Genomic DNA, 57,060 nt, shown 5'->3' on the forward strand with positions numbered 1-57,060 from the left:
AGTTTTGCTTTTGTAGCTGGTCCATATTTGTTTTCCCTCCTAAGCCCGCTGTATAGAATAGAAAATTACACTCATCTGTTTTAAGATATAAATGTTACCTTTAAAAAATGGAGGATATTATGATTTTATTTATGGGATTTCTCTCTATATTTTCCGCAATCGGAATCGTAATTGGTTTATTTCTTTTATTCTTCAAAAGAACAAGAAAAAAAGGAATATGGATATTGCCAATAAGCTTATTACTCTCCATCTGTGGATTTACTTATATGGCTCAATCAGATGATTCACCAACTGAGAAAAAATCCATTACCTCAAGCACCTCTCAACAAGATGGACTAGACGATATTTCAACTGAGGAAAAGCAGCAACAGATTAGAAAAGAAGCTGAAGATGCTGATTTCAAAAAAATCAATGTTGAGGACCCTCCAGATAAAATAGTTCGTATCAAAGGAGAAGTTTCTGCAATCGAAAATGCCGAAGCTGGAGGAAAATTTATTATTTCATCTAAAGAGAAAAATGGGTATGGTGTTTATAATGTTTTTGCCCTATTCCCTACAAAGTTAAAGGAGAACCAAACCATTATCCTTTATGGATCAGTTCAGAAAGAAAAAGCTGAAAATGGAGGACCACTAATAACTGGTCTATTTTATGACAAAATCAACTAATACTTACAATTGTTTTTTCGATGCACCTAGCTCTAGGAGTTGATATTGTGTGACTGATTTTGAGCGCAAGTTATATCAAATCTTTGTAAATATGAGTCTATACGGAAAGAATCCGACTCTTCCTGAACTGAAAAGAAAGACCGGGAAGGGCGAACAGGAAATACGCGAGGCCACAAAAAGCCTTATCCGAAAAGGAGCGATTTCTTGGGATAAAGAAAAGAAAAGATGGATTATATAAAAAAGCCCTTCTCAGATGAGAAGGGTTGTATTAGGTACCTACTGGTTTTTCTGCTAATAGCATATAAGTTCCGACCGGTTTCTCTGCAACATGAGCATTCGAGCCCGCATAACTAGCAGCTGCTAGCGCGCCCAGAGCAGCTAAACAAAGAATTACCTTTTTCATTAAACTCCCTCCAACTGCTTCATTTTCCTCTCGGCTAAAATAGCATGATTAGAAAATTCCAGAGCTTCTTGAATATATCCTCTCGCCTCATAATATTGCGAAATGATTAAAGCGAGATCGTGCACACTATCCGCGTCATTCTGTTCAAATAGGAAATGAATGTAGCTCCTGCACTGATTAACGCTTTCTTCAGGGGTTTTCTGGAATAACTCATAAATAATGTTTATTTTAGCCTCATACACTTTATTCTCTTTTTGATTTAAGTTTTCCTGTGCTTTTTTGTAATAATAAACAGCTTGATCGGATAGTCCCATTATGAAGAACTCTTTTGTGATCATATACAGGGAGTTTGTGTAATAAACCGACTCTTTCCATTCATCATTTCTCAATGCTTTCTTCAGAGCATTTATGCAATCTTGTGATCTTTTAGCAGCTGAATAAGTGATACTTAAATTATGATGAATCATAGCCTCAAAAAAAGGGTCTTCGAGTTGTTTAGAAATTCGTATTGCTTCAAAATAAATATCCTCAGCTTTATCATATTGACCTAGCTCTGTATAGTTATGTCCCACAACCATCATAGACGTCGCAAGCTTTTTTTTGTAATCCTCATTCCTTTTGTAAATGTGCATTGCATCCTTTATATAGTTTAAAGACACGATGTTTTGGCCAAGCATCATATAAAGAGAGGCTACTTTTGAATAAAACTCAGCCGCTTCAATTTCATCTGGAATATTCGCAAGCTTTTTCTCAGCAATTTTAAAAAGACTAATTGCATTGCCGTAATTACGATTGTGCGATTCGTATAATGCCTCAAATAAGAAGAAATAATATTCAATCATATTGTCTGTTTTTCTTATTTCTTTCTTATGTTTTTTACTGAAATAAGAGTGCTTTGGAAATTCTTTTCCTTTATCCTGGTGGAGCATCATTTTATGTCTCTCTTCAAGTAAAGAATAGTACATCAATACTTCCTGGTCTTCTTCCATTTCATCAAATAGAGCTCTGCTCTCTTTGAAGTATTTCTCGGCAGCCTCCACGTTTTGCTGTTTTATAGCCATATACCATTCATTTAAGATATTAGCAACATACTCAGAAGCAAGTTTACTCATAATAAACCCCTCTTTCTGTCAAAATTCTAAATTATCAAACAAATGTTAACACAACTTTAACATTAAATGTAATATATAGAAAAAATTTTCGACATAGCGCAATTCTGCTTTCGTGATGACGCAATTAAACTCAAGGGATAATTTACCTAATTTTCAGGGTGTGTAAGAATGGATTGCCTAGGTCTTGTATATCGATTATAAGGAAATGTTCATTTGTGAACAATGAATTGAGTAAAAATAACTATTTCTTTTGGAGTATTTCTGGCATTTGGCCGATCTAAACGCCGTTAACTCTCCTAAACTATGGTAAAATTTTGAGTATTGAGTGTCAGAAAAAGGAGAATGGTATGAAGGTATTTGAAGCAAAGTCATTACTTTCTGAAGCGGATAAACGTGCAAAAGAGTACAAGGAACTCAGATCACAAATGGTTAAGCTCAGAAAAGCATTTAAAGCCGTAGCCGACCTAGATGACAGCGAGTTTTCAGGTAAGGGCGCAGACAATATTAAAGCATTTTATCATGATCATGTTGGGGTTACAGATCAATGGATTGATTTAATTGACATGAAGATTGCTTTCCTTACAAGTATCTCTGGAGTTATAGAGGAAGCCAGCTTGTCAGATGCATACGTCGAGGAATCTTTTTTAGAGCATGAACTTGCAAATGCTTATAAAAAATCAAAGGCTATTATGTCTGAACAGAAGAAAGCAATGAAGGACATTCTGAACGATATTGACGATATCCTACCACTTGATTTGTTTTCAACAGAAAACTTTAAAGATGAACTTGCCAGTGCAGATAAGAAACGTGAAAAAACAATTGATAAAGTTAGAGAAGTCGATGATGATTTAACAACTGAATGTGCACTAACAGAACCAAACGAACAATTCATTCAGCAAGATTTTAAAAAGCTGCAGGAATCAACAGGCAAAGGAAAAAACGCCACTCCGATCCACTATAATGCCAAAGCGTATAGAGAAAGTGACATACATAAGAAAAAAGGCGATGTTGAAAAGCATTCTGAAGCTTACTTGACGATTAAGAAGAAGGAAGAAAAAGAACGAGAGATTGAAAAACTGAAAGAAAGACTAAAGAATTACGATTATGCAGATGCCGATGAATTCTATTCAATGGCCAAAACAATTGGGTATGAAAATCTGACAGCAGAACAACAAAGATATTTCACACAGATTGAAAACACACGTGAGCTAATGGCTGGAGCCAAAGGTACTGTTACAGCTCTTTACGATATGACAGCTGAAACATTAGACTATATGGCACACAATCATCCTGTCGACATGCTTATTAATTCTGCAGTTGCAGTTTATCACTACGATTCCACGTTTAATTCAATTAAGGATGCAATAATAACTTCCTATATTAGAGACGTAAAGAACGGAGACACAGAATCTACGGCTCATTGGTTTACATGTGCAGCAGTAAACATCTTTGCTTTAAAAGGTGCTGGTTCAGTTGCTAAAATTGGAGTGAAAACAGCCGGAAAAGCAGCAGTTAAAAAAGTGTCTAAAAAACTGGATGAAACTCCTGATCCACTAACAGCAATCAAACCGTTTGTCATGCGAGAAGATGTTGTTGTAGCAGGCGGCATGCCGTATAATGTCATCAACGATGTGAGTGCAAAAGACAGGCTGCTTCAGCTTGCTAAAAAATTAGATGAAACAAGAAAGCCATTTACAGGTCAGAAAGTAAATGTCCCTTGGTTAAATAAAGAAAAATATGAAGCATTCGAGATAGGCGGCAAGGTAAAAGTTAAAGGGCAACCTAGAGATGTAAGCCGTAGAGTCTATACAATGAAAGATATTGATCTTAATCAAAAAAATCGGAAAGGCCTTACGAATCTTCAACTAATGAAAAATGGTAATGCTCCTTTTGCAAAAGATGGAACCCAAATTAATTTGCATCATTTGATTCAAGAAGAGCCTGGCAATATGCTCGAGATACCTGAAAGCTGGCACAATAAGTACAGTGATGTTTTGCATGGATTAAAAGAGAATGGACAGAGTTTTAGAAACGATCCAGTACTTGATAAACAATATAAAAGCTTTAGGAGAAGGTATTGGAGATGGAGAGCTCAGCAATTTGAGAACCAAGAATAAGAGGTGAAAGTTTAATGGATTATTCAAAAGTGAAAACTTTCTTTGATGATAATAAAGAAAATTCAATTCTCACCGGGGGAGTCACTGAAGATCAGATTAGAGAAATAGAAGAGGACCTTAATGTAACCCTTCCAGACAGCTATAAATGGTTTTTAACTGAGTATGGTTCAGGGGGAGCATACGGGACAATGATACTCGGATATGACTCTCACGGTGCTGAAGTTGTCGAACAGACCAATGAATATAAAAAATATTATAACCTTTTCAATGGTCTTGTAGTGATCGAATATGTTGATGAATTTTCTTATTGTCTTGACACTAACAAGATGAAAGAAGGAGAATGCCCTGTCATCCTTTGGGATAACCAAGAGGGATATGGTAAACAAGTTGGTAGCACATTCCTAGAGTTTTTAATAGAAGAGCTTGAAGAAGCGAAAGACGACTGGATCGATGATGAAGACTGGGACGATTAAGTCAAAGGATTGCAATTTAGAGCCCCTCATTATATGAGAGGCTCTTTTATTACTTCAATTTCGCTTCAATTTTCGCTTTAGTCTTAGGCCCATAAATGCCGTCAGCAACCAATCCATATATGGATTGGAACCGTTTGACCGCATTTGCTGTTTTCGGACCGTACACGCCATCAATGCCGTTATTCTTTGCCCCTTTATCCGGGTAGAAATAAAGAGCAGCAAGAGCTTTTTGAATCTGCCTTACATCATCTCCTTTTCGCATAGGGCTTGTTACTCTAATGACACCAGAAGGCAGCGCATATGACGTTTTTTTGCTACTTGGTTTAGGGCTCGAAGTGCTTGAGCCTGTGAGCTTTAACTTTTGCCCAACTGTGATTTTATTCGGGTCCTTAATGTTATTCCAGCTCTGAAGGTTTGCTACACTTACCCCATGCTCTTTTGCAATTGCGGAAAGAGTATCGCCTTTTTTGACTGTGTAAGTGCTCCCTGAAGCCTTAGAAGCAGATGATGACGGTTTAGATGTTGTGTTTCCTCCCAGCGCATTTAATTCAGCTTCAATGGCAGCCTTAACCTCGTCCCATCTGCCCTCTGACAAAATACGGTGCGGGCAATACTTTCCGTTCCAGTCTTGATGCTTGCGGACACGATCAACGCCCCAGCCTCGTTCTTTAAGTAGCTGCGCCACAAATTTAATTGCCAGCTTTTCTGCCGCCCTATATTTCGGACCACCGGACTTGCTATAACAGATTTCAACAGCAATAGATTTCCGGTTCCCTGTTCCGTATGTGCCGTCTCCTGAGTGCCACCCATTGCGATTTGTAGGCAGTCCTTGGATTACTTGTTTGTCATCAACGGCAAAATGGTAGCTTGTCGAATTGGTATTGCCAATCATATAACTGATCTCGTTAGCAGCTGATGCATCGTTTGCCGTGTTGTGGATTGTGATGTATTCAGCGTCCATATAGTTCGGACATTTCAAAGCGTATTTAGCTTCTGATACAAGATTCTTTTTCACTGTGATTGTCATATTCATTCTCTCCATTCATTTTTTAATATAGAAAAAGCCGCCGGGTTATCCAGCAGCATCATTTTGTTAGATTGTTTTGTTTAAGAATTGATTTTTGTTGGTGCCCTTTTGCTGTCACATAGTTGTTTTTAAACCATGCAGCAAGTGTCGTACCGATCATGAAGATCAAAGAGCCGGCAGTGTAAAGAGCATCCGCAAGCTGATTAACCTGATCTTCTGAAATATCCAACGGTGACTTACCAAGCATCAGCATTGTTTGGTTAATAAGTGCAATCAAAAGAAGCACCGTCCGAATGACCGTGCCTTTGTCATAGTTTTTCATATCGTTTATTCCTCCTATTGTACTTTGCTTTCAATTTTGTCTAGCTTTTCAATTACAACATCATATTTTTCACTGAACTTCCCCAAGACTTCATTTTGGGAATCAATTTGATTATAGAGCTTTGCTTCCCTTTCTTTACTCGTTTTCATGACATAGAATAGGAGCCAGCAAAACAACACAGCAAAAGGCCCCTGAGTGATTAAATACTGTGTAATATCCATTTCCATAAAGCCCTCACCTCCTTCATGGCAAAATAAAAACACCTCTATGGGTGTTGGCTAACTTCCTAAATCTATGACAACCGGCTCTGTAGCTGGATAGGTCAGGCCAGTAATTTGTTTATATTGCTCTTCTGTAATTCTATTTAAAACAACAAAACGGGCGACATCAGCATTTGTGTAATACTGTCTCCCCCACCCATAAATAGTTTTCACATTTGCAAACCAATCCATTACGCTTCCCCTCCTTCGGCCAGCATCAATAACAAGTCCGCGATCATTTTCGCCTGAGTCTCAGCCTGATTTTGCGATTCTGCCAGTTGGACCATGATTGCGGCATTCTGAGCTTTTAACATCTCAATAGGAGATTGATCTTCACTGCTTTTAGCATGACTTAGAATTTCATCTATTTCTGTTTGCGTAGCCCCCTCAACCCACCCGCGTAAAACAGGATCAAATTTCGGCTTGAAAAGAGAAGGAGAGTCCGGAGGTTCAATTTCTGTGCAAAAGCCCGGAATAACATAATTACCGACGCCGTCTTTTTCGTAAACCAGAACTGGCTCAACGAATATAAAATTTTCATCATACTTATAAACCTGTTTCAACTTTCCCCCTCCTTAATCTAACGGGATCGGGTTAACGTCCATATGATAGCCGGTAACTGCGCTATTATCATTGGACATTAAACCGGTCAATTTTAAATCTCCGGTGCCATAAACAATGAGCTTGCAAATCCCTGTTATTCCTGATGTTGATACCAATACAACTGCTCCATTACTTGGCACCATAGAAGAAGGAATTGAACCAATTACAACCTCCCGGGGTGCTTTGATGTGACCTCTTAGTAAAAGCAGCTTCCCCCACTTGGCATATTGAAACGGCCTATCTCCGGTGGCTGCGCCGTTTTTAAGTGCGATGTTTTGCCAGGTTATATTATCAAAGGCTGCATCTGTGATAAGTCGTTTCCAACCCTGCCACCCTACAGTGTTGCCATCCCAATAATTCGTAAAGACATTATTTCTGTAGTCCATCGCATACACCCAACCATAGTTGCCTTTACCGTCAGATGATTGGCTTGTCATTTGATAAAAGCCTCTTGTAGAGGCTGTTGAAGGAGAATTTACTGCTTTACCATTTGCATAAAATGTACCCATACTTCTCCCTCTATTTACAATTGCCTGAAGCATGTCTTCGCCTTCATTCACTGCAAAAGAAACACCACCTACATCATTTGTAATTTTAGATAGTTGGGCGCCATTCCATTTTGTACGTTCTGCTGCAGATATATGGACAGTCGAATCTTTTACATGCGTATCAAATTCTGTTTTGGTTGCCTGTTTGTCATTGGTAACATTCCCAAGCCCGACTTGACCTTTTGTCACCCCGTGGGGATTGCCCTTATTATTAATGTGTTGATCAGTATACGTTTTTGCGTTTTTTTCGGCAGTATCTGCCTTGTTTTGTGCTCCCGTTGTCGTTTCTTTCGCATTCCAGTTTGAACGCTCTGTGGACGTGATATGACGCGTAGAATCCGTATTGTGTGTATTGAATTCTGCTTTTGTTGCTTGCTGCACGTTGTCTACGTTCCCCAACCCTACCTGAGTTTTTGTCACTCCATGGGGGTTGGACTTGTCATTTTTATGGGTATCTAAATTAACCCGAACAGCATCAGCCTTTTTCTGTGCCCCATCTTTTGTTTCAATGTTCTGTAAGTCCTCAAATTTTTGCCGCAGTTCTTCAACTGTCTGAATGGTTTCGTTGTAAAGCTCGTTGATCTTACTTTTTAAGGACTCAAAGTCGTCAATATAGTATTCAGCACTTGGCAGGATATCAGTGTCAATCAAGGCTTTCTTAATCTCAAAAGAAAACTCATGAATCGACATGGCCTGCTGATTTGTGTAGGAAACATCCAGCTCAGCCTGAACGGTTCCAACGTGTCTGATTTCTTCATCAGAGAGAACATACGTTAGCCGGCCGTTCAATTTATCAGTGATTTCAATATTTCGGACAAATCGGCTGCCGTCAGACATTAAAAGAACGAGCTTCACCACTGCCGCGGATAATGGCAGGGGAACCCCGTCCTTCATAAGCTGGAATGAAAGCTTTGCTGTTCCTTTGTCTTGAGTTGTATATTGGATATTTGTTTGTACCGGGCTTTTGCGCCGGCCATTGATCGTAAAAGTAAGTGATTCATCTTTGTACGGCATAGTGTCCCTCCTTTACTCTTCTATAGAAGGAGATCCTTTGTCAGCCTGTCGGAGCCTTTTGATCTCATTCATTTCCTCTTCTGTTATCTTGCCTTGATCGACAGCCATAGAAAGAAGCTCCTCCTTGCCGTCCCAATACCCTGATAGATAACACGTCTTGATAGCATTATAAAAAGGGCTGCTCATTCCGCATCACCCCTTACCATTGTTTCCAGTATATCGGCAACAGCTTTCAGCGCCTTTGCCCCGTCGCTTTCATCATCTGAATCAGCTGTCTCAAGAGCCTCGATGTATTCAGCCGATGCGCTTTCTACCCACTCTGTTCCCGTCCATTTGGCCTGCACCAAGTCACCCGGACTGATCTCGGTTGCATTTTCCGGAACAACACGTTTTACGTTTCCGTCATCATCTTCGATGTATTGAATTTCAACAGGGCAATCATAAATATAGTTTTCATCATATTGATAAGCCCACATTTGTTCATATTCCATATGAGACACCCCTTTTTAATCCAGCTTGATGATTTCATCAATATAGGTGTATGTTGCATTCGACGCGCTTTTTGCAAATAGCCCTAGAGCAGAGATATTTCCATTTGATCGAAAAACAATCTTTCTATCTCCTGTTGTACCTGCTACAGGGCAGCTTTTATAGGTATTCTTTTTAGGACGGGCACTGGCAGGCAATGTCGCAAAATCAACACCGTCTTTTTGTGGAATAGTAACTCGGCCCCTCACAAAAAGAAAACCTCCCTGTACTGCAAATTGCAAACGAAAGTTGCTGTCAGGATTCTTTGCGCCGTTCTTTAAAGGCAGGTTTGCCCAGGGTAGTTTTCCACTCGTTGAAATCTCGGACCACTCACCAACATTCCCGTCATTTGTCACGACTCTTGTCAAAATTTTAATTGGCCGCCCTGTTGCATTTCTGGTTAACGTTTGAATGACTGATCCGGCGCGATCTGCCGGCGCAATGTTCAACCACCATCCAGCGTTACCGCTGTCCGGATGATCCGAAAGCGTCTTTGTTTCAGTAGTCAGCATATAATAAAAACCGGGTTGCCTGAAATCTTTTAAGGACTTTAAGCCGTCCGGAAGACGTTTTGAATAGCCATTGTTTTGAGTGAGTTTATACCCTTGATACCCTTGCGCTAAATCAATACCGAATTTGGCTGCATTCTCTTTAGAATGGTAGGCATATACCTTGGCAAGCCTTTTTCCAACGGCTCCCGTCGCCACGCCAGCAAATAGCGATTTCTTCCCTGTCTTCGGGTCCTTATATAAAAAGACTGACTCAGGTTCACGGAAACCATCTTCGTATTTGCCGTCCGGCCCATAACCAAAATCACAAGAGATACGTTTTTTTAAGCTTCCATCTTTAAAACTAAATAACGTCAGCTCACATGGATATGTTTTGTTATTAGTATCTCCGGTGTACCAGTATAAGTCGTATCCGTCTATTGTGAAGCCTTGGAGATAAAATAAGTCATTCGGAATAGTCACCTTTCCCAGCACTTTATTTACGCCGTTTTTCACATCACTTAATTTTCGGAGCTCTACCAAACTATTACCGTCTTTTAATCTGATTCGGAACGCAATAAAACCATTTTCTCTATCAATGACAGGGATCGTATAGTAATCGTTAAATTTGTTATAGCGTTTAATGCCTCCGCTGCCACCGTTTAATGTAGCGCCCGCTGTATAAGGGAAACGCACAAGATCGTTTCCGACAGTGTTTCCGTTTGAATCGACAACATTATAGTTGGACCAGATATATATTTTTCCGTTTTCCCGTTCCAGTCCAATTGTGGTGCCGTGGCCGCCGTGTATGAGCGTCATGCTGTCCAGCATCACCCCGTTTTGGTTCATACGTGTAATGGTGAAACTTTCGCTTTTATCTTTGTTCCCACTGGCAACCTGTGTGGCGTAGATATCGCCTGTTAGTTCATCAATGACAAAACACTGAAGTACTGTTTTATCTGCCAAATTCAAGTTCGTATGGTAAACCGGCGGAACCGTTGTGAAATCAAAAGTCATTTCTTTTTGAATCATTGAATCCAAATTTTCGAGATCAGTTTCATTTGCGATGAGGTGATCACGTAAAGACGGATAGACTTTCCCTCTTTTATCTACCCGAGCATCTAAGGTTTCTTTTATATTGGTTCCATCTGCTTCTAAAATAATGTTTCGTAGTCGAGCTTTCGCTATTTCAATTTCCTCGTAAACTGTTAGCCCGCCGCCATGAGCCACTTGAGAAGACGTATGAGCAGTCACAGCCGATTTATGATTGGCAATGGAATTGGATAGTCCATTTAATTCATTTTCAATGCTTTCCAAGTCATCCCGCTGCTGTGCAAGATACAGTGAGTCTTTTGTAGAATCATAATCTTTTATTAATCTGATCACCATGAGATCACTCTCCTTTCAAGAACAAAACAAAAAGCACCCTGGTAAGAGTGCTCATATCATCATTCTTAGTTTTTGCATATATCGCTTTTGATCTTTCAATCTCTTCTCTTGCTCCATCTGAATGTCTTGAATATCTTTTCGGAAATTGGCAAATGTCAGTGTCGGCTTTGCGTAAGGATTCAATGGTTTATATTGAATGGCCAAAAGACGGACATCATCTTCGTAAGTCACGCCATATGATGTATCAGCCAAAATATGCAGTGTGTCACCCTTCCAGAAATCCTCTTGTATCTTTAAAAGCTTCGGCTCGTAGATGTATTCATAATCTACTTCTATTTCCGTCTGTGGATATGGATTGACGTACTTTTTCAACGCGGCTAACATACTGGACTCTTTTTTATATTTTTCATCCCGCAATGGTTCCGCCCATCTTGGCATACCATCAATCAAAAATTTATCTTCGTCAGGATGCTTGTACAATACCGGTTCAAAAACATACTCCGTTTTTTTGCTGTCTGTGCTGCTGTTTTCTTTAATTGCACCAAAACCCCTCGCTCTTGTGGAACACCCTTGAGTAGAGGTTTTGATTGTGATACCAGGCATATTATATCGAGTATCAAGTGTATGATTTATTCGTTTGCCCATTTTCTTATACACGTAGACTTTATAATTATCGACATCTAATTCTAAGCCATAGTCTTCCACAATTTCATCCATTAGATCATTTCCGAATCTGTCACCAAAATTCTCTTGTTCAACGCTAGAGAACTCACTTTCTTTGTCCATAAAGATGTACCTTAATTTTGTGCCTTTAAAAACAAAATCAAGCATCTTCCTGACGGTAAACGTCCCACTGATCGTACCTTCCACATAGTGATTGTTTAGTGTCACAACGTAAACGTGGCTTGCTGTTACTTTTTTCGAAAGCGTCCCTTCCTGGTTAATTTCAATATCTGTGATGAAATACTTTTGATGATTATATTTTTTCTCATCAAGATAAAGAATGTTGTCATTCACAAGCAAGTCGTATTCTGTGCCATTATCAGCTGTCCGTGTAATCGTGAATTCAATGTCCTTTTTCCCTGTCGTATCGTCTAATAAGTCCGGGTCAGCGCCTATGACTTCAATGGCTTGTGAATCGTCCTGACTCGCCACATGGAGCTTTGGAAAATATACATCTTTAGGAAGGCTCTGATTTAGCGTGATATCTTTTCCGTCATACTCTTTGCTCGGCAGGTCTACGATCGGATCAGGATTACTTGGTTCATCCGGATTGTCGGGCAGCCCCTCGGTGGTATCATATTTGGTTAACTTATACGTAAAAATAATGCTATTGAGCTTTGTTGCATAATTTGGATCAGTTGCATATCCAGCTTTTACGAGCGCAGCTGTGGCTTTTTGATAATCCGTCTCTCCGACAACGGCCCTGTAATGATTTTTATCCCAGCTTACGCCATTGAGATACAGGTTAGCTAAGTCATCAATTGACTCTTTCCAAGAGGGATATTTTCTAAACTTTGCCGGAACCTGAACATTTTCACCGTTGATGACTTCCCATGTCATCATAGTGACATATTGTCCCTTGTATTCGCCTTTCATTCCGAATAGGTTGTGTCCTTTTGTCGCAAGTTCACTTGTTCCCCATGCACTCTCAAGACATCCCTGGGCAATGATTAACGAAGCAAGAATTTGATGGTTTTTATAAACTCTTTGAGCGTCGGCCGCTATTTGTTTAATGAAATCTTCTTTAGCCAAAAAACCACCACCTCTTACAAATAATAAAGCCGAGTATCGAATTGGATGGTGAAGTCACTTGTGTTCTGAACTTCAAACTCATTCCATCCTATTTCAAGACTCGGCAGTCGGCCAGAAGTTTTAATCGGCGTGTTATTAATGATTGTATATTGTTTGAGAAAAGAAACCTGCTGACTTTTCTTTAGTTCCTGTTCAATCGTAAGCTTTTCGTCATTTGTATGATTGATCAACGTTACATTTTTACCTGCAGCATTTAACAGGACATTGTAATCATGGTCCATTGGATTTATCTGTACGTCACCGGGATTAAACACAGAGAAACGTTTCTGATTCTTAAAAGAATAGTTCAACTGGTCATTAGGCGGAATGTTCATACCGAAAGTTCGCTTTGCTCTAGTGAAATACTGCTTATCTTTTGTTGTAAAAGTTGTTTCCGCCATACCAGTAGTATTAGTGAACTCAACAGAGAAATCGTTGAAGGTTTTCTCCTTCTCTTTTGGAATGCTGAAATTCCCATCACACGTGACAAGGAAACGCCGATTCGGCCAAAGATCAGAAGAAATGTAATAAGGAAACGGCTTAACCAATAGGGCATATAGCTGATGCCTGTACATATAAAAATTCTCATGCTTGAGCGCATTCAAATAAATCTCAACATTTATTTTTCTTTCTCCGTAAGTCACATCGCGTGGGTGCTGCGGCAAAATCAGACCGTGCCGCCGAGGGATCGTAATTGTTTCCCGATTAATATTTGGAGCTTCCGGCAAAAAGCTCAATACTTCAAATTGAGGGAGTAAGCTGTCAAGGCTCTGCTCCCCTAGTCCATTATTAAAATCAATAAACAGTTTTACCATGCAGGCTTACCCCCGTTTCTATAACGTTTTTTGTTATAACGGTCCGCACTGGTTTGATCCAGTCTTGTCCCGTCTATATACGTGTGATTGTCTTTCAAAACAAGCTGCTGTAACAGCTGAATGCTTTGCTGAAGAGCATCTATTTGCTGACTCATCATGCTGATTTGCTTCTCTTGATTCTCAACCACACGGCTCATGTCAACATTCACATTGGTCTGTGGCGCTTTGTCAGCTGTAGCCATTGAAGCTTTTTGAAGCAACACAAGGGCTTTTGAAATCATCCCTTGTTGAAGTGACGGAAGAACACCAAGCTCACGGCCTACACGCGCCCATAAACCGATGTTACGTTCCCGATACGTCGGGTCTGTTGTAATCGTGGTCTCATCAAAGCCCCGTTCGTTTAGAATCGCCCATTTAGAGCCGCCACGCCCCGGTGAAGTCCCTCCTTTTGCGTAACCCACATACGGGCCGCCGCGAGCCATTGATTTTAAACCAGGGTGATTGGATATATCTCCATAACGTCCTTTGATGTAATTGATGGCAGCTAGTATATTATCAACCGGATTCAAAATGTTATTGTGCCCAGGAAACGCATTGGATGAAAACGTACTTGGAATTGTCTGCATCAGCCCACGAGAAGGATGACCGGCTCTTGCATTTGAGTCAGTAAGGTTAATGGCATTGGGATTTCCGCCAGACTCTTTCATTGCAATGGTGATCAAGCCAGGAACCCATGAGAAAGGTACACCAGCAATGCCAACAGCTTCTGCTACCCATTTTTGAACCTGAGCAGAACCTGTCGCTCCCTTATATGCATCTGCTGTGAAAAGCCCGGCATCCGGAAGAATGCTTTTTAAAAACTGACCAGCTCCATTTTTTAATGTTTGGAGGATACCAGTTCCTAGTGAGTCCACACCTTTTCCTGACTTAAAAGGAATAAAGCCCTTAAACAAGTTCTTAATCATTTTCTCAGGTCCATTCAAGATCATTTCCATAGCACCCGATGCAACATCTTTCGCTTTATTGACAACGCCCTTCCCTGCTGAAATCGCTCCTTTCACAAGCTTCTTGGAGCCATTAAGGGCGTCTTTGAAGAAGCTCCCGACACCTCCTGCATAACCAGGAAGACCTGTTGCTATAACTTCTTTTGACTGACTATGTGGGAGAACCGATGTACCACGCGGTAGATCCCAAACCTGCGGGCCGCCCATTCCAACCACATAAGTTCCGATGCCTGGTGTATGAGCAAGTTCAAAACCTTCTTCACCGACTAACGCCCTTCCGCCTGGGTGAAAGTCTGTCCCTTTTGCATAGGCTCTGCCTGGCGCTACCTGCATTTCAGAGTTGCCGCTGTACCCTTTAGGCTTCCATTCAGGAATTGTAGGAATGTGCATGAACTCAAGAACAGTATTGATCCCGCCGGTAATTTTATTAACAACACCTGCTAGATCAACGAGAAAAGTATCCCATTTCCCGAGCACTTCCCCTGTCTCCCAATCTACTTCTTTTACATGCGCGGCAGCCTGCATTTTCGCTTCACTTACTACGCCTTTATGAGTTTTTTCAGCCTGTTTCACAACCTGATCTTTTTGGCTCTTCGCAGAGCTAACTGTATCATCATGTTGTTTTTTAGTGATAGAACCCTTGACGTAATACTCTAGATCAGCGTTTTTCACTACTTCTTTATATTGCTTTTCAGCATTCTTGACCACATTGTCTTTTGCTTTTTTGCTGTTTTTAACTGTGGCAGCTGCTTCTTTTGCAGAAAGTTGAGTTTTGTTGTCTTTTAATTTTCCGGCGATAATTGTCTGCTCCTCTTTACTTTTAGTAAGAGCAGATTCAACATGACTATTCATTTTCTTAATAATCTGTTCTATTTCCTTACGTTCGTCATCTGTGATATCTCGGTGATCTTTAGCAGCATTTTCCCAAATCTTTTTGATGCGTTTGGTATATCCGGATATTTCTTTATGTTTGTCCTTATTGTTGTCTTTTATATTCTGTAATGTTTCTGTCTTCTCTTTTTCAGACATTTCTTTATTAGAAGCATAAAAATCACTTAACACTTTCAAAGATTTATCAGTGCTCTTTTGATAACCGTCAAGTATGGTTTTGCCCATCTTCTCATACTCGGTGGACATGTTATCAGCAATTTTTTTCGTGATCTTTTTATTGGTTAAATAGTAATAATTAAGCTTGGCACCGACTTTAGTGTTCATGTCTTCATACGCATTAATCGCTTTTGAAGTGGATTCAGATACCTTATCACCAAAGTCGATCGTTGCTGGTAGCACCCTTTTTTTCAAGTTGTCGTAATACTTAAATCCTGCATCAGCTAAGAGGGTAACACCAGTAACAGCTATTCCGATCGGTCCCCCAAGCAAACTGAGCCCGCCGCGCAAAAGACCGACAACTCCGGTACCTTTTTTAAGAATGTCAAAAAGACCGAAACCACTTTTCGCAAGTTTCATAAAGCCGCCAGCACCTTTTACTGCATTCACTCCAGCTTTTACAATGCCTGATCCAAATTTGACAAGTTCAGGTGCAAAAGAAAGGATCAGCCCGGCTATTGTTCCGACTGGTCCGCCAAATAGGCTAAGTCCAAGACCAGCTACACGTGAAGCACCGCCAAGACCACTCATCGCTCTTGTGCTTCTGCTTGTTGTTTGTTCAAGCCGTCCAACTCTTGTTGCAGCAAGTGCAGAGGTTTGATGGAAACGATCCATCCTTGTGGATGCTACTGCCGCAGCTGTTGAAGTGGCAGTCATGCCCACGGCCGCTGTTCTTGAGGCTGTGCCAGCCGCAATCGCCTCAGCAGAGTAAACGGTTAGACTTGTAGAAGCCCGATTCACATTCCCGGTTAAATACGCCCCAGCTGTGCGAAGCATATTCCAACCAGCAGCCATTTTCGGAATTGCACCTAATGTGAGCAGGAAAGCACCGCCCAAGAGCGAGAACACGGTAACCGCCGCACCTGTAATGGCAATTGTGCTAGCCACTGAAGAAGGCAAGGAATCAAACCATGTGACAGCGCTTGTAATAACGTCTGTTGTAGCACGTATCACCGGGATGAATTGATTTCCAAGTGTAATAACAGCATTATTTGTGGCCGACTTTAGGTATTCAAATGATCCGGCCAGGTTGTCCATTTGCTTATCGGCGATTTTTTCTGCCGTGCCGCCGCTGTTCTCCAATTCTTTTGTAAAGTCTTGGAGTTTATCCTTTCCAGCGTGCATTAAGGTAATGAATCCTGATAGAGCATGCTGGCCGGCAAGCTGTTTGGCAATCCGGATTTTTTCCGTCTCTGTATAATCTTTCGTTTTCTCGGTGATTTGTCCCATAATATCAGCTAACGGCCGCATTTTCCCGGTTGAGTCCGTTACTTTAAGCCCCAGCTCTTCAATTGCGGATGCTGCTGGCTTCGGAGGCGCAGCCAAACGAGTTAGTGTAGACCTTAATGCCGTTCCGGCCATATCAGCTTTAATTCCGCTGTTCGCCATGATGCCGGTTGCCGCGGCCAATTCTTCCATGCTTACGCCCGCAGTTTTTGCCGCCGGGGCCGCATATTTCATGGTTTGCCCAATCTCTTGGAGAGTAGCATTCGAATTGGTAAACGTATAGGCCATAACGTCGGCAACACGGTTTGTGTCTTCTGCTTTGATATGGAACTCAGTTAGGATGTCTGAAACAATATCAGCTGTGACACCTAGATCGGTTTGTCCAGCTGCCGCAGTTGCCAATAAACCAGGCATTGCACCAATGATTTGATTGGTTTTATAACCGGCCATCGCTAAATACTGCATCCCTTCAGCTACTTGCCCATCAGTGTATTGTGTTACGGCCCCAAGATGACGGGCAGTTTCAGTAAGCGCGGCCATTTGGTCATCCGTTGCATTTGCTAACGCTGCAACCCGGCTCATTTCCTTTTCAAAGCTTGCTGCAGCCTTTACAGTTGCCCCGATGCCAAGAGCCCCAACAGCTCCTATAGCTGTCAGTGCTTTCCCTGTTTCGGTCGCAGAGTTATAGACAGCATTTAACTCTTTCGATACTTCTTGTGAATCTTTCTTGAAGACAGAAAAAACGCCTGCTGCTCGCTTTCCACTTGCAGAAGTATTTTCAAATTCTTTAGTAACCTGCTGCAGTTCTCTTCCTAAATTTTGATGAACAGCTATTGCATCATTTAAGCGCCGAGCTTGGATTTGTGTCTCGCGGTTGTCCTTTCCTTTTTGACGGGCCAATTCATCATATCTCTGACGGTGTTCTTGAACTAAACGGCCTTGAATCTTATATTTATTGTTTAGCCCTTCCATTTGCGACTGAAGGAGCTTCGTTTGGTCACCGGTATTTTTATAAATACTGCCGGCCGCCTTCATTTCTGAGTTTGCCAGGCGCATTTGCCTTTTTAGGCCTTCAATACCTCGATTAAAACCTGTATCATCAAGACCTACTTTGACAACCATGTTTCCTATTGGTTGAGCCATATGTAAACACCCCGCTTTCCTGGCATAAACTCAATAAAAAAAGACAGGTGAGTACCTGTCTAAAAGACTTGATCAATTGTTACCGTCTTAACTCTCGGTTTATTCTTTTCAGCTAAAACCTCTAAGTAATGGTAAATGTCCATATTATCTATTTCAGTCATTTTCCACCCTTGTTCAAGCAAAGTGGAATAAATTTCATTTATTTGCTGGATTCCTCGTTCGTAGGTGTACTCTTCTCCGTCTTCTCCTGCAAAAAATCTTGGTCAAAGGCCTCTATTTCCTTATACCCTGCTATCTCTGAGAGAATGCGGCTGACTTCTTTACCAACTTCAAAAGACTCTAGTCCTTCGAACAATTCCTCATATGAGAATTGATTTTGAAAAACACTTACGATGAACTGCATTTGTTTTTCAAGCGTTTTAATGCTTTTTTCAAGGTCATCTGCCGTTTTTTCAGCCTCTGCATTAAGCCTTAACGCTTCAATAAGTGCTTTCGTGTTTGTCCGCGGTGCAATGAATGTTTTAAACTTTTTTTCGTCTTCAAACCACAGTTTTATTGAAATATGTTTTTGAGCCATGATGACTCCTCCTTTTAGTTAAATGGTTTTTGTCTGAATAAAGAGAAGCTTTTCAGCCCCCCTTTTATTTCCCTAGATCAGTACTTACATTTTCTTCTGTACCTTGTTTTTCATTTTGATAGGCATCACCAAAAACTGCCTTATAAAAATTGTCCAGATTAAATTTTTCTCCATCTTCGTCCGCCACGATTTTGAACACATCATCCTGCTCTCTATCTACAAATTCTGCTGAGAGTTTGATCGTTTGGAAATCCGTTTTATCTTGTTTTGTTTTCCATTCATCACCCGGCAAAGAGAATCTGCCTTTTACCAAGCCCACATGACGAGACTTGCCGTTTGCTTTAGGTCCTTGAAACGTCATCGCAACCCAAGGAGGAATGATATTTTTCTTAAACAAATACAATCCGTTTTCATCTTGTTCAATTCCAAGTAATTTAGAGAGAATCTCCATTGGCAGATCCCGCATTTCAATGTCTAATTTAGTTGAACCAGTTGAAACTGCAAGATCGACAAGTTTGTCATCCGCATATTGTTTTTCTGTGGATGTTTCTGTTTCAACTTTCATATTAATTGCAAATTCGTAGTCAAGAATTTCTGTGGGAACAAAAAATTTACCCGCCTTTTTTAAAGGCGCAAATTTCACATTCTTCAAACCTGTAACTGAACTGTATTCAGGCATCTTAAAACCTCCAATTATAATAAAATGTTCGCTTCGAACCGATATCCTTTTCGAATAAGCCGTTCTTTTTGTAAAAATTCATTGATAGGGACCGTTGTCTGAAATTCCAGGCCGCCCATTACGTCCACAATAGGGGCCAAAATAGGATCGCATGAACTATTGTGGTACACATCAATCTGATAAACGGCGCTGTCTTGTATCGGCTTCCCATCAGCCCATTTAGTTGTTTTGTAGTCTATCTCCTGAACCACAATGTAAGGAGGAGAACTTTCAAGCCCTTCTGGTACGGCCAATTCATAAATATTTGCAGGATCAATTAATAATAAAAGCGCCGGATGGGTTTCCAGCGCTTCAAATACCTTGTCCTTTAATTGCATTGATCTTTCGATGAGGTTTAAAAGACTCATAGCTTATACCCCGCCTTTATGACCTTTTCCATAGCATCAAGCATCTTATCATTTGCCTGAATCATACTGTTTCGAATAAAAGGATTTGCTGCCTGATGAATGGTGCCAAACTCCGGCAAGTGAACACGGAATTTAGTGTCCTTTGTGGGACCGACAACCGCATATATTTCTCCGTCTTCATCTCGCTTTATCCTGTTTCCAACAATAATGTCCTCGTCAATGTGAGGGTGCTTACCCCCAATAGCTGACCGCGGAGCATTATCATTGATTACTTCCGCCAATACAGCACCGCCTGCTTTTACGGTTGCTTTATGGATTTTTTCGTCCTTGCGGGCTAAGTCTGCGAATGTAGATTCCAGTTCTTTAAACCCCTTCAATTCCAGCTCAAAATTCATCAGCTCACCACATTTGCTTTAATTGTAATGAAGTGCCGACGCGAATAGTTGGGCAAGATCGACTCAATTTCATAAGCCTTTTCACGAAAAATGATTCGCATATGCTCGTCTATGTCTTCGCGATGTCGAATTGTAAATTCCACTGTCTTTTCCTTCTGGATCGCAGCCGCAGCATAATACTCTCGGCCTTTTAAACCTTCAGCTTTAGCCCAGCATTCTATTACCGTTTCCCAGCTGTCCTTTCCATCCACAGGCAGGCGTCCACCAGGTTTCTTTTTCTGAAATTGAATCCGGTATCTCATATCATTCAACATTAGGAGCAGCCTCCGGCAATGTATATTTGAGCTGATTGACCATGGTAGTCAGCACGCCGTCCAAGTTAGAAGTTGTACCGGCAATTTCTCTGTTTTCATACCAGTGAGCAACGAATGCATTCACACACATTGCCGCCCTGGCTGATTTATTCGGGAATGTAAGACCGGTAGCAGAAGCAATGTATTCTTTTGCTGATGCAATAAAGTCTACAATCAAATCATCCTCCAGATCACCATCAACCCGGAGGAACTTTTTTGCCTTTTCTAATTCAATTTTTTCTTCTTCTGTCACTCGACATCACCTGTCTTTCATTCAGCAGAAGTGTTCGGTTTCAGCTCATCAATTTGTTTTTGAAGCCCATCTAATACGTTTTTCACTTCACTATTTAAGTGATCCATCATAACGCTGCCCGTTCCAATGTTAATGCTGCGGACTGATTTTTCTCCCAGCATTTCATGTACAATAGTTTTTTCACCGATAACAGCTGGATCACCCTTGTCACCCTTTGGACCTTGGGGACCTGGCTCACCTTGTGGGCCAGCATCTCCTTTTGGACCTTGAGGACCAGTATCTCCTTTGTCTCCCTGCGGACCGGTATCCCCTTTAGGACCTTGAGGCCCCGGTTCGCCTTGAAGACCTTTTACATAGAGAGGATTTTGTTCGCTGTTGTCCGCAATAGAGACATCTGTAATTGGTTCCCCTGATCCGTTGTCTCTTGCTGATGTTTTTGCTCCGTTACTTTCATTTAAAAAATCTGCCATGTTAAATCAATCCTTTCGTTTTTTTATTTACCTAAGTCCGCAGATTCAGTCGATGGTGTTTCCACTTGTGCCTCTTCTCCAACAACAAGATCAGTCACGATGATAGCTGCTTCTGGATCAACAACTTTCCCGTCGAATCGTTCAATGCCTCGGAAATATGTTTGATCAGTGAGGAAAGCATCCCCGCCCACATCAGTTGATTTAATTTCGAACTTTTGACGATCGAACATAAAATATCCACGTTTGAAATCACCAAAAAGAATGTGTGTTTTTTGTGTCTTTTCGTCAGTAACAATTTCGTCATAGACTTCAACTGGACGGCCGAACAGAAGGAAATTGTCTTCATTTCTAGGGTCTTCAGCCAAAATACCTCTGCCGTTTTTGTCCTCAATGTTTGCCAGCGTTTCAAACGCTTCTGTGTTCATCACCCATTTTGCGTTTTTACGGTATCCTCGTTTAATCTGGTTTTTGACTTTTCGCAAGAACTTAATAGTGATGAGAGACGGTGCCTTGATTGACTTGAATTTCCCGCTAGAAATGATTCCTTCAACGTTCTTCTCGCCGCCTACTCCGTAAAAGATTTCATCATTTTCTGTTACGATAGCAGATTCAGAGAGCCAGTCCACGATCTCACGAACAAAGTTTACAAATGAATCATTTAAGAGCTCGCTAGGCGCAGGCATAAATCCGGCGAATTTCTTCACGTTATACCAGATTTGATCAAATTCCATGTTTTTCAGTTCTTTGATTTGTTCTTTCTCGGCCGTGTTATAAAGTTTTCCAGCCACACCCTTTCGGACTGTATAGCTCCCTGATGGAGCAGTTTTTGGTACAACGCGAACCAAATTACGTACTGAGTTTAGCTCCTGAATAGATTTCAGAATTTCTTTTGAAATATCATCTGGTACAGTGTATCCCCCGTCTTTATCACTCCCAGAAGACAATGAGCGATTTTCTTTTAAGACACGCTGCATCATACTTCTTTCTTCTTCGCCAAGATCATGGCTGCGTCCGGTCAGCACTTTAAACCAAGCATCCCGGTACTCTTTTGTAGCTGTTAAAATATCGCGCTGTTCGGGTTCTTCATCGGGCTTTCGTTCGAATTCTGGTACAAAGTTTCGTTCTTCACCCAATGCCGGCAGTTCCAAGCCACGCTCTTCTGACATAAGCTCGATTTGTTTGTGCAGCGCCTTGGCTTCATCAAGCATACTGCGGGCTTCTTCGGACTTCCCTTCATTCAGAAGATTGGATGCCTCTTGTTTTTTCTGTGTGAATTTTTGTCTCAATTCACGTTCTTTTTTCGTCATAGCAACTGTCATTCGTATTTCCTCCTTGAATTTGGACATAAAAAATAGACCTAAATTGTCAGGTCTAAAAGTTCAAGCTCCATTTTTAATTTTTCAATTGGGGCAGTACGCATTTCTTTTAACTGCTCCACTTTAGCCAAGCTTCGTTCACTAACAACGGCCTCCGTATCGCTATATGCAGGTGTTGTGACCAGCGATATATCAAAGATTCTATCTATAGCATTGATTCGCCGTTCATAAACTCCTTCTTCATCATTATGCTGCCACTCATCCGGCTCTCCATTTCTGTGATCCAAAGAAAAAGCAAAAGAACACTGATTAACGACTCCGCTTCTAACATTCACCATTAAATCCTTCGCATACGACGTATCTGTAGGGATAAAACGGAATTTGAGACCTATTGCATCTGTTTCCAGCTCAAGCCTTCCTACGTCCTCAGAAACGGTATTTCTCGCTAAGGGATAATCCTGACGATGGTTAAAAAGTGCGACTACGTTAGAAAGGTCTGTAGAATCCAGGGCGTTCCGGCTGATGATTTCTTTAAACCATCCTCCCAACGGCTCGGACCATTTTTCGAATTTCAAAGCGTATCCCTCAATAAAATGCATTTTCTCTTCGCCTTCACCGGCAGAGCGTAACTCAATTTTCGTTGTCAGATGACGTACTTCCTTGTTCACTTTTGTTTTCACCCCCTTTAACTGATTTTGCTTTACTCATTTGATATTGCTCAAGCGTATCTAAGAACGTGTAATTTAGAGAAACAAGATGACGGTCTCCATTTTCGATGGCATTTCTCTCTTCTAATGCTCGGATTTCATTAATATTCAAACCGCTGATGCGTTCCATAATTTCGTAATACTCAGCCCTTGATTTTGCATCACCGCGTAATTCGCTATTAACATTAAATTTGGTATAGTACCCCTTTTTAATATCGTCATCGGTAAACAGCTTAGTAATGAACTCTTGTTCAAACGATACTAACCACGGCTGAAGTGTATTTTTTACATACTCAATAGATTGGTGTTCAATATTGCTAAACGTCGCACGATCGAGCTCATTGATCTTATGCAAAGGGACTTTAAAAATGGAAGCAATCTGAGCCTTATTAAATTTCATTGATTCTACAAATTGTGCCTCTTGCAATGGCATTGAAATTGATTGATAATCAAGCCCGGCATCAATAATGGCAATATTTCTCCCTGCATTTACCCTGTCCCATTCTCTCCTTGCTCGGTCCTTCGCGCCTTCCTCTAACAAGGTAGGCACTTTCAGAATGCCCCTGGGGGTGGCATCATTCTTATACAACTTCGCGTTAAATTTTGTAGCAGCTGATTGAGCTCCGACTTGCTCTCTTATAACGCCTATTGGACTTTTACCGTTAATCCCGTCCTCAGTCATACCTTTGAAATGCAAAACCTCGTCAGCATACAATTCCACTCTTTTTGAATTAATGATGGTTTCATACCACAAAATTCCTGTATTCGGGTCCACATAGGGATGAGTATTGGCCGGATTTAACGGTAGCAAATCAGTAATAAAACCATTTTTATCAGGCTTTAAATACGAATATCCATTGCCCCAGGTACAAACATGGGTCATCATTAGCTTCTTCCAAGTGAAAGCCGTCATGTATTGATTCGGTTTTAGATAAAGTAATGAAGCAATTGGATGATTCATCCCGCTTTCGATATTTCCATTAACCTTTTGGAATGTATGAATTGAAAGTTTTGCAATATCATCGGATAAAACATTCACACAGGAAAACACATCAGGATGAACCAGTGCAGTTGCTTCGCTTACACGCTCGCCGCTTGCTGTTTTGGAGCCGCCAAACATATCAACTATCCACTCTGGTGGATCAGCAAGGTTCCAGGGATCAGATGCATTTGATCTTTTTGAAAACAATCCTTCTAAAAACAATTAATCACCCCCTTTTCTTGCTCAAAAGTGCAGCATAAAACATAAAAAAGACACCCGTCAGAATAAGACCGATGTTTGCGTTTAAGCGATATGCGGCAGTCAGAACAAAAGCAGCTCCAATGATAAATAGAAAATCATTCAAAAAGAGTAGAAAGACCTTCAATATTTTCTTCACTCCTACACCACCTTTAGAAAGAGAAAGAAGCTGACTGAATATAAGCATTTAAATCAACTTCATTATTAATCTGAGAAGCGCGCACATACGCATTAATTAAAGCTGCTGCTGGATCAATACGCTGAGTAGATTTGGATTTATCAAGCATGATATTCTCCTGGGCGTCTACTTTTGTTACCGCATTACCCATCGCCCATGTTAACAAATCATTTTTTGGATGAATGATTTTTTTCGATTTGACTTTAGCTCTAAAATCCTTTGTTGGTTCGGACAACGTTGCTACACCCTGCCTTATTTCAACCATTGTGTATCCATCAGCTTCCATTTGCTGAGCAAACTGAGTGGCGTTGTATGGATCATAACCTATTTCCTTGATTCTCCACCCATTTTGGTTCTCCATTTTTTTGATGAAAGCCCTGATATAGTCATAGTCAACAACTGCACCATCTGTTGTCGTTAACCATCCCCTTTTCTTCCACAAATCATAGGGGACGTTATCTGTCTTCATTCTTTCATGGAATGTATCCTCCGGCATAAATCCGTGACTTTCTACAGCAAAACTGCCGTCATCTAACGGGAAAATAAAAGATGCTGCCGTTAAATCAATTGTTTTTGATAAGTCAATGCCAACATAGCACTCTCGATTTTTCAAATCCGGGAGTTTATCAGATCCGCAATCTGTCCATGCCTGCATATCCATATAACCATTCTCCCGCATGTTAACCCAGATATTCATGTTCTTTGTCATGAAATTTCGCATTTTCTCCGGGACGGCAAGCGCGACCTCCAACTCTCCACGTAAATAATTCAAGCCGTGTTCATTGGCCGCAACAATCGGATTTGCTTTAATCCAATTCTTTTCGTCTTTAACGTCGTCACCTTTATCAAGCTCATTGATCATCACAAAATACTGTTCATTTTGTTCCACCTTATTCGGGTCCAATATGCGGGATACATAATCATATTCAACTCGATAAGCAGGGTTATTCAATTCAAATCCGGCCGTAGTAATAATCAGCATCAATGGCTGAGCACGGGCAGCCATACCGGAAGCCAGGACATCATAAATCTCTGAGGTTTTATGAGCGTGGTATTCGTCGATAATGCCGCATTGCGGGTTAAAACCATCCCCTGTTTTGCCAGCATCCTTGGAAAGCGCCTCGATTTTAGATTGAGTTTTTGGATGCTCGATTTTCCCATATGCAATTCGATATTTTTTCTCCGGCTTGTTCAAAAGGTCGGCTTGCATAATCTGCGCCTTAATTTCATTCCAGCAGATTTTTGCTTGTTCCGTTTTTGTGGCACCAATGTAAACCTCGGACATATATTCATCGTTTGCCATTGCCTCATAAGAACCAACACAAGCCAGGCTCTGAGTTTTGGTGTTTTTACGACCTACCTGCCAATAGACTTTTTTAAATCGGCGATAGCCGGTATCCTTATGCACCCAGCCGTACACATTGCCAAAGATGAATATTTGAATAGGCTCAGGTACAATATTTTCACCCTGCAAAGGCCCTTTTGTATGTTTAAACTGAGTCATCCAATAAAGGAACCGGCGGGCTTTTTCATCATCAAACACATAAGGAAACTCCCTTGTTCCTTCCCGACTCACATCATTTAAAAAACGCTCACAGGCCCAAATGTGTTTTTCACACGCCACAATCTCACCCGATATCACATCGCGCGAGTAATCAATGATAAATTGTTTGATTGTCTTCATACGTTTTTAAACTCCTTCTCCGCAGCCGTCTTTTCCCGCTCTTCCTGGGTACGGGTGATAGCAAGTTTTGCCCGGGCAGACGGTGTAAGGCCAAAGTCATTCGCTGCTGATTTCATTTGATCAAAATAATTCTTTTGCCGCTTTAATAACGGATGCTCTTCACCAACAAGCTTTATTGGGTTGCCGTCTTCGTCTTGTCCTTCCGTATGGACCATGATCCCGTCTTCTTCAATAATTTTAGAAATTGATACATACTGCGAATAGGCATTACAATAGGCAGCCAACATGCTGATGTCCGCTTCCGTGATGATTTCAACTTCTGTTAATAGAGCAGCAACCCGTTTGAATTCTTTTTTCCCGACCTTATCCAACCACGTTGGCGGTTTTATATTATCGGATCGCATTTTCATTCTCTTCTCGTGCTCAGCCCGGGCGGCCAGCTCTTCCGTATTCTTTTTATTTGGGTTGCCCTGTATCAATTGAAGCGTCGCGGATTTTGCAGGCCTCGGCATGTTCTCACCTCATTTCACATCAAAAAAATTGCATTTTTCGCTTGTTTTTTTCACCAATCGTGATACGATGGAATTAACAACAAAACCAGTCGTACCAAGCCCTCCCGGCAATTTCGCCGGGAGGGTATTTTGTTTTTCCGGAACTTTGAAAAGCGGTGTTTGTTTGCAGAAGAGGGGGCGCCGTTCTCCAAACGTTTCCTTTCCAGAGATTTGGATAGGGGGGAGGGTCACTTGCCCTCTCCGCCATGAACCTTGTTATGACAGGCGTTACACAGGCTTACAAGGTTGTCCAAGTCTAATCTTTTCGACCAATCTTCCTTTACTTCCACAATATGATGCACCATGTCAGCTGGAGTGAAGCAATGATCTTTCAAACAATGCTGACAGAGATAATTGTCTCGTATCAATCCAAGTTGTCTTGTTCGTTTCCAATCTGTTGATTTATAAAAACTTGTTATTGTTTTGTTTCTTGAATGTTTGTTGTAATGTTTTGTTTCTTCTTGTTGCTGTGTCTTGTGTTCATCGCAGTACCGGTCACGGGTGAGGCTGGGGCACCCAGGGGCGGGGCATACTCTTAGGGGCTTACGGGGCATACCCTTCACCTTGCTCATTCCTATTGTAAAAGTTCTCTTTCCACAACAACTTTGGCACTATCAATTCTCCGTTCTCATCACTCTCATTAATCCCTAAACTCTCATAAGAGTGATGAAGTAATCCTTTAACTCTGCTGTATGGATGTACCTCACTTATACGTGCAATACGTTCAACTGCTAATAGGTTATGCAATCCATAGTCACCAAGGCACCCTAAAGCGTCTACGATATCAGCATCCTGCCAAGGGCAACCTGAGACACGCAATTGGTATAAACCCTCATGTACCATTGCTGTAGTTATATTGTGCTTTGTGGCAGTGTTATAAGGTAGCATGGTGTGACCTCCTTTTAAAAACAAAACGCCTTCCATTAAGAAACAGAAAGACGTTACTGATTTATTATTTTATTCTCTTGATCAATCAGCGGATGCATGAGTATCTTTATTTGAGCATTCACCTTTTCATATTCAGCAAGCAGGCGCTCTGCTTTTTTTAGTCTTTTTGCTTTTCTATATTGGTTTCTTATTGTTCTTATTCTCTTTTGAAGCGATCTAATATGAGGCGTAGTCACAGAGCAAACTGTTTTATGCTGGCATGATGGGCATTGAATGAACCCAATTACTACGCTATTTTCTTTTTTGTGCTCGAGTAAAACGATATGATGTTCATCGCCACATTGTTCGCATTTGCTAAAAGGTTTCATAGTGCTCCTCCTTCCAAGTCTGAACCATATTCTTTCTAAACTGCCCCCGTACTCAAGCCGTTAACCGCCAATATTCTATCCTGAGATTTACCGGAAGCAGTTTACAGAGAATATAAAAAAGCACCTTAATAGAGGTGCCATTTTATTCATTATTAGATTGTTGAGAATTATCACTCGAATTACTTTGATTTTCAAACTCATTTACTCTGTCCATAAAATATTCTAGGTTCCTATCAAAATAATAATAATTTATCAGCATAATCATTATTAGAGCACCGTTACCACTTTCAAGTATTATCGTTTTTACGCTGAGTAAGTTTAGATCTGTACAACAGAGGATTATTATAGTCACAAATGACAGCATTAAACTTGTAAGCAAGCCCCTTCTTGCATGTAGTTGCCCTAAACGATAACTGTATATGTTTTTGATTCCCTTACCAAGTTCTTCTTCTTCAACGATTCGCTTGTCTATTTTAAACTCTCTATCAAAGTAAACTAACCATTTTCTTTTTCTGTATTCAGGAATTACAAACCACAAAAACAAGCTAATCTGATGAATGATATGCCCTAAAATTATTCCTAGTGCTGCTGCTAGTGCAGTAAAGCCTACAAGCGAGAAACCTTTATACTTTAGAATTTGGGGTATATACCCTGGTTCGTTTATTAAGTACAACAGGGTTATAAATATCATAAACACCCATCCCGGCATTCCCCATCTTACTAAATATTTCGATTCAAAATTCAACTTAATCGCCCCCACCTTTATTATCGGTGAATGAGGCGATCTAAGAAACAATTTGCAGAATTTGTCGATAGAATTTATAAATTAACCCCAGTCTGTTATGCGTACTGTCTCTTGCTTAATATCTGCTTCAAATTGTCGTCTTGCAACGTCGGATAAATTTAAACTAGTTAAACAATTCCAAAATGATTGTATATAAGCTTCTAGCGCCGGTGGAATGGCCCCTACAGCTGCGGCTATAGTTGCTTGTGGACCAACAACAGACGAAGCTGTTGCAGCTGTATATACAATATTCGTAGCAACCCCAGCTGCTATCAAGTGGCAACGTTCGATTTCACTTCTAACCACATCTTCGAACGTATCAGGATATCTTAAATAAGCATATACTCTAAAACGACTCCTTCTTGTTTTAACACATGGAAGTACTATATCTTCCCTACACATTCGACCTGGATTATTCCAGGTTGGGCAGGGACGATAAGTCCACCCAGTTACACATGTAGTAGTCATGACTTCCGGATACTCAAAAGAAAATAAAGTTTTATCTAATACAGCCATTGCAAAACCTCCAAATTTTTTTATAAATCAATAAAGATTATGTATTCAGAGATTGTATCAATTCCTAAAATTTAACAAATCATTTGAGCTTGTTGCTATAAAGTATGTCTTACATATACTCCGAGAGGAAGCCAAGTATAGCAAGATCGCACAATGAAACACGATAATACTATTCTCCCGATACGGACGCCTCAGACTAGCTGCTATCCAGGCTCAGAATGTTCCTCTCGTTTTGGCTTCATTCCTCAACACCTTTGTTCCGTATCCGAATTCGTCTTGATAAGGGAAAGACGCTTCTCCCGTATATTTCGATAAGTTTTATTTATCGTATTTCGTTGATAGGTTAAGTTTATCGAGATTTCAAACATAAATAGTCCCCCTTTTTGTCCCCTAAAATGTCCCCTGTTTTATCGGGAATTTGTCGATAAAAAAGCACTCAGATAATTCCGAGTGCTGTGGCAATACGTAAGATGGCACGCTGTTTTATTTCATAATAGGTGTCCTTCTTCATGCCGAGTTCCATATAGATATGAATGTCTTTTGTTTGGCTGGCTGTTAAGTATTTTTTCTCAATGATCATCCGTTCTTCATCGTCCAGGCTGTTTTCTAACGCCCTTTCCATCTGTTTGACCTTCAATTCATTTAATATGAAAGAGTCTCTGATAGAAGGAAACGGGCTGATGCCAGCGTCAACCGATTCCTTTTTATTCTCAAGCTGTACTTTCAAAGCTCGATAATCTTTGAGTTCTTTGATCACGATTTTTCGGACTGCCTTCAAATCCACAGGATGAAGGAATGAAAGTTGTTCTGTCACACCCGTCCTCCTTTCCTCTATTTTTCGTGTTCCCATTTTTGCAAACGGCTCTCTGTGAAACAAATCCACAGAAGGAGAGCAATTGCATTAAACATGAAAAGAGCAGTTATAATAGAGATAATCACTCTGTCGCCTCCTGATCCATAATAGCTTTGAATATCGGGTAAATCTGCTGAGGGACAACTGCGTTTCCTAAAGCTATACTTCTGTCCACCCGATTGGGAAACCCATCATCCACTCCAACAGCTGGGGATTGATGTATTTGCCAGTAAGATGGGGAAATTGATGGCCCAAGCCACCTGGCAAGATCACCCCGTGTGTTCCGTTCGTTTCCGAAGGAGTTAAAGGCCTGATCGGTTTGTGATTTTGACTGGCGGCCGGAGTGGGCAACAACAAATGTCCTGTATCTTTGATGCGGCGCACCGACACTGACAGCCGGAAGTACGAATACCCTTGCTTGGTAGTTTTCACTTTCCAAATCGGAGAGGACTGTGTCCAAGCCCATTGTGATGTGTCCAGCAACATTCTCTCCAACAACCCAATCGGGTCGTAATTCTTTTGTGAGTCGGAACATTTGAGGCCAAAGCCATCTATCGTCCCGATCTCCTTTTCTTTTCCCGATAACACTTTCACCCTGGCAGGGATATCCTCCTGAAAGAATGCCAATTGTTTCACCTGGTTCGATCACTCCTTTTTCCTGTAAAAGCCGTCTGTTCAAAGCGCAAACATTATCAACGATGAGAACGCCCGGGAAATTCTTTCTTAAAACCCTCTGACAGAAGACATTTCGTTCACAGAATGCGACTGTTTTAATGCCTGCCCATTCAGCAGCAAGCGAAATACCCCCGATACCAGCAAATAACTCGATGCTTTTCATGCCTGATCACCTGTTATTACTTTTGAGCCCACATTCCAACGCATACAACATAGCTTTAAACTTGCTATTCTCATAGGGACCGTATATTTTATTTTTCATAATCAATACAAACTCATGTTCGGTTTCAATGCATGCAAAATCCCCTAGTATAAAGTTTCTAATTACCCCCATTTATTTCACCCTCGATAGACGCTGTACGTCTGAAATAGTCATTTGATGCTCTGCTTCACGGACTGCCTCGGCAAATGTTTCAATACCGGTATCCCATAAACCATGGCGCTCGATAATCTCAGAGAATTCCTCAACGTCATGCTCGCGGATTCCCCAGCTGTCTGGATCAGTGGCAGCGCCGTACACAGTCACCCATTTACTTTGGTCTTTCGGGTCAGGCTCTTCCCATTCTTCACGAGTAAAATGGCAAAGCTCATGATCTACCAGGGCAGCGCGTTGTTCCTCCGGCATCGTCTTCCATGCATCTTTATTGATAAACACGAAAAGCATGTAATCGGTCATATGGCGCTCAAAAGCCGTGCATTTCTTCGCCTTTCCTGCCCATTTGCTGTTACCCTCACGGAGATAAAAACCTATTTGCTGTTTAGCATCTTTTAAATGTGGGTGGTGCTCGTCAATTATGCTTTCAGCCAGCTGCCGTACTTCCTTCGATTCCTCAAAACCTACAAATGCCATGTTACTTCCTCCCTTTGATTGTATTATTCATATTTACACAAGCCCGCCTTTCAGCAGTTCCCGGGCCATATAATGAAAGTGATGGTAAATGTAATTTCCGGTAGCGTTAGGGCTAAGAAAAACAGTTGAAAAGCCGTAACGAACTTCAAATGTTTTTAAGCTGCCCAGCAGCGCTTTCGGTTCATACTTTGAACGATATTTTCCGTTTAGAATCTTTTGGTACCCTTCCAGGTCTTCCACAAGAAGAGTGAATGGATGTCTGGACGCCCGGATCAATTCATTTTCAAAACGAGAACGGTCTTTAATCGACTGCACCAGCTCGTCCACTCCGTTTTTCCGTTCAATGGCTGCATTCAAATACATATCACGACTAATTCCAAATTCGTCATTCTTCGGAATCATGGCAGAGTAATCGCCGGTTTTCATTCCTTTGAATTTGATTGCCACTTTCTTTTTACGGAGATAATCAAGAACATGCTGATTCTTTTGCTCTCTCGTATCCACAATAATGATCATGCTGTCCAGAATTTCTTTTAACTCCGTTTCCGAATAGTTATAGTGAATAATTGTCATGCTTTCTTCCCCTTAAAATACGACATGGCCCGATCATAAATTTCTATGGAAAGCCGGTCCGTTTCCTCACTTTCAAAGTTTGAAACGGATTCCTTTAGCTCCCTCCAGCCGTTCTCCCAAAAGAGAACAAGCAATTTCATCACCTTCATAACTGATTCATAATCATGATTGAACCAGTCATCTATTTTTCTATTTATATCTTGATCAATGCCCATGAAATAATTAATGATTTTATCTATTGTCTGTTTCACATTATGTTCATGATCCGAGTATTCACCTTTCAAATACCGGATAATTCGCTTTTTATAAGATTGGACAAACGCCTCAAGTTCCGGATAGACTTTCTCTGGTTTCTCAATATAAAGATCGTTTCCATCAAGAACCAAACGAGAGCCCAATACCTCTAAATCGGAACAAATTTGTTTTGGGTGCAATTTTCTCACCTCTTTTTATCAAAACGGGTTAATGAGTTAACGAAGGTTAATGCATTTTGTATTAAAGCCCTATATATATATATTTATTTTTTATTAATTAATTTTCATGTGAGGGGAACAAACAAAATCATTAACCCTTATTAACCCTAAAAATAATTAAAATCTATAGATAGAGCCTTAACCCCTTGGTACTAAAGGATTTATAGCTTTTTTCTATTTATAGAAGTAACCTTTTTGGAGTCACTGTTTGCATTTGATTCATTAACCCCTTCGTTAACCCTTTCCGAAAAATTCAAGTGGCTCTGATATTTGTTTAGCCCTATACCATAAAAGAAGACTTTATTTTTCGCTCCGTTTTCCTTCTTAAACCCTCGAATTTCAATTTGTCTATAAAAAGCACGATTTTTGAGTTCAATCTCATCATTTTCATAGCACCAGTTTTTGTAATCCTTATAGAGCTCTTTTGCTTCAATTTTTGCTGAGGGATGAACAACACATCTTTCTGATATATACGGCCCTAATATATCCATATCCTCGCGGTAACCTTCCGTTGCTTTTCGGATCACTTCTGGTTCTTTAAGCCCTTCCTTCTGCCACTTCAAGCAGCCTTCCACCGCCCACCTGAGAATGCCAGGCATTTCTGCAGCAAGTTTCTGCGGAAGCTTTTTGTCCACTTTCTCTTTTGGAATGGTGACAGTGAACGGGACAAGCCGGATACGTCGCCAGATACCCTCGTCGCTTCCCTTTACGATTGGTTTATGGTTTGTCGTAAAGAACACTTTAAATTCTGGGGTAAACTCAAAATATTCCTGGCGTAAGAAACGCGCGGACATCTTTTCGCCCCCGGTGATCTGCTTCACCAACGACTCGGACAGCTGCTGGCCTTCTTCACTCTCAACGGCCGATACAAAGCGCGCCCCGTCGAGGCGGGCTATGTCATTGTTGATGCTGCTATCATTCTTCTTTTTTATGAATGTGTCGCTGTTCGTCTGCCGGCCATAGTCGCCCAGCAGCTGCTGAACTGTATTGATAAACGTTGATTTACCGTTACGGCCATTACCAAACAGAAAGAACATGACTTGTTCCGTAGTATCACCGGTCAATGAATAGCCAATTGCTTTCTGCATAAAATCGATAATTTCATAGTTTGGTTGCCCTTGTTCATCTATAAATATGCTTTCTAAGAATGTTTTCCAGTTTGGGCAATCGGCATCCTTTTGATAAGCCACAGATGAAATTTTAGTAAACAGAAAATCACGATCATGCGGCAACAATTCACCAGTCTTTAAATCGATCACACCATTCTCACAATTAAACAGATATTTATGAGAGTCGAGTTCTTGTTTTCTTACAGCAACCATCGGCCGGGTATCCAGGATGGTGTTCATTCGAATATTGCGACGTTCGCATTTTTTAGCCCAATCGTTAAGCTGCTTTTTTCTGTAGCCGTCTTCCGTGGCTTTCGCTTCCCCGTATATGGCCCGGAGAGTTTGGGCAGTTAATGCCTCAATCTGCCTTTTACTATCTTCCTCCCACATCTTTCCGTTCCAGATTAACCAGTCAAGCTCGTTACAGTACCTGATATTCTTGCCATGGTAATATACAAGCCTTTCAGCGTTCCCTAACTCGGTTAAATGAAAGACCGGCGCCGTGTCTATGATTTCCTCTGTGTCCGCAACATGTGAGGCTGCAGGCTGCGAGAAATACACTTCATACGGTTGCTCTTGCTGTTCCATCAAGTCAGATATTGTGGGGCCTGTCGAGTAGATAGCTGCAGCAATGGTCATTTCTCCATATGTAGCACCATCAGCTGAATGCTGCCGATCCCACTTTTCACGGAATAAATCTGATTCACGAAACATGGAATCCATTTTAGCCGCGTCCTTATCCGTCCAGAATGCCAAGTGATTACATAAAGCCATATCTGTGGAAGAATGATCGCCATTAATCAGTTGGCCGTTAAACAGGTCCTGAATGCTTTTACCGTTTTTACTGTTGAACATTCTTTCCCAAATTTCTTTATTTGAAAGATTACTCATATCGCTTGTTGATTGTGATCGGGTGCTGACCGGTTTTGCTTCTTCCTTCTCTGTCAGGTAATTATCAAAGATAGTTTTGATTTCCTCTGATCGTTCCTGAACAGGTCCAACATCAAGACTGTTTCCGGTGAATGTGAAATAACGGCCATGCCTGTATACTTCCAGGCCTTTATCTATATTTTTTCTTCCTGTGCCCGGTCCGCGTAATGGGAGCTTACCTTTTGCGATAATATGAACACCCTCACCACTCGGAGAGTATTCAGTATAGCTACTAATTGTCTGTATGATTTCCTGAGCGAAAGGAGACAGAACACCATCATCTACACAGTGATCTATATCTATTCCGATGAACGGATCATCTTTAGAAAACATGAAGCCGATGCCGTCATACTCCTGTTCATTGAAAAACTTCATGATAGTGGCAAAGGTGGACCAGGTTCTCTTATTGCTTGATTGAGCCATGCTCCCGTCAATCTGATATGGCACTTTCGTTTTTTTGCCGTTACGCTCTTCCGAACGCCATAGAATCCACTGAGGGGCGTTTTTTAGCTCTTGCGGTATATTTTTAAAATCGTACATGTATTAACTCCCCTTTAAAAACGAGGGAGCTATACACTCCCTCAAATGTATTTCTTGTAATCAAAATGGTACATCGTCATCGCTCACTGTAATTGAGCCTGTATCCGGCGCCGGCGCTTCTGACGGCTTAAACGCTTTGACTTCTGGATATTTTTTGCCGTTATGCTCTCTTTCTCCGACAACTAGGCGGATCGGTTTATTGAGGAAAGCGTTGGCCCATTCAATATGATCCTTAAATTTCATTCCGTTCGGGAAGCCCGCGGCCTTTGATGCTTGATGAAATCTCCACATTGCATTCTCTGTAACAGTGAAATTGTCGTATAGGATTTTCTGGCCCTGGCATGCCTGCTCAACGTCAGAACGGATTTCATAGTCTACGACAAGTCGCTTATTTCCGGATGAAGCTGCTGTTTTTTCCTCAAAATTAATAACCGTTGCCTCATATTCTCCTGGTTTAATTGGTTCAAAAGCTTCGCCTTTGCTGTGGTCTACTGTGAACATGTATAATTCCTCCAATTTTTCGTTAATTTTATTTGCCGTTTAGTACAGCTACAAGATTTTGAGTAATTGAATCCACTACATGCGGATCGGTGATGTCTTCATTTCGCAAATCATAAATTACACTGTCTATGCCACTATTCAATCTATCAATCTCTGAAATTAACCAGGGCACATCAGATATAGTCGCATGCCCCCGAATCTCTTCGAGCTTTGAATCATTTTTCACCTGGCTCACCTCCCAGTACGCTGTTTAATCTTTCGATAGCAGCCTTAGCAAGTTTGATATTCCACTGGTCCAGCTTCTGGTTGGCTTTGATCTGGAACTCCTCAATCATTTGCGCAGCCTTTTCATTCTCAGTAATCATCGTTTTGATCTGAGAAATTAAGCCGACGCGCTCCGATTCTTCCTCCGCCTTTACGTCAATGCCAAGCTCAAGCCACTGATAAAGTTTGCGGCCGACTTCCGGGTTTAGCTTGATTGAAGAGCCTTCAAACATCCGCGTATTGTCTTTTGACGTCTCAGCCATATGATCAATACCAATTGTAAAATTGAGCATAAACTCGTATTCCATTTCATCTTTTTGGACGGGCTTTGTCCCAACCTTACGTGGAGCCATTTTGCCTTTATCATCGGGCTCGACGACATACTCTGTTTTTGTTCTCAATGTCGCCAAGATGTGAACGTCATTTTGTGTTAATGTCTTAATGAGTTTGGTTGTTTCCGGCGCAAGTTTGCCCCAGTTTTGAAACGAGTTGCCGGACATGCTGCCATGTGTTTCAACTATTCCGCCTTCACCCTGCCAGTTGTGTGAGAGTGAATCAATTACGACAACTTCGGCACCGGCGTTCTTAATTGCTTCGACTGCCATTTGATATCGTTCTGTCGTATACGGCGGTGTAAAATCAATATGCTTAAAGCTACCGATGCGAATTTCATCAAACTGTAAATTAGCGTACAGTTTTGCGCGTCGGTGCTCAGTATCGACAACGCCGATCTTTGACCAGATTTCCTCGTCGTTTGCTTCTGGATATGCCTCACGCATCATTCCGTAAGCTACCAGAAGGGCGCCGGCCGTCTTACCGGAACCACTCGGACCGATAAAACCCACAATTGCTTTTTCCTTTTCACGCTGCGCGTCTGTTACTTGAAACATCCCTTACACCTCCACTTTGAAGCTGACTGTTTCCGGCTGCACTTCTACGCCCGGGACAGCTTGTCCATTTGAATCTATTACTATTGGTTTACCTTCAAGCTCGGTGACAGTGAGTGTCTTTTTAAGATCACCCCATGCCACAGACTCTTTTATAAACTCTTCCATACCGGCATCCTTCACATGCTGCAGAAGTTTTTCCTTGTCCACTTCTTTAGGTGCTGCTTTTGTTGTCCGGCTTTTAGATTTCCCATAAGGTGTGGAAAGTGTTTTTGCCTTCGGGTCTTCCTGCAGCTGCTTTGTATGATAGACACTCACCAGGTTTTCAAAGAATGAAAGACTGTCTGCTAAAGGCTTAAGCTCTTGCCTTTCCCATTCTTCGATACGTTGTTTTTCTGTGGCTGCCAGCGCTTTGATTTCCTTTTCCTGCGACTTAAGTGCAGCTATTTTCCGGAAAGCCCAGTTCAGGCTGTTCATATCAGTGATTTCAAACTGTGGACGGTTCCCCGGCAGTTCGCCGTTGTTAATTTCATTTAATTCAAAATCCTGCAATGGATTCATATGAGACACCTTCCTCTATTTGATTTTGTTGAGAGTTCCATTTAAAATGAAGTTGCTTGTTTGTTTTTAGTCCACATTGCCGTGTGGGCTTTTTTTATTTACTTCTTCATCGGCATCCTCTTCCCGATCTCGGTCATACTGGAGATACTCTTTTGGATAACCGTAACGATTAATTTCCGTTATGATCGGATGCTCAAGATTCATATACAGGCCTCTTTACAATTGAGACATCAAGACCTTTACTAAGAAATTGAGTTGCAACTTCATGTAGCTGAACGACTTGTTCAGGATGATGCATCCGTTTGATTTCCTTGAACATTTCAGCAGCTGACAAACAGAGATCAATACATTCATCGAAATTGTTATCCTCTATTTCATCTGGAAGCAATTCGTTCAGCAGAAACTGTGCGGATGCCAATTTACGTTTAGCTTTTTCCTTATCTGATTTAAGAAATTGATTTAGATTCATGCTTTTACTCCCTTCATTTCTAAATAGACATGACAACATTTGACCATTTGTTTGTTAGAGAAATGAGCAATTTTAAATCGGTTCTTTTTGATCATCTTCTGCTCAAATTCAGCGAAGAAGGCTGCAAGTTCAATTGCCTTTTCTTTCGTCATTTGATTTGTCTCCTTTCTCCAATGCCTCTTTTTCGAGAATTCTTGGAACCGATAACTTCATGAAAATTTCATAAAGCCTGGCTTCTACATGTGCTGGCAGCTCTATCATATCCACCCTCCTCAACTACTTGTATTTCCGTCATTTTTAACACGTTTAAATCCAGATTTATAAAAATCGCTATTCTGGAAAGTGTCTTTGTACTTGGCAGATATCTTCCGTTTTCAATGTCAGAAAGATAAGTCCTAGACAGGCCTAGCGCCTTTGCCATTTCTGTCTGTTTCAAGTGCTTTTCTTTCCGTTTGTTTTTAATTAAAGCCCCAAGCTTTTTCCCATCCAGCATGTTTATCACCTCCCGTTAAGGTATGGCTAAATTGTACGGTATTCACGACATTTTGTAAAAGTCGAAATATGACGAAAATCAAGCATTTTGAAGATTTAGAGAGTATTTAGCTTGTATTTCCGTCATTTCACTAAAAAATACTTGTATTTCCGTCATTTTTGGTATTGTATTTCCGACATTTGGGCACTATAATTGGGACATATCAAACGACTCGTGTAACCTCGTGTAAGCTCGTTTAATGCAGTGAGGTCCACTGTGTTGTAAAGGAGATAACCGATAATGACTGTAGGGCAAAGAATTAAAGCTATTAGGAAGGAACGGAAGTTAACTCAAGTACAACTGGCTGACAAAGCTAATCTTTCTCGTTCATACCTTGCAGATATTGAAAGAGATAGATATAACCCAAGCCTTTCCACCTTGGAATCTGTAGCAAGCGCACTCGGTGTGCAGGTCTCTGCAATTGTTGGTGAAGAAAACCTTATAAAAGAAGAGCCTGCAGAATATAACGCTAAAGAAGAAAAAGACATTGCAAAGCGTATGGAGGAAATAAGAAGGGACTTAGAGAACTCGGATGGACTAAGCTTCTCTGGCGAGCCTATGAGCCCTGAAGCCATTGAGTCCCTCATGGAAGCAATGGAACACATCGTCCGTCAAACGGAAAGAATCAATAAGAAATACACTCCAAAGAAATACAGAAAAGACGATCAAGACTAGGGGGCCTTATACTTTGATAAAAGCAGCTGTGCAAAAACTAATTAAAAAGTATAAAACCAGTAATCCTTATGAACTTGCATCATATTTAAATATCAATGTTTTTCAATGGGACTTACACCATGAAATAATGGGGTTTTATAAATACGACAAAAGAAACAAATATATCGTTATCAATTCTAACTTAAGCCAAGGTGAAAAAACATTTGTCTGTTCTCATGAACTGGGGCACGCACAATTGCACCCTCGTGCTAATACCCCTTTCATGAAAGAACATACTCTTTTCTCAGTTGATAAGGTCGAAGTTGAGGCAAATACTTTTGCCGTTGAACTTCTTCTTCCCGACTGGGTTATAAGCCAGTATAAAACTACAAACTTTACCCTAAAAGACGTTGCTGTGATGAATGGGGTACCTGCAGAGTTAGCACATTTAAAAGATTTATCGGGGGTTAAAAATTTTTAACCTCAAAATAGAACATACGTTTCTAGGAGGATGTTTCAATTGGAACTAATGGAAGCGAACAGCCTTAAGAATGTTGGAATATACGTTAGGGTTTCGACAGAAGAACAAGCAAAAGAAGGCTATTCAATCGCTGCTCAAAAGGAGAAACTGAAAGCCTATTGCGTTTCCCAAGGATGGGCAAACTACAAATTTTATATAGACGAAGGAAAATCAGCTAAAGATATACATAGGCCATCACTTGAATTAATGCTCAGACACATAGAACAAGGCATCATTAACACAGTGCTAGTATATAGGCTCGACAGACTGACCCGGTCTGTTCGTGATCTCTATTCTCTTTTAGACTACTTTGACAAGTACAATGCCGTTTTCAGATCCGCCACTGAGGTCTATGATACGGGATCAGCAACTGGCAGGCTTTTTATCACGTTAGTTGCCGCTATGGCTCAATGGGAAAGAGAGAATTTAGGGGAACGGGTAAAAATGGGTCAAGTTGAAAAGGCTCGACAGGGACAATATAGCGCCCCTGCCCCCTTTGGTTTCACAAAAGAAGGTGAGTACCTGGTAAAGAATCCTCAAGAGGGCGAAATTCTTTTAGATATGGTAGATAAGATCAAAAAAGGCTATTCACTCAGAGAATTGGCAGACTATCTCGACGAATCAGATGCTATGCCGAGAAGGGGTTATAAATGGCATATAGCCTCTATACTCGTAATGTTGAAAAACCCCGTACTTTACGGCGCTTTTCGGTGGGGTGATGAGCTAATTGAAGATGCTTTTGAAGGCTATATCTCTAAGGAGGAATTTAAACAGCTACAAAAAATATTGCATGATCGGCAAAATTTTAAAAAAAGAGAAACCTACTCAATTTTTATATTCCAAACAAAAATAATATGCCCAAATTGCGGAAACCGGCTTACAAGTGAGCGATCTAAGTATTTTCGAAAAAGAGATAATAAGCATGTAGAAAGTAACCACTATAGATGTCAAGCCTGTCTTTTGAATAAACGCCCTACCATTGGAGGCAGCGAGAAAAAATTCGAAAGAGCTTTAATTGAGTATATGCAGAATGTAAAACCAAGACTCGAACCGAAAATACCGGAAGAGAAACAACAGGACTTTGATAAGCTCCATCAAAAAATACTCAGTATTGAAAAACAAAGGAAAAAATATCAAAAAGCTTGGTCTATGGATTTAATGACTGATCAAGAATTTGAGCAACTAATGGCAGAAACAAAAGATGCTTTGCAAAAAGCGCAAACTGCCTTAGAACAAGAGCAAACTTTTCATAAACCTAAAAACCCCATTGATATAAAGCGTGCTAAAGAAATTGTAACTATGTTTAACAAAAGTTGGTCTGTCTTAACCAGCGAAGAGAAAAGACAAATAGTCCAAGAATTAATAAAGCAGATTGAATTTGAGAAGAAAGACCGTAAAATCAAGATTTTAGACATCCAATTTTATTAGTGTTTATGTAAAGTATAAGCAGACAAAATGCTCCTGGGTTAAAAAGCGCATATCCTCCATGACAAGATTTGCGCCGTCTTCCGGGGAGCGAATGACGAAATGTTCTTCGTTGGCTAATTTATGAATCCGGCTTCCAAGCTCAACTGCCGCCAGTATTTGGACCGCTTTTACCATACCGATTCCCGGAATGCTTGACAGCTCTTCAACTGACGCTTCTTTCAGCAGACGCAGCCCGTCAAAAGAGCGCAGCAGCCGGTTTGACAGGTCCATAACAGATTCGTGTTTAGTGCCTGTCCGCAATAATATAGCCAAAAGTTCATGATTCGCTAAGTTCTCGGCTCCGACTTTCAGAAGCCGTTCTCTTGGCTTTTCTTTCGTTGGGAAATCTCTGAGTTTTAATGGCAGATCGTGTATGATCAAGCACTCCTTTTCTTTCCCTTCCCGTTTATAGAACTGTCATCCCTTCATATCAAAATGGCGAAGAGCTCTCATCGTTTTTGATATAGGAAGGCCCATGACTGAATAATAATCTCCGTCTATTTTCTTTACAAAAAGCGCGCCTCTTCCTTGGATGCCGTATGCACCTGCTTTATCCATCGGCTCTTTTGTTTCAATATAAGTCCAAATCTCTTCTTCACTGAGGGGCCAAAACGTAACTTCTGTCTTATCATAAAAAGTTTCGCTGTGATTTTCGGCTTGTATGCTGACCGCAGTTATCACTGAATGACTTCGGCCTGAAAGCCTCCGCAGCATAGAAGCGGCTTCTTCTTGATCTTGCGGTTTGCCGAGACATTCGCCGTCCAGGCATACCATTGTATCAGCGCCGATAACGATTGCATGCGGATGGAGATCAGCTACAGCCTTAGCTTTTTGTTTTGCCAACCATTGGACGTTTTCTTCAGGTGAAAAGTTTCGATTTAATTTTTCCTCTACTTCACTGACAATAATGGAGTAGGGCAGCTGGAGAAGATCGAGGAGTTCTTTCCTGCGCGGAGATTGTGATGCAAGTATTAGCGGCTTTGTCATGTTTGTCATCCTTTCAGGGTTTGCTTAAGAAAAAAAGATACTCGTTTATCCTACCAAATCACGAGGCTTGTCACAATTTCAGAAAAATAACTTTTTCATGACAAAATAAAAAAAGCCTGTCACTAAAGGACGAAGGCTCAGGCATTTTCTCTTATTTAATGACGGCTAACAGCTCCTGCTGAGCCTTCCACCCGGCTTCAGCACTTGGGTCCTCTAATTCTTTTAATGCCTGCAAAATCGCTTTTTTCTCTCCTCCTTCAGACGCTTCTGTTTTACCAAGCGACTTTTCTATTTTCTCTACACTCGCTTTTGTAATGTCTTCACCAAGAATCGCCTTTGCTGCAAGCTCCGCTGTTTCCTTGAACGAATCTGTCATATCTGACTCTATTGATAAGGAAAGCTCCTTGCCTCCCCAAGCTTCAAAATCGCTGTCGATCAAAAGCTGTCCTAACTGCTGTGACACGTCCTTATCACCGGCTAAGCCTGCGATGACGTACGTATACCCGTCATCCTTTGACAGTGACACGGCGGAGTAGCCTTTTGCGGTCAGTTGTTCAGTTAACGTTTCGGCACCCTTTTCATTTGAGAATTTTCCGGCTTGTACAGCGTACGTTTTATATGTACCTTCAGTTTGTGCCGCTTGTTTTTCTGCGCCTGAGCTTTGTTTTTCAGCAGATGTATCTCCGGCTTTTGCTGTTTGGCTTCCTAGAGAATCATCTAGAGAAGCCGGTGCCGACGCTTCTTTATTGCCCGAGATGTTTAACGCGAATAACCCTAATCCAGTGCCTATGACGGCCGCAAAGGCAATCGTCGCCGCCACTTTTTTTACCGGCTTGGCCGCCCCGGCCTTTCCTTTTGAATACAGCTTTGTTTTTTTCTTTTGATAGGACGGAACGACTTTTGGATCCTCTTTAAACACCTTGTCCTCCTCGGAATCCCAGTTAAATTCATCTTCATCAGGATGTTCATGGGATGCCGCAACCTCTTGCTCTGCCTTTCTCTTTTCCTCCCAATTTGAAAATGTCATGCTTTTTTCCGTCTCAGTCTCAGGCGTCTCCTGTTCGTAAACCGTCTCTTCTTTTCCATTAATCGTCACCTTGAGGGCTTTTTCTGCGGCTTTACTGTTTTTTTTATTCTTTCTTTTTTTCAATTCCGCTTCCTCCCTTCATTTGCTTGACCGTTCTTGTCGGCTTTTCATGCTACACACTTTAGCACAGGCGAAAAAAAAAAGAACAAGACTTTTGTCGTCTTGTCCAAAAAACGTTCGTCAAATTTTTCAGCAGTCAGCCCAATGCCATTTTGATATAAAAAGATATGATAGAGTCACCGTATAAATAAGCTAAAATGCTCCCTGCAGCAATTGCGGGGGCAAAGGGAAGCGGCTGTCTTTTGGCGTGTCTTCCAGTCAGGACAGCTGCCGCTCCATACAATGCACCTATCAAAACAGAAAAGAAAAAGGCAGCTGCCAGCATTTTCACACCAAGTACAAAGCCAATCACCGCAAATAATTTAATATCTCCTCCCCCTATTCCCCCATGGGTGATTGCGGCAATTAAGGCCAGGAATAGAAATCCGGCGGCCGCACCTAACAGGCCGGCATACCAGGAATCAAGCGGAGAAATCAATCTTGCAGCGGCTAGAACGGGAACAAAGAAAATTAATATCCGATTTGGTATCAGCATAAAATGAATATCTGTCACTGCAACGATGATGAGAAGAGAGATAAACACGAGAGCGGGAAACAGTTCCGGAGACGGGCCAAAGCGTATTCCTGCTGCCGCAAATAAACACGCTGTCACAAGCTCTGCCACAGGATACATAAAAGAAATTCTGTGCCCGCAGCTTTTACATTTGCCTTTTTGGAAAAGGAATGACAGGATGGGGATTAATTCTGCCGGGGTTAAAGTCCGCCGGCAAAACGAGCATGCCGAACGGGGCGTGATAAAGGATATATGTAAGGGGATACGGCACCCGGCCGTATAATAAAATGAACCAAGGATAAACCCGAGGATAAAGAGAATGGGAAGCATAGACAACACACCTTTACTCACTGTAGATTCTGGTATGGATTGTAGCAGAGTGAGCGGCCTGAACTCTAATCGGGAATATTCAATTTTACACATAAAAAACCCCGGCAGAATCTCATTTTCGATACTGCCGGGTGGATGCCTTTATTGCAATCTTTTGCGGATTTCAGAAATAAAATAAAGTGATCCGGTAATGAGCACAATTTCATTTGAGCCCTTTTTGCTTTCTATGAATTCAATCACATTGTCCGGGTCCTCATTCCAGCTTTTATTGCTGATTTCACTTGCATCATAGAGATCTTTTGCAAGAGAAGCACGCGGGAAATCAAAAGAAGCAAAATGGATCGCATGCGCTATGGTTTCCAATCTCTTAATCATATTGTGATACGGTTTGTCCTTTAACGCGCTAAATACCACAGAAATGCGGGAGTCAGGGAAACGCTGCTTCATCGTTTCCACCAGCTTTTCAACGCCTTCTTCGTTATGCGCACCGTCTAAGTATACGGGCGGATGTTCTTGAACAAGCTCTAACCGTCCCGGCCAAGCAGCCTTTACCAGCCCGCTTCTTAGCGCTTCATCACTGATATGGGCAATATCCTCCCTATTGAGCCACTCCGCAGCCAAAATGGACAAAGCCGCATTTTGTCTTTGATGGGTGCCGATCAGAGATGTTCGAACATCTTCATAACACTTCTCGCCCGTTTTGAATGAAAACTGTTCTCCGGCAGGCAGAGCCTCTTCATTGAAAATAACACATGTATCATGTAATGACTGGAACGGCGCAGCATGTCGTTCAGCTTCATGACGAATGACCTGTAGGGCTTCCGGCTGAATAACAGCTGTAACGATAGGAATACCTTCTTTAATAATTCCGGCCTTTTCCCCAGCAATTTCTTCAATGGTGTTTCCCAAAACGTTCATATGGTCGTGTCCAATGCTTGTGATCATAGTTAAAAGCGGTTCAACCACATTGGTAGAGTCGAATCTACCGCCCAAACCTGTTTCAAAAATAACAAAGTCGACCTTATGAAACTCAGCAAAATATAAAAATGCACAAGCCGTCATAATTTCAAATTCTGTCGGCTGGCCGTAGTCCGTTTGATCTAATGCTTCAACGTGCGGTTTAATCTGATTAACGAGTGTTGTCCATTCCTCATCTGAAATCGGTGTCCCGTTTACGCTGATCCGTTCATTAAACGTAATGATATAAGGTGACGTAAACGTTCCAACCGAATATCCGGCTTCTTGCAGCATAGAACGGATAAAAGCGACGGTTGATCCTTTGCCGTTTGTTCCTGCTACGTGGAACGCGCGGATTTTTTTTTCAGGATGGCCTAACCGCGCCATCAGCTGCTTCATTCGGCCGAGTCCGGGCTTCACTCCGAATTTCAGCCGCCCGTGAATCCAGCTGCGCGCTTCTTCATATGCAGTAAACAATGATAATCCCCTCTTTTATAAGTCAAGGCGGTTTCTATAGAAACCGCCCCGGCTTTTCATTAGCCCTTCAGCTCAGCCATTCGTTTTTGAACAGCGTCACGCTTTGCCACATAATCTTTTTCTTTTTCACGTTCTTCATCAATTACGTGCGCAGGCGCTTTTTTCATAAATCCTTCATTACCAAGTTTCTTTTGGACACGCTCGACTTCTTTCGTCAACTTATCGAATTCTTTTTGCAGACGGGCAATTTCTTCATCAATATTAATTAAGCCTTCTAGCGGAAGAATAACCTCTGCTCCTGAGACAACAGCCGTCATCGCTTTATCAACAGCTTCGATATCAGTGCCGATTTTAAGTACGCTCGGATTCGTAAAGCGTTCAACGTATGAACGGTTCGCCTCGAGGCGGGCTGCTATTTCGTCTGTGCTTGTTTTAATATACAGTTCAACCTGCTTGCTCATTGGCGTATTGACTTCACTGCGGATATTACGTACAGAACGGATCAGCTCAACAAGAAGCTTCATGTCAGCTGCCGCTTCAGTATCAGTATGTTCCGGCACTACAACAGGCCATTGACTTACTGTAATCGATTCCCCTTGGTGAGGAAGGTGCTGCCAAATTTCTTCCGTTAAGAATGGCATAAACGGATGGAGGAGGCGCATCGTTTGATCCAGTACGTAAGCAAGGATAGAACGGGTTGTTTTCTTAGCCGCTTCGTCCTCTCCGTAAAGCGGAAGCTTCGCCATTTCAATATACCAATCACAGAAATCGTCCCAAATAAAGTTATATAAATGGCGCCCGACTTCACCAAATTCATATCGATCAGCAAGCTGGGTCACATGCTCGATCGTTTCATTTAATCGCGTTAAAATCCACTTGTCAGCTACTGATTTTTCGCCTGACAGATCAAGCTCATCGTACGTCATGCCATCCATGTTCATTAATGCAAAACGGGAGGCATTCCAAATTTTATTGGCAAAATTCCAAGTCGATTCCACTTTTTCATAGCTGAAGCGCAGATCCTGGCCAGGAGAGCTTCCAGTCGCAAGGAAATAACGTAAAGAATCGGCTCCGTACTTGTCAATGACATCCATCGGATCGACACCGTTGCCAAGAGATTTACTCATTTTCCGGCCTTGCTCGTCACGGATTAAGCCATGAATTAAAACATCTTTGAACGGGCGCTCTTCTGTAAATTCAATCGCTTGGAAAATCATGCGAGACACCCAGAAGAAAATGATGTCGTACCCTGTAACGAGAACATCTGTCGGATAGTAGCGTTTAAAGTCTTCAGCCGTTACATCAGGCCAGCCCATAGTGGAGAAAGGCCAGAGCGCAGAACTGAACCATGTATCCAGTACATCTGTATCCTGTTCCCAATTTTCGCTGTCCTCAGGCGCTTCAAGCCCAACATATAACTCGCCTGTTTCTTTATGATACCAAGCAGGAATGCGGTGGCCCCACCACAGCTGACGGGAAATACACCAGTCGCGGATGTTTTCCATCCAGTGTAAATACGTTTTTTCGAAACGGTCAGGCACAAAGTTAACTTTTTCTTCTTTCTTTTGCAGCTCAATCGCTGCATCAGCAAGCGGCTGCATGCGCACAAACCATTGTGTTGAAAGATAAGGCTCCACAACAGCCCCGCTTCGTTCACTATGGCCGACAGAGTGCATATGATCTTCGATTTTGAAGAGAACTCCCGCATCCTGTAAATCTTTCACGAGCTTTTTGCGGCATTCAAAACGATCCATACCTTGATATTGCAGGGCATTTTCATTCATCGTTCCGTCTTCATTCATGACAAGAATTCTTTCTAAATTGTGGCGGTTTCCAAGCTCGAAGTCGTTCGGATCATGAGCAGGCGTAATTTTCACTGCACCTGAACCAAATTCCATATCTACATAGTCATCACCGACAATCGGAATTTCACGATTTGTAATCGGCAGGATTACCGTTTTTCCGATAAGGTGCTTATAGCGCTCATCTTCAGGGTGAACGGCAACAGCTGTATCACCGAGCATCGTTTCAGGACGTGTCGTCGCAATTTCAATCGAGCCTGAACCGTCTGTGAGCGGATAGCTCATATGATAGAACGCGCCCTGAACATCTTTGTAAATAACCTCAATGTCGGATAGAGCTGTTTTTGTTGCAGGGTCCCAGTTAATAATATATTCGCCTCTGTAGATCAGGCCTTTTTCATAAAGCTTAACGAAAACTTCGCGAACTGCTTTGCTTAAGCCTTCATCCAGCGTAAAGCGTTCACGGGAATAATCAAGGCCAAGCCCTAATTTGGCCCACTGGCTGCGAATAAAGTCAGCGTACTCTTCCTTCCACTTCCATGTTTCTTCGAGGAATTTCTCGCGCCCCAAATCGTAGCGGGATTTGCCTTCTTCACGAAGTTTCGCTTCCACTTTAGCCTGTGTCGCGATGCCGGCGTGGTCCATACCCGGAAGCCACAGCACATCATAGCCCTGCATGCGTTTCATTCTTGTTACAATGTCTTGCAGCGTTGTGTCCCACGCGTGGCCAAGGTGAAGTCTTCCTGTTACGTTTGGCGGCGGAATGACAACAGCATATGGCTCTTTTGTCTGGTCACTGCCCGCTTCAAAAAATTTGCCTTTTAGCCAAAAATCATATCTGTCTTTTTCAACCGCTGCCGGATCGTATTTCGTCGGCATTGTTTGTTCATTTGTTTCCATGATAACCCTCCAGCATGTTTAAAAATGGCTGAGAACGAAAAAAGAGCTTTTCATCCCTATAAAAGGACGAAAAGCTCTTTCGCGGTACCACCTTTTTTCATGAACTCTATCAGTTCATGCACTTATAACGGATAACGGGTGTTTCCCGAATTTCTCTACTCTTCTTTCAAGAAATTATGCTCCCGGGCGACCTTCCAATCAGACAACATAAGAAGCCTTTCAGCAAACGGCTTCTCTCTCTGCATGCGCCTTTTTTGTACTCTTCCCGTTCTAAGCAGGTGTATTTATCAGCTCATTATATACATTATTTATGTTCTTTATTATAGTAAAAGTGTTTTTGATTCGTCAATCATCTTTTCCAAAAACACCGCTTTCTATACAAATGGGCAGGCACCTATTGCCCAAGTTTACATATGATGCTTGTAAATGCGTAGAGGAGGATGCACCGTGAAGAAACGATTCAGCTCTTATTCACTGCCGCCGTGGGTCAGGCAAATTCGGCTTGTATCCGCGCAAGTGATTATCCCCATTACAATTTTTCAAGGGATCAGAACTATTTTCTTTCCGACAACCTTTGATGTTTTGCTGCTCGCAATCCTAATCTTTTTAGCTTGCGCTCTTCATTTAGAATGGATATAAACAAACAAGTCCGCGCCATTAAGACGTGGACTCGTTTTCAGCCTGAAATTTTTTCTCTTGTTCAATCTGATGAATTTTCATCACAAACGGCTCTATATTTTTCATTTGCCAGTAAGCCTTTAATAAATGCGCACATTCATCTTTTTCATGCTGTCTTTTCCCGGTTTGATAACGGTTCAGCACCTTGTACATGGCTGCCGGATATGCCATATAGCTGAGAAAAAGACTGACTTCGGCTTCACGCAAAGGGAATGATTTCGTGTATGCATAAAACCATTCAACACATTCCGGACAAGCTTTTGGAAAGCCTCTGAACATTTTTGTATAAAAGCCGAGCAAGTCGTTTTGCGGCGGGCCGGCAGACGCTCTTTCGAAGTTTGTGAAATACCCGGTCCCGGCGTCATTATACAGAAAATGGTGTATAGATAGGCTGCCGTGGTTCATCACAACCCTTGAGATGCCCTTTTCTTTTGCCGACTCATACCAGTCCTCCAACCGCTCCAGTGCAAAGTTCACCGCGGAAATGGTTTCTGAAAAATAGGTTACGGCTTGGAGTTCAAAAGGGGAAAGGTACCATTCCTTCTCCGCTCTGTCCACAAACTGTTCATAGAAAATTTTATCATTTTCCCACTTTTTTTTCGTTTGTCCGTAATAACGTTCAATATCATTACGGCTGACCTTCATTTCCTGTGCAGTTCTCTCGTGAAGACGGGCTGCTTCTCTAAATAAATAAGCATGTTTCTGATCCCGTTCTTCCTCTTGGTCAAATTGGAGCCAAGGCATTAAATAATAGGAATCTCCTGATTGTACGCCCGCTGAGAAAAACTCACCGCTATTTGTTCTGTAAACGGGAACAAATGAACGAAAACCTTTTTCCTCAATCGCCACCATATGATCTGTAAACTGTTTGCTGCGAACCGATTTCAATTTTTTCAGGGCGAATACGCCGTAGTCTGTATACACTTTCCATACAAGAGGACTGACAGGCTCAATAAATTGAGCAGTCAGTCCGTATTCCTGAAGAACCGATTGGGTTTCTTCCATTCCATTCACCACATTTTCCGATCGCTTACGGCTTACGCATGGCTGTTGTTATATTGAGGAATATAAAGGATCTGGCCTGCTTTCAATTCATCATCCAAGGCTAAGGAATTCATCCTGATCAGCTGCTGGGAGGTGATTTCATACCGTTCGCATAAACGTTCGATCGTGTCTTCCTGCTGAACAATGCATATTTTCATTCTCGAAAACTCATCCTCTTCTCTCGTAAAGAGTTTTGTTAAATAAAGAGAATTATTACTTTCTTTTGTTTGAGATTCCTTCGTTTCAGCAGCAGGAGTAACCCTAGGAACAGCATCCGCTTCCTTCCTTTCAGTCTCAGATGTTTCAGGCAGCTGGAAGGATTGAAAAGGTGTTTCTTCCTCAGGCTCTTCAGCCGGAGGTATTTTTCTCACTTCAATTTCAAAGCTTTCTTCCTCTTGTTCTTCCTCCTCCAATAGTTTAGGCGCTGAATAAAAAGAATCCCCATCTTCTTGTTCGGGCAGGAAGGTGCGGTATGCCGGTGCAAGCTCTTCTTCTTGAGATGCCTCCTTCGAGCTTGCTTTTTGATTAGTAGGATGATGTGAATCGGCTTCGGCATTCTCTGCATATGCAGCTGATGCTGGTTTCCTCTCTCTACTTTCCTCTATAGAGAGAACCGCCTCAGTCACAGTCTCCGAAGCTTCATCCGCTTCTTGACGAAGTGCGGGCCCAGCCTGTTCCGGTTGATCTGCTTCTTTCTTTTCTTGACGAAGTGCGGGCTCAGCCTGTTCCGGTTGATCTGCTTCTTTCTTTTCTTGACGAAGTACTGGCTCAGCCTGTTTCGATTGATCTGCTTCTTTCTTTTCTTGATGAAGTGCGGGCTCAGCCTGTTCCGGTTGATCTGCTTCTTTCTTTTCTTGATGAAGTGCGGGCTCAGCCTGTTCCGGTTGATTTGCTTCTTTCTTTTCTTGACGAAGTGCGGGCTCAGCCTGTTCCGGTTGATTTGCTTCTTTCTTTTCTTGACGAAGTGCGGGCTCAGCCTGTTCCGATTGATCTGCTTCTTGACGAAGTGCGGGCTCAGCCTGTTCCGATTGATCTGCTTCTTGACGAAGTACGGGCTCAGCCTGCTCCGGTTGATCTGCTTCTTGACGAAGTGCGGACTCAGCCTGTTCCGATTGATCTGCTTCTTCATTTTGAGCCTCTTGACGCAACGCATATTCAAGAATAGAGGACACTGGTGTTTCTGCTTTTTCCTCTTCAATTGCAGTCTCTTCTTGTAGCTCAGCTTCCAAAGCAGGCGATTCTTCTGCTCCAGAACCTTCACGAAGCTCTGCCTCTGCTGGAGAGTCCGCGTCTATCCGAACATCTGCTAATGCAGCTGCTGGCTCTGGCGTTTCTTTTTCTGCTTTAACGATCTCTTGAATTTCTATTTCTGATGCATTAGGTTCTGGCTCAGCTTCTTCTGTTTCCGATTCTTCACGAGACTCCGCTTCCGGCACTACAAGCTCTGCTGGCTCGGCTTCTTCTTTCACACCTTCTCGCGCCTCTGGTTCTGAAGCAACTGATTCCGGAGGCGCAGATTCTGCTTTTTCTGTTTCCAGCTCTTCACGAAGCCCGGTTTTCGAGACAAAAAGTTCTGGCGGTTCATCCTGCATAATTGCTTCCTCTGCCGGATCTGCATCCGTTTCTAATGCACTGTGTATCGGCGGCTCAGAAAGCTCTTCCTCTCTAAATGCCGCAGGAGCTTCATATAGAGGAATCTCCGGCTCTTTATCTGCCGTATCATCCAAAAGCCCTTCGATCGCTAAATCAGCCTGAATCGTTAAAATGCGCGAATCCGTTAATTGATAGTCAAATGCGTCAATAAAGACGAAGACATCCTGTAAATGGCTCACTTTATTTTTCGGAATGGTAATATCCACAGGAAAACAGTGAGTCAGTTCCGCACTTCCATCCTCTCTCTTTCTGACTTCTTCAACAAACCGCTTATCTGTATAAAACTCTTCAGTATGTTTGTTTTGATCTATGTTGTACTCACCTGTAAGTTCAAGCGATCCTCTGATTGATACATAATCATTTACTTCTTGAACCCTAATATCAGGATCTAATGAAATAGAAAGCAGTTCAGAAACTTCCTGTCCTTTTTGGAAACAGATCGATTCTTCTACAGAAAATTGCAATCGATGATTTTGCGGCAAGTTCATATCCTCCTTTCATCTAATCCTTAAAATTAGATGTCACTAAAGGTGTATGTATGAACTGGGGAAAATATGAGTGGGAGAGCACAGAAAAAACCGGTACAAGGATGTCCTTGATACCGGTTTTTCACTCTTATCCGCGGCTGATCTCAGCGAATACTTTCTCAGCTGCCTGGATTGTTTTTTCAATATCTTCATCAGTATGGGCCGTTGAAAGGAAAAGGCCTTCGAATTGTGATGGCGGAAGGAATACACCTTCATTTGCCATCCCTTTATAATATTTAGCAAACAGCTTTAAATCAGATGATTTAGCTGTTTCATAATTGATGACAGGTTCGTTTGTAAAGAAGAAACCGATCATCGAACCTGCGCGGTTAAAGGTATGCGGAATGCCATGAGCCTCAGCCGCTTTTGAAATGCCTTCTTCCAGCCTGTCACCTTTTTTGATGAAATTCTTGTAGGAATCAGGTGTCAGCTGTTTTAATGTTTCTAAGCCAGCCGTCATCGCAAGCGGGTTGCCTGACAATGTACCGGCCTGATAAATCGGACCGCTCGGAGCGATCTGCTCCATGATGTCAGCCTTGCCTCCATAAGCGCCGACAGGAAGTCCGCCCCCGATCACTTTTCCTAAACAAGTCAGATCAGGCGTTACGCCGAAATAGCCTTGAGCACAGTTATAATCGACCCGGAAGCCCGTCATCACTTCATCAAAAATCAGCAGGGAACCGTATTGCTCAGTGATATCACGCAGACCTTGCAGGAAGCCTTCTTGCGGCGGAACAACTCCCATATTTCCGGCAACCGGCTCTACGATAACACCCGCAATGTCTTCACCGAATTGCTGGAAAGCAAGCTTTATACTTTCTAAATCATTGTAAGGAACGGTGATGGTGTTTTTCGCAATGCCTTCAGGCACACCAGGGCTGTCAGGCAGACCAAGAGTGGCCACTCCTGAACCTGCTTTAATCAAGAGAGAATCGCCGTGCCCGTGGTAGCAGCCCTCAAATTTTAAAATCTTGTTGCGGCCTGTATAACCTCTTGCCAAACGAAGGGCACTCATTGTGGCCTCTGTTCCGGAGCTGACCATTCGTACAATTTCTACAGATGGCACACGATCAATGACGAGTTGTGCCAGTTCATTTTCCACCTCAGTCGGAGCCCCGAAGCTTGTCCCGTATTCAGCCACTTTTTTGAGGCTCTCTACGACGCGGTCATTTGTATGCCCTAAAATTAAAGGTCCCCATGACAAGACGTAGTCAATATATTCATTACCGTCAATATCAAAGATTTTTGAGCCTTTTCCGCGCTCCATAAAAATCGGGTCCATGTCTACCGATTTAAATGCGCGAACGGGACTGTTCACACCGCCCGGCATGAGTTTTTGCGCTTCTTTAAAAGCCGCTTTTGATTTTTCATAGCTTCTCATCTGCCTCAACTCCTGTCAACTGAATAAAATTACTCCGCAAGCCATTTCGCTGCGTCTTTCGCATGGTACGTAATAATTAGATCGGCACCTGCGCGCTTCATGCTTGTCAAAATTTCTAGCACAATTTCTTTTTCTTTGATCCAGCCGTTCTGCGCTGCAGCCTTCACCATAGAATACTCTCCGCTTACATTATAAGCGACGAGCGGCAAAGTAAACTCATTTTTCACGTCACGCATGATATCCATATATGAAAGTGAAGGTTTGACAATTAAAAAGTCCGCGCCTTCCTCAACATCTGATTGTGCTTCGCGGAGTGCTTCCATACGGTTGGCAGGGTCCATCTGATATGTTTTGCGGTCCCCGAATTGCGGCGTGCTGTTTGCTGCATCACGGAACGGACCGTAAAACTCACTTGAATATTTTACAGCGTAAGACATGATTGGAATATTGACGAATCCTTCTTTATCAAGCGCTTCTCTGATCACTGTAACAAATCCGTCCATCATGTTTGATGGCGCAATGATATCCGCACCAGCTCTCGCTTGGCTGACAGCTGTCTGCGCCAAAAGCTCCAGCGATTCATCATTGAGGATGACTCCGTCTTTGACAAGTCCGCAATGGCCGTGGTCTGTATATTCGCATAAGCATGTATCAGCGACAACAACCATCTCAGGGAAGTGTTTTTTAATTTCTGTGATGGCTTTTTGAACGATGCCGTGATCATGGTACGCTTGCGTTCCGCAATCATCTTTTTCTTCCGGGATGCCGAACACGATGACAGATTGAATGCCCAGTTTGACCAGCTCTGCCACTTCATCCTTCAATAGATCTAATGATACATGGTAAACATCAGGCATTGACGGAACAGCTTTTTTGCCTTCCAGCCCTTCAACGACAAAAATCGGATAAATAAAATCTGATGGATGCAAACGTGTTTCCTTTACCATCTCTCTCATTGTTTTTGAGGACCGCAGGCGGCGGTGTCTGTTAAATAATTGACTCATATTCTCTCTTCCTCTCTTGACATGCTGCACATTAACTCAAGCATGCCGTCTATTGTAAATGTGTCAGGCGTATGTGATGTGATGCCATACGACAGCAGGGCGTCCCTTGTTAAAGGTCCGATGCTGATACATGACGTCCTGTTCGCCTGCCACTTTTTCAATTCTTCTCCTAAGACATGCATAAACGTATGTACGGTTGATGAACTCGTAAATGTCACATAGTCAAATGAATATTGGCCCGCAGCCTCTTTCAGTGCAACGATGCCTTCTTCATCCGGAATCGTTTCGTAAACAACCCATTCCTTCACTTCAAAACCAAGCGGGACAAGTTCTTGTTTGATCACATCACGTGACAAATTGCCTTTAATCACTGTAATTCGTTCCGCCGGTTCAGCATGCTGCTTAAGGGCCTCCGCCAATTGTTCAGCGATATAGTCCTTAGGCATTACATCAACCGATACGTTATGCGTTTCCAAGCGGCGAGCCGTTTTTTCACCAACAGCCGCAATTTTTTTATGAGCAGGAAGAAAAAGCTGATTTTCCTGTAGATAAGAAAAAAAGAAGTCCGCTCCGTTCACACTTGTAAAAACAAGCCAGCCAGGCGCAGCAAGATCCTCTTTCACCTGTTTCGCAAAATCATTCGGCAAAGCGCGTCGAAACGTAATCAAAGAGGTCAAAACCGCTTTTCCGCCAAGCGCCTCCACTTTTTGCTGAAACGATTTTGCCTGCGCCTTATTCCGGGTGACTAGCACTGTTTTTCCTTTCAGCGGAAAATCATTTTCCATCCTCATCAAGCTCCCGTTTTACACGATCAATTAATTCTTTGGCTCCTTTGTCAGCCATAAGAGCGGCACAGCGCTTTCCGACTTCCTCCGGATCGTTTCCGGTGACGGTTTCTTTAAAAATGATTTTGCCGTCAGGAGAAGCGACAAGCCCTGTCAATTCAATTTCATCCTGTCCGTTTAACACTGAGTAGCCTGCGATCGGAACCTGGCAGCCGCCCTCCATCGCGTTTAAATAAGCACGTTCCGCCAACACGGTCCGTTCTGTATATTCATCTGTAAACTGAGAAAACAACGCCAATAGCTCTTCATCAGATTCTCGGCACTCAATCGCCAGTGCTCCTTGGCCCACAGCAGGCAAACAGCGCTCAGGCTCGAGAAATTCGGTTACGACGTCTTGCTTCCAGCCCATTCTGGAAAGGCCGGCAGCAGCTAAAATAATCGCGTCATAATCCTCAGTTTCCAGCTTTTGAAGTCTCGTATCTATATTACCCCTAATCCATTTAATTGTAATGTCAGGACGCTCGATCAAAAGCTGTGCGCTTCTTCTTAAACTGCTTGTGCCAATAACAGCGCCTTCCTTCATTTCTGAAAGCTTTACGCGATTCTTTGAAATAAGGGCGTCACGAGGGTCTTCCCGTTCAGGAATACAGCCGATCACAAGGCCTTCAGGCAAAACAGCAGGCATGTCCTTCATGCTGTGTACCGCCATATCAATGTCTTCATTTAAAAGCGCTTGTTCAATCTCTTTGACAAACAGCCCTTTCCCGCCCACTTTTGAGAGCGTAACGTCGACGATCCGGTCGCCCTTTGTCACGATTTCTTTTATTTCAAAGGTAAACGAAGGATTGATTTCTTTTAGTTTTTGAATGACCCATTTTGTTTGAGTCATAGCGAGTTTGCTCCGTCTGGAACCTACCTTAATCGTTCTCATATTTTTCTTTCCTCCCGAATCTGCTTGGGACATCATTTAACTGAACCAATGGAATTGCGACAGGCTTCCCAGCAGGAAATAATTGATCATCAGCACGAGAAAACAAGCCGTATTCCACAGTGCAGCGACCTTTCCTTGCAGCTCTTTAATCAGCCTGATATAAAGATAGTAGCTGTACAGCAGCAGGACGACAAACGAACCAAGCACTTTGGCATCGAACCAATACAGCGTTTCTAGTGAGACATACGCCCAAATGACACCGAGAATCAAACTCAGCAACAGCATCGGAACCCCGATGACATTCAGAACATATGCCATATAATCAAGCTTAGACAAATCTTCTATTCTCAACAGCCATTTTCCCCATTTTTTCTTTTTCAGCAGATGATATTGAAACATATATAGTACAGAAAAAACGAAAGAAAGGGAAAAAGCGCCGTATGAAAGAATCGCCATTGTAATATGAATCACCAAAAGCTCGGATACTAGCTGTCCGGAAAAAGCAGCTGATTGCTGCTCTGTCGGTGAAAAGGTATGAATGGCGATCATAGAGAATCCTATTACATTTGTAAAAAACACGATAAAGTCAACTCGTAACAGCTTTGTTAAAACAAGTGACAGCGTGACAAGCACCCAGGCAT

At 42.0% G+C, this 57,060-nt stretch carries 65 protein-coding genes, 1 pseudogene and 1 other annotated feature (1 of these 67 only partly in view); of the genes and pseudogenes, 8 read left to right on the top strand and 58 right to left on the bottom strand.

What is annotated here, in order from left to right; all coding sequences use genetic code 11:
* Window positions 1-119 precede the first annotated feature (119 nt).
* Entirely contained in the window at window positions 120-665 is a 546-nt protein-coding gene (locus M1M80_RS14255) for a hypothetical protein (protein WP_060399161.1), read from the top strand.
* 49 nt (window positions 666-714) lie between these two features.
* Window positions 715-903 carry a hypothetical protein gene (locus M1M80_RS14260; protein WP_060399162.1) on the top strand — a complete coding sequence of 63 codons (189 nt, stop codon included), beginning with the start codon at window positions 715-717 and terminating at the stop codon, window positions 901-903.
* 30 nt (window positions 904-933) lie between these two features.
* On the opposite strand, the gene M1M80_RS21565 is transcribed toward M1M80_RS14260, so the two are convergent.
* Window positions 934-1,068, bottom strand: coding sequence for a hypothetical protein (locus M1M80_RS21565; RefSeq protein WP_266131952.1), 135 nt, complete (start codon window positions 1,066-1,068; stop codon window positions 934-936).
* Window positions 1,068-2,180, bottom strand: a complete 1,113-nt coding sequence (locus tag M1M80_RS14265) for a Rap family tetratricopeptide repeat protein (protein WP_060399163.1) — start codon at window positions 2,178-2,180, stop codon at window positions 1,068-1,070. The genes M1M80_RS21565 and M1M80_RS14265 overlap by 1 nt, the downstream gene beginning before the upstream one ends.
* 347 nt (window positions 2,181-2,527) lie before the next feature.
* Between M1M80_RS14265 and M1M80_RS14270 the strand changes: the two genes are divergently transcribed.
* Window positions 2,528-4,297, top strand: a complete 1,770-nt coding sequence (locus M1M80_RS14270; RefSeq protein WP_060399164.1) for a T7SS effector LXG polymorphic toxin — start codon at window positions 2,528-2,530, stop codon at window positions 4,295-4,297.
* A 14-nt stretch (window positions 4,298-4,311) separates the two neighbouring features.
* Window positions 4,312-4,770 (top strand): SMI1/KNR4 family protein, encoded by a 459-nt coding sequence (locus M1M80_RS14275; RefSeq protein ID WP_060399165.1) that lies wholly within the window; start codon window positions 4,312-4,314, stop codon window positions 4,768-4,770.
* A 49-nt stretch (window positions 4,771-4,819) separates the two neighbouring features.
* Here M1M80_RS14275 and M1M80_RS14280 read toward each other — a convergent pair whose 3' ends face one another.
* The 43 genes from M1M80_RS14280 to M1M80_RS14490 form a co-directional block, all read right to left on the bottom strand.
* On the bottom strand, window positions 4,820-5,797 hold the full coding sequence (locus tag M1M80_RS14280; protein ID WP_060399166.1) for an N-acetylmuramoyl-L-alanine amidase: 978 nt from the start codon (window positions 5,795-5,797) through the stop codon (window positions 4,820-4,822).
* Between the two features lie 58 nt (window positions 5,798-5,855).
* Window positions 5,856-6,119, bottom strand: coding sequence for a phage holin (locus M1M80_RS14285; RefSeq protein ID WP_060399167.1), 264 nt, complete (start codon window positions 6,117-6,119; stop codon window positions 5,856-5,858).
* Between the two features lie 14 nt (window positions 6,120-6,133).
* Window positions 6,134-6,346: a BhlA/UviB family holin-like peptide gene (locus M1M80_RS14290; RefSeq protein ID WP_031600555.1), complete on the bottom strand. Its 213-nt coding sequence runs from the start codon at window positions 6,344-6,346 to the stop codon at window positions 6,134-6,136.
* 51 nt (window positions 6,347-6,397) lie between these two features.
* Window positions 6,398-6,571, bottom strand: coding sequence for an XkdX family protein (locus M1M80_RS14295; protein WP_080429041.1), 174 nt, complete (start codon window positions 6,569-6,571; stop codon window positions 6,398-6,400).
* Window positions 6,571-6,942, bottom strand: coding sequence for a hypothetical protein (locus M1M80_RS14300; RefSeq protein ID WP_060399168.1), 372 nt, complete (start codon window positions 6,940-6,942; stop codon window positions 6,571-6,573). The genes M1M80_RS14295 and M1M80_RS14300 overlap by 1 nt, the downstream gene beginning before the upstream one ends.
* 12 nt (window positions 6,943-6,954) lie before the next feature.
* On the bottom strand, window positions 6,955-8,544 hold the full coding sequence (locus M1M80_RS14305; protein ID WP_060399169.1) for a BppU family phage baseplate upper protein: 1,590 nt from the start codon (window positions 8,542-8,544) through the stop codon (window positions 6,955-6,957).
* A 12-nt stretch (window positions 8,545-8,556) separates the two neighbouring features.
* Window positions 8,557-8,730, bottom strand: a complete 174-nt coding sequence (locus M1M80_RS14310) for a hypothetical protein (RefSeq protein WP_164906782.1) — start codon at window positions 8,728-8,730, stop codon at window positions 8,557-8,559.
* Window positions 8,727-9,035: a hypothetical protein gene (locus M1M80_RS14315; RefSeq protein WP_060399170.1), complete on the bottom strand. Its 309-nt coding sequence runs from the start codon at window positions 9,033-9,035 to the stop codon at window positions 8,727-8,729. The genes M1M80_RS14310 and M1M80_RS14315 overlap by 4 nt, the downstream gene beginning before the upstream one ends.
* A 15-nt stretch (window positions 9,036-9,050) precedes the next feature.
* Entirely contained in the window at window positions 9,051-10,949 is a 1,899-nt protein-coding gene (locus tag M1M80_RS14320) for a phage baseplate protein (protein WP_060399171.1), read from the bottom strand.
* 51 nt (window positions 10,950-11,000) lie between these two features.
* Window positions 11,001-12,704, bottom strand: a complete 1,704-nt coding sequence (locus tag M1M80_RS14325) for a phage tail spike protein (protein WP_060399172.1) — start codon at window positions 12,702-12,704, stop codon at window positions 11,001-11,003.
* A gap of 14 nt (window positions 12,705-12,718) precedes the next feature.
* Complete coding sequence (locus M1M80_RS14330; protein WP_060399173.1) at window positions 12,719-13,558, bottom strand: phage tail family protein; 840 nt, start codon at window positions 13,556-13,558, stop codon at window positions 12,719-12,721.
* Complete coding sequence (locus tag M1M80_RS14335) at window positions 13,552-18,039, bottom strand: phage tail tape measure protein (RefSeq protein ID WP_060399174.1); 4,488 nt, start codon at window positions 18,037-18,039, stop codon at window positions 13,552-13,554. The genes M1M80_RS14330 and M1M80_RS14335 overlap by 7 nt, the downstream gene beginning before the upstream one ends.
* A gap of 199 nt (window positions 18,040-18,238) precedes the next feature.
* Entirely contained in the window at window positions 18,239-18,616 is a 378-nt protein-coding gene (gene gpG, locus M1M80_RS14340) for a phage tail assembly chaperone G (RefSeq protein WP_060399175.1), read from the bottom strand.
* Between the two features lie 64 nt (window positions 18,617-18,680).
* The gene (locus tag M1M80_RS14345) at window positions 18,681-19,295 is read right to left on the bottom strand and encodes a major tail protein (RefSeq protein ID WP_060399176.1); all 615 of its coding nucleotides are present in this window, start codon (window positions 19,293-19,295) and stop codon (window positions 18,681-18,683) included.
* 14 nt (window positions 19,296-19,309) lie between these two features.
* On the bottom strand, window positions 19,310-19,702 hold the full coding sequence (locus M1M80_RS14350; RefSeq protein ID WP_060399177.1) for a hypothetical protein: 393 nt from the start codon (window positions 19,700-19,702) through the stop codon (window positions 19,310-19,312).
* Complete coding sequence (locus tag M1M80_RS14355) at window positions 19,699-20,097, bottom strand: HK97-gp10 family putative phage morphogenesis protein (RefSeq protein ID WP_060399178.1); 399 nt, start codon at window positions 20,095-20,097, stop codon at window positions 19,699-19,701. Before M1M80_RS14355 ends, M1M80_RS14350 begins: the two co-directional genes overlap by 4 nt.
* On the bottom strand, window positions 20,097-20,411 hold the full coding sequence (locus M1M80_RS14360; protein ID WP_060399179.1) for a phage head closure protein: 315 nt from the start codon (window positions 20,409-20,411) through the stop codon (window positions 20,097-20,099). Before M1M80_RS14360 ends, M1M80_RS14355 begins: the two co-directional genes overlap by 1 nt.
* Window positions 20,401-20,703: a head-tail connector protein gene (locus M1M80_RS14365; RefSeq protein WP_060399180.1), complete on the bottom strand. Its 303-nt coding sequence runs from the start codon at window positions 20,701-20,703 to the stop codon at window positions 20,401-20,403. Before M1M80_RS14365 ends, M1M80_RS14360 begins: the two co-directional genes overlap by 11 nt.
* A gap of 17 nt (window positions 20,704-20,720) precedes the next feature.
* The gene (locus M1M80_RS14370; protein WP_060399181.1) at window positions 20,721-21,173 is read right to left on the bottom strand and encodes a collagen-like protein; all 453 of its coding nucleotides are present in this window, start codon (window positions 21,171-21,173) and stop codon (window positions 20,721-20,723) included.
* A gap of 23 nt (window positions 21,174-21,196) precedes the next feature.
* On the bottom strand, window positions 21,197-22,492 hold the full coding sequence (locus M1M80_RS14375) for a phage major capsid protein (RefSeq protein ID WP_060399182.1): 1,296 nt from the start codon (window positions 22,490-22,492) through the stop codon (window positions 21,197-21,199).
* A gap of 38 nt (window positions 22,493-22,530) precedes the next feature.
* Window positions 22,531-23,157 carry an HK97 family phage prohead protease gene (locus M1M80_RS14380; RefSeq protein WP_060399183.1) on the bottom strand — a complete coding sequence of 209 codons (627 nt, stop codon included), beginning with the start codon at window positions 23,155-23,157 and terminating at the stop codon, window positions 22,531-22,533.
* A complete protein-coding gene (locus M1M80_RS14385; protein WP_060399184.1) occupies window positions 23,120-24,400 on the bottom strand; it encodes a phage portal protein in 1,281 nt (426 codons plus the stop codon). The genes M1M80_RS14380 and M1M80_RS14385 overlap by 38 nt, the downstream gene beginning before the upstream one ends.
* 188 nt (window positions 24,401-24,588) lie before the next feature.
* Entirely contained in the window at window positions 24,589-26,298 is a 1,710-nt protein-coding gene (locus M1M80_RS14390; protein ID WP_060399185.1) for a terminase large subunit, read from the bottom strand.
* Window positions 26,295-26,810 carry a phage terminase small subunit P27 family gene (locus M1M80_RS14395; protein ID WP_060399186.1) on the bottom strand — a complete coding sequence of 172 codons (516 nt, stop codon included), beginning with the start codon at window positions 26,808-26,810 and terminating at the stop codon, window positions 26,295-26,297. Before M1M80_RS14395 ends, M1M80_RS14390 begins: the two co-directional genes overlap by 4 nt.
* Window positions 26,811-27,037: 227 nt before the next feature.
* The gene (locus M1M80_RS14400) at window positions 27,038-27,403 is read right to left on the bottom strand and encodes an HNH endonuclease (protein WP_060399187.1); all 366 of its coding nucleotides are present in this window, start codon (window positions 27,401-27,403) and stop codon (window positions 27,038-27,040) included.
* Complete coding sequence (locus tag M1M80_RS14405; protein WP_060399188.1) at window positions 27,393-27,737, bottom strand: hypothetical protein; 345 nt, start codon at window positions 27,735-27,737, stop codon at window positions 27,393-27,395. Before M1M80_RS14405 ends, M1M80_RS14400 begins: the two co-directional genes overlap by 11 nt.
* Before the next feature lie 53 nt (window positions 27,738-27,790).
* Window positions 27,791-28,105: an ATP synthase subunit B family protein gene (locus tag M1M80_RS14410; RefSeq protein WP_060399189.1), complete on the bottom strand. Its 315-nt coding sequence runs from the start codon at window positions 28,103-28,105 to the stop codon at window positions 27,791-27,793.
* A gap of 142 nt (window positions 28,106-28,247) precedes the next feature.
* Window positions 28,248-28,850, bottom strand: coding sequence for a BA5345 family protein (locus tag M1M80_RS14415; protein WP_060399190.1), 603 nt, complete (start codon window positions 28,848-28,850; stop codon window positions 28,248-28,250).
* Window positions 28,851-28,931: 81 nt separating this feature from the next.
* Complete coding sequence (locus M1M80_RS14420) at window positions 28,932-29,405, bottom strand: hypothetical protein (protein WP_060399191.1); 474 nt, start codon at window positions 29,403-29,405, stop codon at window positions 28,932-28,934.
* Between the two features lie 436 nt (window positions 29,406-29,841).
* Complete coding sequence (locus M1M80_RS14425) at window positions 29,842-30,219, bottom strand: ArpU family phage packaging/lysis transcriptional regulator (protein ID WP_019260088.1); 378 nt, start codon at window positions 30,217-30,219, stop codon at window positions 29,842-29,844.
* Between the two features lie 121 nt (window positions 30,220-30,340).
* Window positions 30,341-31,096 (bottom strand): DNA cytosine methyltransferase, encoded by a 756-nt coding sequence (locus tag M1M80_RS14430; protein WP_060399193.1) that lies wholly within the window; start codon window positions 31,094-31,096, stop codon window positions 30,341-30,343.
* A 171-nt stretch (window positions 31,097-31,267) separates the two neighbouring features.
* Complete coding sequence (locus tag M1M80_RS14435) at window positions 31,268-31,783, bottom strand: putative metallopeptidase (RefSeq protein ID WP_060399194.1); 516 nt, start codon at window positions 31,781-31,783, stop codon at window positions 31,268-31,270.
* A gap of 33 nt (window positions 31,784-31,816) precedes the next feature.
* Window positions 31,817-32,356, bottom strand: a complete 540-nt coding sequence (locus tag M1M80_RS14440) for an ERCC4 domain-containing protein (RefSeq protein WP_060399195.1) — start codon at window positions 32,354-32,356, stop codon at window positions 31,817-31,819.
* The gene (locus tag M1M80_RS14445; protein ID WP_060399196.1) at window positions 32,353-32,790 is read right to left on the bottom strand and encodes a hypothetical protein; all 438 of its coding nucleotides are present in this window, start codon (window positions 32,788-32,790) and stop codon (window positions 32,353-32,355) included. Before M1M80_RS14445 ends, M1M80_RS14440 begins: the two co-directional genes overlap by 4 nt.
* Window positions 32,791-32,990: 200 nt before the next feature.
* The gene (locus tag M1M80_RS14450) at window positions 32,991-35,408 is read right to left on the bottom strand and encodes a phage/plasmid primase, P4 family (protein ID WP_060399197.1); all 2,418 of its coding nucleotides are present in this window, start codon (window positions 35,406-35,408) and stop codon (window positions 32,991-32,993) included.
* Between the two features lie 60 nt (window positions 35,409-35,468).
* Window positions 35,469-35,909, bottom strand: coding sequence for a DUF669 domain-containing protein (locus M1M80_RS14455; protein ID WP_060399198.1), 441 nt, complete (start codon window positions 35,907-35,909; stop codon window positions 35,469-35,471).
* A gap of 28 nt (window positions 35,910-35,937) precedes the next feature.
* Entirely contained in the window at window positions 35,938-36,135 is a 198-nt protein-coding gene (locus tag M1M80_RS14460; RefSeq protein ID WP_019260095.1) for a hypothetical protein, read from the bottom strand.
* A complete protein-coding gene (locus M1M80_RS14465) occupies window positions 36,125-37,063 on the bottom strand; it encodes an AAA family ATPase (RefSeq protein WP_060399199.1) in 939 nt (312 codons plus the stop codon). Before M1M80_RS14465 ends, M1M80_RS14460 begins: the two co-directional genes overlap by 11 nt.
* A 3-nt stretch (window positions 37,064-37,066) precedes the next feature.
* Window positions 37,067-37,621 carry a host-nuclease inhibitor Gam family protein gene (locus tag M1M80_RS14470; RefSeq protein ID WP_060399200.1) on the bottom strand — a complete coding sequence of 185 codons (555 nt, stop codon included), beginning with the start codon at window positions 37,619-37,621 and terminating at the stop codon, window positions 37,067-37,069.
* A gap of 66 nt (window positions 37,622-37,687) precedes the next feature.
* Complete coding sequence (locus tag M1M80_RS14475; protein ID WP_164906783.1) at window positions 37,688-37,825, bottom strand: hypothetical protein; 138 nt, start codon at window positions 37,823-37,825, stop codon at window positions 37,688-37,690.
* A complete protein-coding gene (locus M1M80_RS14480) occupies window positions 37,815-38,090 on the bottom strand; it encodes a YqaH family protein (protein WP_041055414.1) in 276 nt (91 codons plus the stop codon). The genes M1M80_RS14475 and M1M80_RS14480 overlap by 11 nt, the downstream gene beginning before the upstream one ends.
* On the bottom strand, window positions 38,087-38,242 hold the full coding sequence (locus tag M1M80_RS14485; protein WP_166638362.1) for a hypothetical protein: 156 nt from the start codon (window positions 38,240-38,242) through the stop codon (window positions 38,087-38,089). The genes M1M80_RS14480 and M1M80_RS14485 overlap by 4 nt, the downstream gene beginning before the upstream one ends.
* Window positions 38,243-38,310: 68 nt before the next feature.
* Window positions 38,311-38,583 (bottom strand): helix-turn-helix transcriptional regulator, encoded by a 273-nt coding sequence (locus M1M80_RS14490; protein WP_060399201.1) that lies wholly within the window; start codon window positions 38,581-38,583, stop codon window positions 38,311-38,313.
* Window positions 38,584-38,862: 279 nt separating this feature from the next.
* Between M1M80_RS14490 and M1M80_RS14495 the strand changes: the two genes are divergently transcribed.
* Genes M1M80_RS14495 through M1M80_RS14505 form a run of 3 tightly spaced genes read left to right on the top strand, consistent with a single transcriptional unit; the run spans window position 38,863 to window position 41,224 of the window.
* On the top strand, window positions 38,863-39,297 hold the full coding sequence (locus M1M80_RS14495) for a helix-turn-helix domain-containing protein (RefSeq protein WP_060399202.1): 435 nt from the start codon (window positions 38,863-38,865) through the stop codon (window positions 39,295-39,297).
* Window positions 39,298-39,310: 13 nt separating this feature from the next.
* Window positions 39,311-39,757 carry an ImmA/IrrE family metallo-endopeptidase gene (locus M1M80_RS14500; RefSeq protein WP_060399203.1) on the top strand — a complete coding sequence of 149 codons (447 nt, stop codon included), beginning with the start codon at window positions 39,311-39,313 and terminating at the stop codon, window positions 39,755-39,757.
* 30 nt (window positions 39,758-39,787) lie between these two features.
* Entirely contained in the window at window positions 39,788-41,224 is a 1,437-nt protein-coding gene (locus M1M80_RS14505) for a recombinase family protein (RefSeq protein ID WP_178938628.1), read from the top strand.
* A gap of 12 nt (window positions 41,225-41,236) precedes the next feature.
* Here the strand turns inward: M1M80_RS14505 and radC are convergent.
* The 6 genes and pseudogenes from radC to valS all read right to left on the bottom strand — a co-directional run.
* Window positions 41,237-41,644: pseudogene (gene radC / locus M1M80_RS14510) on the bottom strand (RadC family protein); the annotation flags it as partial.
* Between the two features lie 36 nt (window positions 41,645-41,680).
* Window positions 41,681-42,250: a Maf family nucleotide pyrophosphatase gene (locus M1M80_RS14515; RefSeq protein ID WP_003237578.1), complete on the bottom strand. Its 570-nt coding sequence runs from the start codon at window positions 42,248-42,250 to the stop codon at window positions 41,681-41,683.
* A 151-nt stretch (window positions 42,251-42,401) separates the two neighbouring features.
* On the bottom strand, window positions 42,402-43,400 hold the full coding sequence (locus M1M80_RS14520; RefSeq protein ID WP_060399204.1) for an SPOR domain-containing protein: 999 nt from the start codon (window positions 43,398-43,400) through the stop codon (window positions 42,402-42,404).
* Window positions 43,401-43,533: 133 nt separating this feature from the next.
* Complete coding sequence (locus tag M1M80_RS14525) at window positions 43,534-44,280, bottom strand: prepilin peptidase (protein ID WP_060399205.1); 747 nt, start codon at window positions 44,278-44,280, stop codon at window positions 43,534-43,536.
* Window positions 44,281-44,421: 141 nt separating this feature from the next.
* Complete coding sequence (locus M1M80_RS14530; RefSeq protein WP_060399206.1) at window positions 44,422-45,714, bottom strand: bifunctional folylpolyglutamate synthase/dihydrofolate synthase; 1,293 nt, start codon at window positions 45,712-45,714, stop codon at window positions 44,422-44,424.
* Window positions 45,715-45,773: 59 nt separating this feature from the next.
* Window positions 45,774-48,416, bottom strand: a complete 2,643-nt coding sequence (gene valS / locus M1M80_RS14535) for a valine--tRNA ligase (RefSeq protein WP_060399207.1) — start codon at window positions 48,414-48,416, stop codon at window positions 45,774-45,776.
* A gap of 59 nt (window positions 48,417-48,475) precedes the next feature.
* Window positions 48,476-48,698 (bottom strand) — a binding site (T-box leader).
* Window positions 48,699-48,863: 165 nt separating this feature from the next.
* Between valS and M1M80_RS14540 the strand changes: the two genes are divergently transcribed.
* A complete protein-coding gene (locus M1M80_RS14540; RefSeq protein ID WP_003222590.1) occupies window positions 48,864-49,055 on the top strand; it encodes a hypothetical protein in 192 nt (63 codons plus the stop codon).
* An 18-nt stretch (window positions 49,056-49,073) separates the two neighbouring features.
* On the opposite strand, the gene cotN is transcribed toward M1M80_RS14540, so the two are convergent.
* The 7 genes from cotN to M1M80_RS14575 all read right to left on the bottom strand — a co-directional run.
* Window positions 49,074-50,099: a spore coat protein CotN gene (gene cotN / locus M1M80_RS14545; RefSeq protein WP_060399208.1), complete on the bottom strand. Its 1,026-nt coding sequence runs from the start codon at window positions 50,097-50,099 to the stop codon at window positions 49,074-49,076.
* Between the two features lie 32 nt (window positions 50,100-50,131).
* Window positions 50,132-52,273 (bottom strand): LysM peptidoglycan-binding domain-containing protein, encoded by a 2,142-nt coding sequence (locus M1M80_RS14550; protein WP_060399209.1) that lies wholly within the window; start codon window positions 52,271-52,273, stop codon window positions 50,132-50,134.
* A 133-nt stretch (window positions 52,274-52,406) separates the two neighbouring features.
* The gene (gene hemL / locus M1M80_RS14555; protein WP_060399210.1) at window positions 52,407-53,699 is read right to left on the bottom strand and encodes a glutamate-1-semialdehyde 2,1-aminomutase; all 1,293 of its coding nucleotides are present in this window, start codon (window positions 53,697-53,699) and stop codon (window positions 52,407-52,409) included.
* Window positions 53,700-53,728: 29 nt separating this feature from the next.
* The gene (gene hemB / locus M1M80_RS14560) at window positions 53,729-54,703 is read right to left on the bottom strand and encodes a porphobilinogen synthase (RefSeq protein WP_003237595.1); all 975 of its coding nucleotides are present in this window, start codon (window positions 54,701-54,703) and stop codon (window positions 53,729-53,731) included.
* Window positions 54,700-55,488, bottom strand: a complete 789-nt coding sequence (gene hemD / locus M1M80_RS14565; RefSeq protein ID WP_060399211.1) for a uroporphyrinogen-III synthase — start codon at window positions 55,486-55,488, stop codon at window positions 54,700-54,702. The genes hemB and hemD overlap by 4 nt, the downstream gene beginning before the upstream one ends.
* Window positions 55,478-56,419, bottom strand: a complete 942-nt coding sequence (gene hemC / locus M1M80_RS14570) for a hydroxymethylbilane synthase (protein ID WP_060399212.1) — start codon at window positions 56,417-56,419, stop codon at window positions 55,478-55,480. The genes hemD and hemC overlap by 11 nt, the downstream gene beginning before the upstream one ends.
* A gap of 36 nt (window positions 56,420-56,455) precedes the next feature.
* On the bottom strand, window positions 56,456-57,060 hold the 3' portion of the coding sequence (locus M1M80_RS14575) for a cytochrome c biogenesis protein (RefSeq protein WP_003222575.1). Its footprint extends 226 nt past the window's final position; 605 of the gene's 831 nt are visible here — the last part of the coding sequence; the start codon falls outside the window, past its right edge; the stop codon is at window positions 56,456-56,458.

Source organism: Bacillus inaquosorum, from assembly GCF_023238325.1.
GTDB lineage: Bacteria > Bacillota > Bacilli > Bacillales > Bacillaceae > Bacillus > Bacillus inaquosorum.

Excerpts from the sequence above, each read along its gene's own strand:
- M1M80_RS14395 (WP_060399186.1), bottom strand. The coding sequence starts at position 26,810 with ATGCCGAGGCCTGCAAAATCCGCGACGCTTCAATTGATACAGGGCAAC.
- M1M80_RS14320 (WP_060399171.1), bottom strand. The coding sequence starts at position 10,949 with ATGGTGATCAGATTAATAAAAGATTATGATTCTACAAAAGACTCACTG.
- M1M80_RS21565 (WP_266131952.1), bottom strand. The coding sequence starts at position 1,068 with ATGAAAAAGGTAATTCTTTGTTTAGCTGCTCTGGGCGCGCTAGCAGCT.
- M1M80_RS14305 (WP_060399169.1), bottom strand. The coding sequence starts at position 8,544 with ATGCCGTACAAAGATGAATCACTTACTTTTACGATCAATGGCCGGCGC.
- cotN (WP_060399208.1), bottom strand. The coding sequence starts at position 50,099 with ATGGAAGAAACCCAATCGGTTCTTCAGGAATACGGACTGACTGCTCAA.
- M1M80_RS14430 (WP_060399193.1), bottom strand. The coding sequence starts at position 31,096 with ATGAAAAGCATCGAGTTATTTGCTGGTATCGGGGGTATTTCGCTTGCT.
- M1M80_RS14335 (WP_060399174.1), bottom strand. The coding sequence starts at position 18,039 with ATGGCTCAACCAATAGGAAACATGGTTGTCAAAGTAGGTCTTGATGAT.
- M1M80_RS14525 (WP_060399205.1), bottom strand. The coding sequence starts at position 44,280 with ATGCTTCCCATTCTCTTTATCCTCGGGTTTATCCTTGGTTCATTTTAT.
- M1M80_RS14345 (WP_060399176.1), bottom strand. The coding sequence starts at position 19,295 with ATGCCTGAATACAGTTCAGTTACAGGTTTGAAGAATGTGAAATTTGCG.
- M1M80_RS14285 (WP_060399167.1), bottom strand. The coding sequence starts at position 6,119 with ATGAAAAACTATGACAAAGGCACGGTCATTCGGACGGTGCTTCTTTTG.
- M1M80_RS14405 (WP_060399188.1), bottom strand. The coding sequence starts at position 27,737 with ATGCTACCTTATAACACTGCCACAAAGCACAATATAACTACAGCAATG.
- M1M80_RS14410 (WP_060399189.1), bottom strand. The coding sequence starts at position 28,105 with ATGAAACCTTTTAGCAAATGCGAACAATGTGGCGATGAACATCATATC.
- M1M80_RS14470 (WP_060399200.1), bottom strand. The coding sequence starts at position 37,621 with ATGAATCCATTGCAGGATTTTGAATTAAATGAAATTAACAACGGCGAA.
- M1M80_RS14280 (WP_060399166.1), bottom strand. The coding sequence starts at position 5,797 with ATGACAATCACAGTGAAAAAGAATCTTGTATCAGAAGCTAAATACGCT.
- M1M80_RS14475 (WP_164906783.1), bottom strand. The coding sequence starts at position 37,825 with ATGAATCTTGAGCATCCGATCATAACGGAAATTAATCGTTACGGTTAT.
- M1M80_RS14505 (WP_178938628.1), top strand. The coding sequence starts at position 39,788 with ATGTTTCAATTGGAACTAATGGAAGCGAACAGCCTTAAGAATGTTGGA.
- M1M80_RS14485 (WP_166638362.1), bottom strand. The coding sequence starts at position 38,242 with ATGACGAAAGAAAAGGCAATTGAACTTGCAGCCTTCTTCGCTGAATTT.
- M1M80_RS14350 (WP_060399177.1), bottom strand. The coding sequence starts at position 19,702 with ATGAGTCTTTTAAACCTCATCGAAAGATCAATGCAATTAAAGGACAAG.
- M1M80_RS14295 (WP_080429041.1), bottom strand. The coding sequence starts at position 6,571 with ATGGATTGGTTTGCAAATGTGAAAACTATTTATGGGTGGGGGAGACAG.
- hemC (WP_060399212.1), bottom strand. The coding sequence starts at position 56,419 with ATGAGAACGATTAAGGTAGGTTCCAGACGGAGCAAACTCGCTATGACT.
- valS (WP_060399207.1), bottom strand. The coding sequence starts at position 48,416 with ATGGAAACAAATGAACAAACAATGCCGACGAAATACGATCCGGCAGCG.
- M1M80_RS14355 (WP_060399178.1), bottom strand. The coding sequence starts at position 20,097 with ATGAATTTTGAGCTGGAATTGAAGGGGTTTAAAGAACTGGAATCTACA.
- hemB (WP_003237595.1), bottom strand. The coding sequence starts at position 54,703 with ATGAGTCAATTATTTAACAGACACCGCCGCCTGCGGTCCTCAAAAACA.
- M1M80_RS14370 (WP_060399181.1), bottom strand. The coding sequence starts at position 21,173 with ATGGCAGATTTTTTAAATGAAAGTAACGGAGCAAAAACATCAGCAAGA.
- M1M80_RS14330 (WP_060399173.1), bottom strand. The coding sequence starts at position 13,558 with ATGGTAAAACTGTTTATTGATTTTAATAATGGACTAGGGGAGCAGAGC.
- M1M80_RS14375 (WP_060399182.1), bottom strand. The coding sequence starts at position 22,492 with ATGACAGTTGCTATGACGAAAAAAGAACGTGAATTGAGACAAAAATTC.
- gpG (WP_060399175.1), bottom strand. The coding sequence starts at position 18,616 with ATGGCTCAAAAACATATTTCAATAAAACTGTGGTTTGAAGACGAAAAA.
- M1M80_RS14275 (WP_060399165.1), top strand. The coding sequence starts at position 4,312 with ATGGATTATTCAAAAGTGAAAACTTTCTTTGATGATAATAAAGAAAAT.
- M1M80_RS14360 (WP_060399179.1), bottom strand. The coding sequence starts at position 20,411 with ATGTTGAATGATATGAGATACCGGATTCAATTTCAGAAAAAGAAACCT.
- M1M80_RS14390 (WP_060399185.1), bottom strand. The coding sequence starts at position 26,298 with ATGAAGACAATCAAACAATTTATCATTGATTACTCGCGCGATGTGATA.
- M1M80_RS14400 (WP_060399187.1), bottom strand. The coding sequence starts at position 27,403 with ATGCCCCGTAAGCCCCTAAGAGTATGCCCCGCCCCTGGGTGCCCCAGC.
- M1M80_RS14310 (WP_164906782.1), bottom strand. The coding sequence starts at position 8,730 with ATGAGCAGCCCTTTTTATAATGCTATCAAGACGTGTTATCTATCAGGG.
- M1M80_RS14435 (WP_060399194.1), bottom strand. The coding sequence starts at position 31,783 with ATGGCATTTGTAGGTTTTGAGGAATCGAAGGAAGTACGGCAGCTGGCT.
- hemL (WP_060399210.1), bottom strand. The coding sequence starts at position 53,699 with ATGAGAAGCTATGAAAAATCAAAAGCGGCTTTTAAAGAAGCGCAAAAA.
- M1M80_RS14255 (WP_060399161.1), top strand. The coding sequence starts at position 120 with ATGATTTTATTTATGGGATTTCTCTCTATATTTTCCGCAATCGGAATC.
- M1M80_RS14455 (WP_060399198.1), bottom strand. The coding sequence starts at position 35,909 with ATGTTCACAGTAGACCACAGCAAAGGCGAAGCTTTTGAACCAATTAAA.
- M1M80_RS14480 (WP_041055414.1), bottom strand. The coding sequence starts at position 38,090 with ATGAATCTAAATCAATTTCTTAAATCAGATAAGGAAAAAGCTAAACGT.
- M1M80_RS14465 (WP_060399199.1), bottom strand. The coding sequence starts at position 37,063 with ATGTTTCAAGTAACAGACGCGCAGCGTGAAAAGGAAAAAGCAATTGTG.
- M1M80_RS14270 (WP_060399164.1), top strand. The coding sequence starts at position 2,528 with ATGAAGGTATTTGAAGCAAAGTCATTACTTTCTGAAGCGGATAAACGT.
- M1M80_RS14515 (WP_003237578.1), bottom strand. The coding sequence starts at position 42,250 with ATGACAAAGCCGCTAATACTTGCATCACAATCTCCGCGCAGGAAAGAA.
- M1M80_RS14490 (WP_060399201.1), bottom strand. The coding sequence starts at position 38,583 with ATGCTGGATGGGAAAAAGCTTGGGGCTTTAATTAAAAACAAACGGAAA.
- M1M80_RS14420 (WP_060399191.1), bottom strand. The coding sequence starts at position 29,405 with ATGGCTGTATTAGATAAAACTTTATTTTCTTTTGAGTATCCGGAAGTC.
- hemD (WP_060399211.1), bottom strand. The coding sequence starts at position 55,488 with ATGGAAAATGATTTTCCGCTGAAAGGAAAAACAGTGCTAGTCACCCGG.
- M1M80_RS14315 (WP_060399170.1), bottom strand. The coding sequence starts at position 9,035 with ATGGAATATGAACAAATGTGGGCTTATCAATATGATGAAAACTATATT.
- M1M80_RS14450 (WP_060399197.1), bottom strand. The coding sequence starts at position 35,408 with ATGTACGATTTTAAAAATATACCGCAAGAGCTAAAAAACGCCCCTCAG.
- M1M80_RS14440 (WP_060399195.1), bottom strand. The coding sequence starts at position 32,356 with ATGACAATTATTCACTATAACTATTCGGAAACGGAGTTAAAAGAAATT.
- M1M80_RS14290 (WP_031600555.1), bottom strand. The coding sequence starts at position 6,346 with ATGGAAATGGATATTACACAGTATTTAATCACTCAGGGGCCTTTTGCT.
- M1M80_RS14495 (WP_060399202.1), top strand. The coding sequence starts at position 38,863 with ATGACTGTAGGGCAAAGAATTAAAGCTATTAGGAAGGAACGGAAGTTA.
- M1M80_RS14265 (WP_060399163.1), bottom strand. The coding sequence starts at position 2,180 with ATGAGTAAACTTGCTTCTGAGTATGTTGCTAATATCTTAAATGAATGG.